The organism is Phenylobacterium ferrooxidans (assembly GCF_042714595.1).
In the GTDB taxonomy this organism is placed as follows: domain Bacteria; phylum Pseudomonadota; class Alphaproteobacteria; order Caulobacterales; family Caulobacteraceae; genus Phenylobacterium; species Phenylobacterium ferrooxidans.
The window spans coordinates 1-52,974 of the sequence record NZ_JAOTJD010000020.1; the positions used below are offsets into that span (position 1 = coordinate 1).

Annotated in this window: 58 protein-coding genes, 1 other RNA gene and 2 pseudogenes (1 of these 61 only partly in view); 32 read left to right on the top strand and 29 right to left on the bottom strand. The window is 69.0% G+C overall.

The genetic code is table 11. The annotated features are described in order from the left end of the window. Positions 1-181 (top strand): annotated as a pseudogene (locus OCL97_RS11595) (nucleotidyltransferase family protein); the annotation flags it as partial. Here OCL97_RS11595 and OCL97_RS11600 read toward each other — a convergent pair. Together OCL97_RS11600 and OCL97_RS11605 are read right to left on the bottom strand one after the other, a co-directional pair. Further along, positions 178-2,364 carry a xanthine dehydrogenase family protein molybdopterin-binding subunit gene (locus tag OCL97_RS11600; protein ID WP_377370199.1) on the bottom strand — a complete coding sequence of 729 codons (2,187 nt, stop codon included), beginning with the start codon at positions 2,362-2,364 and terminating at the stop codon, positions 178-180. The pseudogene OCL97_RS11595 and the gene OCL97_RS11600 sit on opposite strands and share 4 nt — an antisense overlap. Before the next feature lie 8 nt (positions 2,365-2,372). Beyond that, the gene (locus OCL97_RS11605) at positions 2,373-2,879 is read right to left on the bottom strand and encodes a (2Fe-2S)-binding protein (RefSeq protein WP_377370200.1); all 507 of its coding nucleotides are present in this window, start codon (positions 2,877-2,879) and stop codon (positions 2,373-2,375) included. A 131-nt stretch (positions 2,880-3,010) separates the two neighbouring features. On the opposite strand from OCL97_RS11605, the gene OCL97_RS11610 reads away from it, so the two are divergent. From OCL97_RS11610 to OCL97_RS11630, 5 genes are all read left to right on the top strand, one after another. Continuing rightward, positions 3,011-3,367: a c-type cytochrome gene (locus OCL97_RS11610; protein ID WP_377370201.1), complete on the top strand. Its 357-nt coding sequence runs from the start codon at positions 3,011-3,013 to the stop codon at positions 3,365-3,367. Continuing rightward, entirely contained in the window at positions 3,364-3,681 is a 318-nt protein-coding gene (locus OCL97_RS11615; protein ID WP_377370202.1) for a hypothetical protein, read from the top strand. Before OCL97_RS11610 ends, OCL97_RS11615 begins: the two co-directional genes overlap by 4 nt. Next, on the top strand, positions 3,682-4,572 hold the full coding sequence (locus OCL97_RS11620) for a precorrin-2 dehydrogenase/sirohydrochlorin ferrochelatase family protein (RefSeq protein WP_377370203.1): 891 nt from the start codon (positions 3,682-3,684) through the stop codon (positions 4,570-4,572). Next, positions 4,569-5,264, top strand: a complete 696-nt coding sequence (gene modB, locus OCL97_RS11625; RefSeq protein WP_305762682.1) for a molybdate ABC transporter permease subunit — start codon at positions 4,569-4,571, stop codon at positions 5,262-5,264. Before OCL97_RS11620 ends, modB begins: the two co-directional genes overlap by 4 nt. A gap of 70 nt (positions 5,265-5,334) precedes the next feature. After that, positions 5,335-6,342, top strand: coding sequence for a phosphotransferase (locus OCL97_RS11630; protein ID WP_377370204.1), 1,008 nt, complete (start codon positions 5,335-5,337; stop codon positions 6,340-6,342). 6 nt (positions 6,343-6,348) lie between these two features. Here the strand turns inward: OCL97_RS11630 and OCL97_RS11635 are convergent, their stop codons facing one another. From OCL97_RS11635 to OCL97_RS11645, 3 genes and pseudogenes are all read right to left on the bottom strand, one after another. Next, the gene (locus tag OCL97_RS11635) at positions 6,349-8,016 is read right to left on the bottom strand and encodes an MFS transporter (protein ID WP_304776005.1); all 1,668 of its coding nucleotides are present in this window, start codon (positions 8,014-8,016) and stop codon (positions 6,349-6,351) included. 107 nt (positions 8,017-8,123) lie between these two features. Beyond that, positions 8,124-10,430 (bottom strand): PAS domain-containing hybrid sensor histidine kinase/response regulator, encoded by a 2,307-nt coding sequence (locus OCL97_RS11640; protein ID WP_377370205.1) that lies wholly within the window; start codon positions 10,428-10,430, stop codon positions 8,124-8,126. Positions 10,431-10,540: 110 nt separating this feature from the next. After that, positions 10,541-10,816, bottom strand: a pseudogene (locus OCL97_RS11645) (PAS domain S-box protein); the annotation flags it as partial. Positions 10,817-11,080: 264 nt separating this feature from the next. Here OCL97_RS11645 and OCL97_RS11650 point away from each other — a divergent pair. From OCL97_RS11650 to OCL97_RS11660, 3 genes are read left to right on the top strand one after another with little or no spacing between them, the layout of a single operon-like run. Then, positions 11,081-11,362: a PadR family transcriptional regulator gene (locus OCL97_RS11650; protein ID WP_304776141.1), complete on the top strand. Its 282-nt coding sequence runs from the start codon at positions 11,081-11,083 to the stop codon at positions 11,360-11,362. Beyond that, entirely contained in the window at positions 11,359-11,925 is a 567-nt protein-coding gene (locus OCL97_RS11655) for a DUF1700 domain-containing protein (protein ID WP_304776001.1), read from the top strand. The genes OCL97_RS11650 and OCL97_RS11655 overlap by 4 nt, the downstream gene beginning before the upstream one ends. A gap of 11 nt (positions 11,926-11,936) precedes the next feature. Next, positions 11,937-12,707: a GIN domain-containing protein gene (locus OCL97_RS11660; protein ID WP_377370206.1), complete on the top strand. Its 771-nt coding sequence runs from the start codon at positions 11,937-11,939 to the stop codon at positions 12,705-12,707. Positions 12,708-12,836: 129 nt separating this feature from the next. On the opposite strand, the gene OCL97_RS11665 is transcribed toward OCL97_RS11660, so the two are convergent. Together OCL97_RS11665 and OCL97_RS11670 are read right to left on the bottom strand one after the other, a co-directional pair. After that, entirely contained in the window at positions 12,837-14,021 is a 1,185-nt protein-coding gene (locus OCL97_RS11665) for an acyl-CoA dehydrogenase (protein WP_377370207.1), read from the bottom strand. A 42-nt stretch (positions 14,022-14,063) separates the two neighbouring features. Beyond that, positions 14,064-14,855, bottom strand: a complete 792-nt coding sequence (locus OCL97_RS11670; protein ID WP_377370208.1) for an enoyl-CoA hydratase/isomerase family protein — start codon at positions 14,853-14,855, stop codon at positions 14,064-14,066. 198 nt (positions 14,856-15,053) lie between these two features. On the opposite strand from OCL97_RS11670, the gene OCL97_RS11675 reads away from it, so the two are divergent. Then, entirely contained in the window at positions 15,054-15,254 is a 201-nt protein-coding gene (locus OCL97_RS11675) for a hypothetical protein (protein WP_377370209.1), read from the top strand. Between the two features lie 7 nt (positions 15,255-15,261). Here OCL97_RS11675 and cysQ read toward each other — a convergent pair whose 3' ends face one another. Both cysQ and OCL97_RS11685 read right to left on the bottom strand, forming a co-directional pair. Then, positions 15,262-16,032 carry a 3'(2'),5'-bisphosphate nucleotidase CysQ gene (gene cysQ / locus OCL97_RS11680; RefSeq protein ID WP_377370210.1) on the bottom strand — a complete coding sequence of 257 codons (771 nt, stop codon included), beginning with the start codon at positions 16,030-16,032 and terminating at the stop codon, positions 15,262-15,264. After that, entirely contained in the window at positions 16,029-16,229 is a 201-nt protein-coding gene (locus tag OCL97_RS11685) for a DUF3553 domain-containing protein (RefSeq protein ID WP_377370211.1), read from the bottom strand. The genes cysQ and OCL97_RS11685 overlap by 4 nt, the downstream gene beginning before the upstream one ends. A 66-nt stretch (positions 16,230-16,295) precedes the next feature. On the opposite strand from OCL97_RS11685, the gene chpT reads away from it, so the two are divergent. From chpT to OCL97_RS11705, 4 genes are all read left to right on the top strand, one after another. Next, complete coding sequence (gene chpT, locus OCL97_RS11690; protein ID WP_304775985.1) at positions 16,296-16,979, top strand: histidine phosphotransferase ChpT; 684 nt, start codon at positions 16,296-16,298, stop codon at positions 16,977-16,979. Between the two features lie 114 nt (positions 16,980-17,093). Next, complete coding sequence (locus OCL97_RS11695) at positions 17,094-17,459, top strand: response regulator (RefSeq protein ID WP_304775983.1); 366 nt, start codon at positions 17,094-17,096, stop codon at positions 17,457-17,459. Further along, positions 17,456-18,283, top strand: coding sequence for a CheR family methyltransferase (locus OCL97_RS11700; protein ID WP_377370212.1), 828 nt, complete (start codon positions 17,456-17,458; stop codon positions 18,281-18,283). The genes OCL97_RS11695 and OCL97_RS11700 overlap by 4 nt, the downstream gene beginning before the upstream one ends. A 51-nt stretch (positions 18,284-18,334) precedes the next feature. Next, positions 18,335-18,961: a hypothetical protein gene (locus tag OCL97_RS11705; protein ID WP_377370213.1), complete on the top strand. Its 627-nt coding sequence runs from the start codon at positions 18,335-18,337 to the stop codon at positions 18,959-18,961. A gap of 72 nt (positions 18,962-19,033) precedes the next feature. On the opposite strand, the gene OCL97_RS11710 is transcribed toward OCL97_RS11705, so the two are convergent. Genes OCL97_RS11710 through nepR form a run of 4 tightly spaced genes read right to left on the bottom strand, consistent with a single transcriptional unit; the run spans position 19,034 to position 21,808 of the window. After that, a complete protein-coding gene (locus OCL97_RS11710) occupies positions 19,034-19,171 on the bottom strand; it encodes an entericidin A/B family lipoprotein (RefSeq protein ID WP_304775974.1) in 138 nt (45 codons plus the stop codon). 44 nt (positions 19,172-19,215) lie between these two features. Continuing rightward, the gene (gene phyK / locus OCL97_RS11715; RefSeq protein WP_377370214.1) at positions 19,216-20,940 is read right to left on the bottom strand and encodes a sensor histidine kinase PhyK; all 1,725 of its coding nucleotides are present in this window, start codon (positions 20,938-20,940) and stop codon (positions 19,216-19,218) included. A gap of 14 nt (positions 20,941-20,954) precedes the next feature. Continuing rightward, complete coding sequence (locus OCL97_RS11720; RefSeq protein WP_310541258.1) at positions 20,955-21,560, bottom strand: sigma-70 family RNA polymerase sigma factor; 606 nt, start codon at positions 21,558-21,560, stop codon at positions 20,955-20,957. Further along, complete coding sequence (gene nepR / locus OCL97_RS11725) at positions 21,560-21,808, bottom strand: anti-sigma T factor NepR (protein ID WP_377370215.1); 249 nt, start codon at positions 21,806-21,808, stop codon at positions 21,560-21,562. The genes OCL97_RS11720 and nepR overlap by 1 nt, the downstream gene beginning before the upstream one ends. A gap of 164 nt (positions 21,809-21,972) precedes the next feature. Between nepR and phyR the strand changes: the two genes are divergently transcribed. Continuing rightward, positions 21,973-22,767 carry an anti-anti sigma factor/receiver protein PhyR gene (phyR, locus tag OCL97_RS11730; protein WP_304775966.1) on the top strand — a complete coding sequence of 265 codons (795 nt, stop codon included), beginning with the start codon at positions 21,973-21,975 and terminating at the stop codon, positions 22,765-22,767. 98 nt (positions 22,768-22,865) lie between these two features. Beyond that, positions 22,866-23,039, top strand: a complete 174-nt coding sequence (locus OCL97_RS11735) for a DUF1328 domain-containing protein (RefSeq protein ID WP_377370216.1) — start codon at positions 22,866-22,868, stop codon at positions 23,037-23,039. 69 nt (positions 23,040-23,108) lie between these two features. Here the strand turns inward: OCL97_RS11735 and OCL97_RS11740 are convergent, their stop codons facing one another. Together OCL97_RS11740 and OCL97_RS11745 are read right to left on the bottom strand one after the other, a co-directional pair. Next, positions 23,109-23,375, bottom strand: coding sequence for a hypothetical protein (locus OCL97_RS11740; protein WP_377370217.1), 267 nt, complete (start codon positions 23,373-23,375; stop codon positions 23,109-23,111). A 19-nt stretch (positions 23,376-23,394) separates the two neighbouring features. Next, positions 23,395-23,598 carry a hypothetical protein gene (locus tag OCL97_RS11745; RefSeq protein ID WP_377370218.1) on the bottom strand — a complete coding sequence of 68 codons (204 nt, stop codon included), beginning with the start codon at positions 23,596-23,598 and terminating at the stop codon, positions 23,395-23,397. 146 nt (positions 23,599-23,744) lie between these two features. Between OCL97_RS11745 and OCL97_RS11750 the strand changes: the two genes are divergently transcribed. Continuing rightward, positions 23,745-24,071, top strand: a complete 327-nt coding sequence (locus OCL97_RS11750; RefSeq protein WP_377370219.1) for a PRC-barrel domain-containing protein — start codon at positions 23,745-23,747, stop codon at positions 24,069-24,071. Between the two features lie 190 nt (positions 24,072-24,261). Here the strand turns inward: OCL97_RS11750 and OCL97_RS11755 are convergent, their stop codons facing one another. After that, entirely contained in the window at positions 24,262-24,720 is a 459-nt protein-coding gene (locus OCL97_RS11755; protein WP_377370220.1) for an OmpA family protein, read from the bottom strand. A gap of 165 nt (positions 24,721-24,885) precedes the next feature. On the opposite strand from OCL97_RS11755, the gene OCL97_RS11760 reads away from it, so the two are divergent. From OCL97_RS11760 to OCL97_RS11770, 3 genes are read left to right on the top strand one after another with little or no spacing between them, the layout of a single operon-like run. Then, positions 24,886-25,200, top strand: a complete 315-nt coding sequence (locus OCL97_RS11760; RefSeq protein WP_377370221.1) for a hypothetical protein — start codon at positions 24,886-24,888, stop codon at positions 25,198-25,200. Between the two features lie 7 nt (positions 25,201-25,207). Next, positions 25,208-26,128, top strand: a complete 921-nt coding sequence (locus OCL97_RS11765) for a diacylglycerol/lipid kinase family protein (protein WP_377370222.1) — start codon at positions 25,208-25,210, stop codon at positions 26,126-26,128. Continuing rightward, entirely contained in the window at positions 26,128-26,904 is a 777-nt protein-coding gene (locus OCL97_RS11770) for a metallophosphoesterase family protein (RefSeq protein ID WP_377370223.1), read from the top strand. The genes OCL97_RS11765 and OCL97_RS11770 overlap by 1 nt, the downstream gene beginning before the upstream one ends. 69 nt (positions 26,905-26,973) lie before the next feature. On the opposite strand, the gene OCL97_RS11775 is transcribed toward OCL97_RS11770, so the two are convergent. The 4 genes from OCL97_RS11775 to OCL97_RS11790 form a co-directional block, all read right to left on the bottom strand. After that, a complete protein-coding gene (locus tag OCL97_RS11775; RefSeq protein ID WP_215338125.1) occupies positions 26,974-27,144 on the bottom strand; it encodes a DUF1328 domain-containing protein in 171 nt (56 codons plus the stop codon). A 27-nt stretch (positions 27,145-27,171) separates the two neighbouring features. Beyond that, complete coding sequence (locus tag OCL97_RS11780; protein WP_377370224.1) at positions 27,172-27,849, bottom strand: superoxide dismutase; 678 nt, start codon at positions 27,847-27,849, stop codon at positions 27,172-27,174. Between the two features lie 69 nt (positions 27,850-27,918). After that, on the bottom strand, positions 27,919-28,320 hold the full coding sequence (locus OCL97_RS11785) for a hypothetical protein (protein WP_304775943.1): 402 nt from the start codon (positions 28,318-28,320) through the stop codon (positions 27,919-27,921). Then, positions 28,317-28,640 (bottom strand): glycine zipper domain-containing protein, encoded by a 324-nt coding sequence (locus OCL97_RS11790; protein ID WP_215338128.1) that lies wholly within the window; start codon positions 28,638-28,640, stop codon positions 28,317-28,319. The genes OCL97_RS11785 and OCL97_RS11790 overlap by 4 nt, the downstream gene beginning before the upstream one ends. 198 nt (positions 28,641-28,838) lie before the next feature. Between OCL97_RS11790 and OCL97_RS11795 the strand changes: the two genes are divergently transcribed. Then, complete coding sequence (locus tag OCL97_RS11795) at positions 28,839-30,251, top strand: HWE histidine kinase domain-containing protein (RefSeq protein ID WP_377370225.1); 1,413 nt, start codon at positions 28,839-28,841, stop codon at positions 30,249-30,251. A gap of 37 nt (positions 30,252-30,288) precedes the next feature. Here the strand turns inward: OCL97_RS11795 and OCL97_RS11800 are convergent, their stop codons facing one another. Continuing rightward, positions 30,289-31,095 carry an alpha/beta fold hydrolase gene (locus OCL97_RS11800; RefSeq protein WP_377370226.1) on the bottom strand — a complete coding sequence of 269 codons (807 nt, stop codon included), beginning with the start codon at positions 31,093-31,095 and terminating at the stop codon, positions 30,289-30,291. A gap of 82 nt (positions 31,096-31,177) precedes the next feature. Between OCL97_RS11800 and OCL97_RS11805 the strand changes: the two genes are divergently transcribed. Then, positions 31,178-32,017, top strand: coding sequence for an SDR family NAD(P)-dependent oxidoreductase (locus tag OCL97_RS11805; protein WP_377370227.1), 840 nt, complete (start codon positions 31,178-31,180; stop codon positions 32,015-32,017). Here OCL97_RS11805 and OCL97_RS11810 read toward each other — a convergent pair. Next, positions 32,014-32,439, bottom strand: coding sequence for a PaaI family thioesterase (locus OCL97_RS11810; protein WP_304775934.1), 426 nt, complete (start codon positions 32,437-32,439; stop codon positions 32,014-32,016). The two genes, OCL97_RS11805 and OCL97_RS11810, sit on opposite strands and share 4 nt — an antisense overlap. A 126-nt stretch (positions 32,440-32,565) precedes the next feature. On the opposite strand from OCL97_RS11810, the gene OCL97_RS11815 reads away from it, so the two are divergent. Beyond that, positions 32,566-33,075, top strand: coding sequence for a TetR/AcrR family transcriptional regulator (locus OCL97_RS11815; RefSeq protein WP_377370228.1), 510 nt, complete (start codon positions 32,566-32,568; stop codon positions 33,073-33,075). Positions 33,076-33,106: 31 nt separating this feature from the next. Next, the gene (locus OCL97_RS11820) at positions 33,107-33,949 is read left to right on the top strand and encodes a carbon-nitrogen hydrolase family protein (RefSeq protein WP_377370229.1); all 843 of its coding nucleotides are present in this window, start codon (positions 33,107-33,109) and stop codon (positions 33,947-33,949) included. Here the strand turns inward: OCL97_RS11820 and OCL97_RS11825 are convergent. Both OCL97_RS11825 and OCL97_RS11830 read right to left on the bottom strand, forming a co-directional pair. Continuing rightward, positions 33,946-34,419 (bottom strand): cupin domain-containing protein, encoded by a 474-nt coding sequence (locus OCL97_RS11825; RefSeq protein WP_377370230.1) that lies wholly within the window; start codon positions 34,417-34,419, stop codon positions 33,946-33,948. The genes OCL97_RS11820 and OCL97_RS11825 overlap by 4 nt on opposite strands. Positions 34,420-34,441: 22 nt before the next feature. Then, a complete protein-coding gene (locus tag OCL97_RS11830; RefSeq protein WP_377370231.1) occupies positions 34,442-35,650 on the bottom strand; it encodes a CaiB/BaiF CoA transferase family protein in 1,209 nt (402 codons plus the stop codon). A gap of 142 nt (positions 35,651-35,792) precedes the next feature. Here OCL97_RS11830 and OCL97_RS11835 point away from each other — a divergent pair, with 142 nt between their 5' ends. After that, positions 35,793-36,473: a fumarylacetoacetate hydrolase family protein gene (locus tag OCL97_RS11835; RefSeq protein WP_377370232.1), complete on the top strand. Its 681-nt coding sequence runs from the start codon at positions 35,793-35,795 to the stop codon at positions 36,471-36,473. 1 nt (position 36,474) lies between these two features. Continuing rightward, positions 36,475-37,122, top strand: a complete 648-nt coding sequence (maiA, locus tag OCL97_RS11840; RefSeq protein WP_377370233.1) for a maleylacetoacetate isomerase — start codon at positions 36,475-36,477, stop codon at positions 37,120-37,122. On the opposite strand, the gene pbpC is transcribed toward maiA, so the two are convergent. Continuing rightward, positions 37,119-39,152 (bottom strand): penicillin-binding protein 1C, encoded by a 2,034-nt coding sequence (gene pbpC, locus OCL97_RS11845; RefSeq protein WP_377370234.1) that lies wholly within the window; start codon positions 39,150-39,152, stop codon positions 37,119-37,121. The genes maiA and pbpC overlap by 4 nt on opposite strands. A 162-nt stretch (positions 39,153-39,314) precedes the next feature. Next, a complete protein-coding gene (locus tag OCL97_RS11850; RefSeq protein ID WP_377370235.1) occupies positions 39,315-44,435 on the bottom strand; it encodes an alpha-2-macroglobulin family protein in 5,121 nt (1,706 codons plus the stop codon). A 287-nt stretch (positions 44,436-44,722) separates the two neighbouring features. Here OCL97_RS11850 and OCL97_RS11855 point away from each other — a divergent pair, with 287 nt between their 5' ends. The 6 genes from OCL97_RS11855 to OCL97_RS11880 all read left to right on the top strand — a co-directional run bounded on the left by OCL97_RS11855 (position 44,723) and on the right by OCL97_RS11880 (position 50,224). Next, the gene (locus OCL97_RS11855; protein WP_304775912.1) at positions 44,723-44,896 is read left to right on the top strand and encodes a hypothetical protein; all 174 of its coding nucleotides are present in this window, start codon (positions 44,723-44,725) and stop codon (positions 44,894-44,896) included. An 88-nt stretch (positions 44,897-44,984) separates the two neighbouring features. After that, positions 44,985-46,784: a M2 family metallopeptidase gene (locus OCL97_RS11860; RefSeq protein WP_377370236.1), complete on the top strand. Its 1,800-nt coding sequence runs from the start codon at positions 44,985-44,987 to the stop codon at positions 46,782-46,784. Positions 46,785-46,894: 110 nt separating this feature from the next. Then, on the top strand, positions 46,895-48,541 hold the full coding sequence (locus OCL97_RS11865) for a pilus assembly protein TadG-related protein (RefSeq protein ID WP_377370237.1): 1,647 nt from the start codon (positions 46,895-46,897) through the stop codon (positions 48,539-48,541). A gap of 72 nt (positions 48,542-48,613) precedes the next feature. Continuing rightward, a non-coding RNA gene (ssrS, locus tag OCL97_RS11870) (6S RNA) lies at positions 48,614-48,776 on the top strand. Between the two features lie 26 nt (positions 48,777-48,802). Next, positions 48,803-49,375, top strand: a complete 573-nt coding sequence (locus OCL97_RS11875) for a 5-formyltetrahydrofolate cyclo-ligase (RefSeq protein ID WP_377370238.1) — start codon at positions 48,803-48,805, stop codon at positions 49,373-49,375. Between the two features lie 9 nt (positions 49,376-49,384). Beyond that, positions 49,385-50,224, top strand: a complete 840-nt coding sequence (locus OCL97_RS11880) for a TIGR00282 family metallophosphoesterase (protein ID WP_304775904.1) — start codon at positions 49,385-49,387, stop codon at positions 50,222-50,224. A gap of 20 nt (positions 50,225-50,244) precedes the next feature. On the opposite strand, the gene OCL97_RS11885 is transcribed toward OCL97_RS11880, so the two are convergent. The 3 genes from OCL97_RS11885 to OCL97_RS11895 all read right to left on the bottom strand — a co-directional run. Next, the gene (locus tag OCL97_RS11885) at positions 50,245-51,978 is read right to left on the bottom strand and encodes an ATP-binding protein (protein WP_377370239.1); all 1,734 of its coding nucleotides are present in this window, start codon (positions 51,976-51,978) and stop codon (positions 50,245-50,247) included. 104 nt (positions 51,979-52,082) lie between these two features. Continuing rightward, a complete protein-coding gene (locus tag OCL97_RS11890; protein ID WP_377370240.1) occupies positions 52,083-52,709 on the bottom strand; it encodes an EF-hand domain-containing protein in 627 nt (208 codons plus the stop codon). 76 nt (positions 52,710-52,785) lie between these two features. Continuing rightward, positions 52,786-52,974, bottom strand: the 3' portion of a protein-coding gene (locus OCL97_RS11895) for a tautomerase family protein (RefSeq protein ID WP_377370241.1). It continues 6 nt past the right edge of the window; the window shows 189 of its 195 coding nt (coding positions 7-195); the start codon falls outside the window, past its right edge; its stop codon occupies positions 52,786-52,788.

Genomic DNA, 52,974 nt, shown 5'->3' on the forward strand with positions numbered 1-52,974 from the left:
CGGCCAGCGCGGCCATCCGGCGCTGATCGGCGCGGCCCTGATCCCGCAGCTGCTGACGCTGACGGGCGACGCCGGGGCGCGGGCGGTGCTGCAGGGGCTGGGCGACCGGCTGGTCCTGATCGAAGCCCCCGACGACGGGGTGCTGTTCGATGTGGACAAGCCAGCCGATCTAGAGCCCTAGGCCTTCACGAAGGGCAGGCTGGTGGTGGCCTGGCCGTTCAGGGCCAGGAGGGCGTTGGCGACGGCCGGCGCGATCACCGGGGTGCCGGGTTCCCCGGTGCCTGAGGGGGCGTTGCCGGAGGGGAGGATGTGGGTCTCCACCGTGGGGGCCTCGGAGTTGCGCAGCACCCGGTAGGTGTCGAAGTTGGTCTGCTCCACCACCCCGTCCTTCAGGGTGATCTTGCCGTAGAGCGCCGCCGACAGGCCGTAGCAGATGCCGCCTTCCATCTGGGCGGCGATCTGGTCAGGCGAGATGGCCGTTCCGCAGTCCACGGCGGTGACGACGCGGCCGACCTTGGGCTGCCCGTCCACCAGCTGCACCTCGGCCACCTGGGCCACCACAGTGCCGAAGCTCTCGTGCACCGCGACGCCGCGCGACCAGCCGGCGGTGGCCGGCTTGTCCCAGCCGGCCTTCTCGGCGACGAGGTTCAGCACCGCCAGGTGACGGGTCGCCCCGGCCTTTTCATAGAGGGTCCGGCGATAGGCCACCGGGTCCTTGCCGGCCTTGCGGGCCAGCTGGTCGATGGTGTGCTCCATGACAAAGGCGGTGTGGGTGGCCCCCACTGAGCGCCACCAGAGCACCGGAATGTTGACGTCAGGCATCAGCACCTGGGCGTCCACCACCGGGGTGGCCTTGAGATAGGGCGAGCCCTTGGTTCCCTCGACGGTGGTTTCGTCAACGCCCTTGGTGGGCATGGGCGAACCCTTCATCAGGGTCTGGGTGACCACGCGGTGGCGCCAGGAGACCGGGTAGCCCTCCTTGTCGACGGTGATCTTCACGGCGTGGTGGGTCAGGGGGCGGAAGTAGCCCGCCGCCGTGTCGTCCTCGCGGGTCCAGACCAGCTTCACCGGCCGCATCTTGCCGACCTTCTTGGCGATCTCGACGCACTCGGCCACGTAGTCGGACTGGAAATTGGCGCGGCGCCCGAAGGACCCACCCGCGAACAGGGTCTCGATCTCCACGGCGCCCGGCAGCATGCCGACGATCTTGGCGGTGTTCAGCTGGTCCACCGTCGGGATCTGCGAGCCGAAGGTCAGCTTGGCCTTGCCAGCGCCGACCTGGGCCACGCAGTTCATCGGCTCCAGGGCCGCGTGGGCCAGGAAGGGGAAATCGTAGGTGGTCTCGAAGATCGCGCCCTGGACCTTCTTGGCGGCGTCACCCTTGGTCTCGAAGGCCTGCCACTCGGTCTTTTCCGGCAGCGTTCCCTTGCCGGCCGCCCACTGACGGTAGTTCGCGGCCATGGTCTCGGAGCTGGCCTTCTCGGCGCCGGTCTCGTCCCAGGTCACCTTCAGGGCCTCGCGGCCCTTGCGGGCGGCCCAGGTGTTCTGCGCCACGACGGCGACGCCGGTGGGGATCTGGTAGACCTCCACCACGCCCGGGACCTTCCGGGCCTCGGCGGCGTCGAAGCTGCCCACCTTGGCGCCGTAGCGCGGGGCGTGGGCGACCATGGCGACGAGCATGTCGGGAAGCTGGACGTCCTGGGTGAAGCGGGCGGTGCCGTCGCTCTTGGCCTGGGAGTCCTTGCGACGCACCCGGTCGGTCCCGATCAGGGTGAAGGTCTTGGGATCCTTCAGCACCGGGGCCTTGGGCGGGGCGATCTTGCCGGCCTCGGGCAGCAGCTGGGCGAAGGTGGCCGACTTGCCGCTCTTGGCGTGGCTGACGACGCTGTCCTTGACGGTGATCTCGCCGACAGGCGCGTTCCACTTATTGGCGGCGGCCTCGATGAACATGGCCTTGGCGCCGGCGCCGGCCTGGCGCAGCTGGGTCCAGGAGTTGGAAATGGCCGAGGAGCCGCCGGTGCCCTGCACGCCCATGCCGGTGTTGGCGTAAATCTTGGCGATGGCGGGCGCCTGCTCGACCTTGACCTTGGTCCAGTCGGCGTCGAGCTCTTCGGCGACGATGGCGGCCAGGCCCGCATGGTTGCCCTGGCCGAATTCGATGTGCTTGGAGATCACCGTCACCGCGCCGTCAGCGCCGATCTTGATGAAGGGGCCGAAGGCGCCGAAGTCCTCCTTGGCGCCGACGCTGAGCAGGTCACCGGGGGAGCAGCCCACCAGAAGGGCGCCGCCCACCAGGGTCGCGCCGACCACCAGGTCGCGCCGGGTGGCGCCTTGGGTTTCGCGGGGGGAGAGGATCCTGTTCATGTCCGCTCCTAGATCTTGGCCGGGGCGGCGGGGGCCGCGACGGGGGTGACGGGCGGCGGGGCGGCGGCCGCCATGCCCGCGGCGTCCTTGATGGCCGCGCGGATCCGCTGATAGGTGCCGCAGCGGCAGATGTTGCCGTCCATGGCCGCGTCGATGTCGGCGTCGGTGGGGTTGGGCTTGGCGGCCAACAGGGCCGTGGCGCTCATGATCTGACCCGACTGGCAGTAGCCGCACTGCGGCACGTCATGCTTCACCCAGGCCTGCTGAAGGGGGCTGTTTCCGCCCAGGCTCTCGATGGTGGTGATCTTCATGCCGGCCAGGCCCTCGATGGGCATGACGCAGGAGCGGATCGGCTGGCCGTCGGCCAGCACCGTGCAGGCGCCGCACTGGGCCACCCCGCAGCCGAACTTGGAGCCGATGAGGCCAAGTTCATCCCGCAGCACCCACAGCAGGGGCGTGTCAGGGGCCGCCTTCACCGCCAACGGCTTGCCGTTCACGTCCAGTGTCATGGCCATGAGTCTGTCCCTCCCCGAATGAGATGCAAGCTGCATCTTAACGTCGTTTAGTCGCTGCGGTAAATGTCGCCGTCATGGCGGGGCCGCCCGCGACGCGCTAGGTAGGGCGACAAGCTCTCCGGAGAGGTCTCATGACACGCCGTGTTCTCGCTGTTCTCGCTGTCACAAGCCTGCTGACGGTTTCGCCTGCCCTGGCCGCCGACGGGGCCAAGGTCTTTCAGCTTCAGTGCAAGACCTGCCACGGCGCCAAGAGCACGCCGATGGGCCCCAGCCTGGCCGGGGTGGCGGGCCGCAAGATCGCGAGCCTGGCCGACTACAGGTATTCGGCCGGCCTGACGGCCAAGGCTCCGGCCGTCTGGACCGACGCCAATCTGGACGCCTATCTCGCCGCCCCCACCAAGTTCGCGCCGGGCACGCGGATGCCCACAGGCCTCGCCGGGCCCGCCGACCGCGCCGCGGTGGTGGCCTATATGAAGGGGCTGAAATGAGAGCCGCGCCGTGGATCGCGCTCGCCGCCGGCCTGGCCCTGGCCGGCTGCGCCACCGTCGCCCCTGAAGACGCCACCGACGCGCCCATGACCTATGCTTGCGACGCCGGGAAGCGCTTCGTGGCGTCCTATGCCCTGGATGGGCGGATCGTGCGGGTGACCGCTGGCGGCCAGACGACGACCCTGCGGCAGGTGAAGAAGAAGAGGGGCGATCCCATCTTCGCCGCCGGCGGCGTGACTCTTACCACCCAGGGAGCATCGGCGGATCTGGACGGCGCCCCGGCCGGTCCCTACCGGAACTGCAGAACCGGCTAGGTGGACGCCTTTCCCGCCTATTTCCCGCTGGCCGGCCGCAAGATCGTTGTGGCGGGGTCGGGCGAGGCCGCGGAGAACAAGCTGCGGCTGCTGGCCTCGTCACCGGCGACCCTGGTGCGGGTGGAGGGGGCCGATGCCTTCCTGAGCGGCAGCTATTCCGGCGCCCTGCTGGTTTTCATCGACGGCGAGGACGAGGCTTTCGCCAAGGGCGCGGCCGCGGCGGCGCGGGCCGCGCGGGTCCTGGTCAATGTCACCGACCGGCCTGAGCTCTGCGATTTCACCACGCCGGCCGTCATCGACCGGGGCGAGGTGGTGGCGGCCATCGGCACGGGCGGCGCGTCGCCCATGCTGGCGACCATGCTGCGCAACGACATCGAGCAGCGGGTGCCGGAGGGTACGGGCCGGGTCGCGGCCCTGTTCCGCAAATTCCAGGATGACGTCCGCGCCAAGTTCCCCGAATTGCACGCCCGGCGGGCCTTCCTGCGCGAGACCCTGTCGGGCGCGGTGGCGCAAGCCGCCCAGGGCGGCGACATGGAGAAGGCCCAGAGCCTGTTCCGCGACGCCATCGCCAAGGGCCCCAAGGCGGCCGGTAAGGTGCAGTTCGTGGCCGGGCGCGGGCCTGCCGATCTGCTGACCCTCCGCGCCAGCCGAGCCCTGGCCGCCGCCGACGTGATCGCCGCCGACGCCGCCGCCGACCCCGACATCCTGGCGATGGCGCGGCGCGACGCCGAGCGGCTGACGCCCCTTGAGGCAACGCCCCAGGCGATGATCGAGCTGGCCCAGTCCGGCCGCCGCGTGGTGCGGGTGGTGGTTCTGGCGCCGCCTGCAGAGGAAGCCCGGGCCCTGGCCGCCGCCGGTGTGACGGTCGAGGTCCTGGCGTCGGCGACGTGACGGGCCTGGCCCCCGACGACTGGGCGGCGATCGCCCTGTCCCTGAAGGTGGCCCTCGCCGCCACCGCCTTCGGCCTGCCCCTGGCGCTCGCCACGGCCCTGGCCCAGGCGCGCGGCAAATTCGGGCTGCGAGTGCTGTTGGATGTCCTGGTGACCCTGCCGCTGGTCCTGCCGCCGGTGGCGACCGGCTATGGCCTGTTGCTGCTGTTCGGCCGGAACGGTCCGATCGGAGAAGCCCTGGAGAAGGCGGGCGTCGTCTTCGCCTTCGACTGGACGGGCGCGGCCCTGGCGGCGGGGATCATGGCCTTCCCGCTGATGGTGCGACCCATGCGGCTGGCCATCGAGGCCCTGGACAAGGAGGTCGACGAGGTGGCCCGGACCCTGGGCGCCCCGCCCCTCGTGCGGTTCTTCCGCATCACTCTGCCCCTGGCCCTGCCCGGCGTGGCGGCGGGCGCGATCCTGGGGTTCGCCAAGGCGCTGGGGGAATTCGGGGCCACCATCACCTTCGTGGCCGCCATTCCGGGGGAGACTCTTACCCTCCCCGCCGCGATCTACGGCGCCACTCAGTCGCCGGGCGACGAGGCCCGCGCCGGCATGCTGTGCCTGGTGGCCGCCGCCATCGCCATCGGTGCGGTGCTGGTGTCCGACCTGGTGGGGCGGCTGGCCACCCGGACGTCCCGGGGCGCGCCCTAGGTATTTATCCGGGTAATATTGACTAAATATTGTATCCGGGTAAAAGGCGACGCTTCACCGGAGCCGTCCCATGTCCCTGCCGCAAGCCTATCGCCCCGCCGTCGACCGCGCCCTGCAGGCGGCGTTCGGCACGATAGAGATGGACAGCCTCGTCCCCGTCGCTGGCGGTCTCTCCGGCGCCCTGACCTATCGGATCCGCGTCGGGGGCATCGCCTATCTGCTGCGGGTCGAGACCCAGCGCGACGGCTTTCAGGATCCCCATCGCTGGCATCCGTGCATGGCCATCGCGGCCCAGGCCTGTCTGGCGCCCCGCGTCCGCTATGCCGACGCCACCGACGGTGTGGTGATCATGGAGTTCATCTCCGAGCAGTCCTGGGCCGTCGACTATGCCGGGACCCGTAGGGACCTGATTGTCGAGGCCGCCCAAGGCGTCCTCGCCCTCCACCAGACACAGGCCTTCCCGCCTCTCGTGGATTACATGCAGGGCATGGACGAGGTCTGGTCAGGGTTCCTGGCCACCGGCCTGCTGGCCAAGGCGGCGACCGCGGATCTGCTGGAGCGATACGGCCGGGTTCGCGCGGCCTACCGCACCGACCCGGCCGACCTGGTCTCCAGCCACAACGACCTGAACCCGCGCAACATCCTCTATGACGGGCGCAGGCTGTGGTTCATCGACTGGGAGAGCGCGTTCCTCGCCGACCGTCACGTGGACCTGGCGACCCTGGCCAACTTCATCACCCATGACGTCGGCGAGGAAGACCTGCTGCTGGCGACCTATTTCGGCCAGGCGCCTGACCCCCGCCAGCGGGCGCGGCATCTGGTGATGCGGCAGGTCAACCACCTGTTCTACGGCCTGATCATGCTGACCGCCGTGGCGCGGCTGCGTCCAGGCGAACGGGCGGCGGGCGGCCTGGAGGGGCCGTCGCTGGCGGAGATCCACCAGGGCATCGGCGCCGGGACCTTCGTCCTGGAGGGCTGGGAAGGTCAGGTCGCCTATGGCAGGGCGCGGCTCGCCCAGGCCCTGGCGGGGATGAAGACCGACGCCTTCGATCAGGCGGTCAGCATGCTGACCGCCTGACGGGCGCTAGTCGTGCAGGGACCGCTTGTTGGTCTCGGGCAGGAACAGCAGGCAGGTGACCACCGAGATCGCCGTGAAGGCGAAGGGGTACCAGAGGCCGGAATAGATATCGCCCACCGCCGCCACGATGGCGAAGGCGGTGAAGGGCACGAAGCCGCCGACCCAGCCGGTGCCGATATGGTAGGGCAGGGACATGGCGGTGTAGCGGATGCGGGTGGGGAACAGCTCCACAAGGGTCGCGGCGATGGGTCCGAACAGGGCCGTGGCGGCGATCACGAACACCATGAGCACGCCGAACACGCCGGGCAGGTTCATCCGCGCCGGATCGGCCTTCTCGGGATAGCCGGCGGCCTTCAGCCCGCCCTTGATGCGGCCCTCGATAGCGGCCTTCGCGGCCTTGGCGTCGTCCTTGGAAAGGCCGGCGATGGAGTCCGACTCGACGACGGCCGCGCCGATCTTCACCTGGGCCTTGGCGCCCGGCGCGCCCTGCTGGTTCTTGTAGGAGACCCCGGCGTTGGCCAGCGTGCCCTTGGCGATATCGCAGGAGGAGGTGAAGGCCGCCTTGCCCACAGGATCGAACTGCAGCGAGCACTCGGCCGGGTCGGCCACCACCACGATGGGGGTGCGGGCCTCCGCCTCGGCGAGCGCCGGGTTGGCGGTCTTGGCCAGCATGTGGAAGCCGGGGAAGTAGGCGGCCAGCATCAGGGTCATGCCAAACAGCATCACCGGCTTGCGGCCCACCTTGTCCGACAGCCAGCCGAAGAGGACGTAGAAGATGGCGCTGACCGCGGTGGCGGCCATCATCAGCATGTTGATGGTCTCGGCCGGGACCTTGAGGAACTTGTCCAGGAAGGTCTGGGTGTAGAAGAAGGCCGTGTACCAGACGGCGCCCTGGGCGAACATGATGGCCACCAGGGCCAGGAGCACGATCTTCAGGTTCTTCCAGGTGCCGAAGGCCTCGGTGAAGGGCGCCTTGGCGATCTCGCCTTCCTCTTTCATCTTGGCGAAGGCCGGGCTCTCCGACAGCTTCAGGCGCATGAAGATCGAGATGACCAGCAGGCCCGCCGAGAACAGGAACGGAATGCGCCAGCCCCAGGCGTCGAAGGCCTCGGGCCCGAAGTAGCGGCCCACCACGACCCGGGTCGCCAGGATCACCAGCAAGGCGCCGAACAGGCCGAAGGCGGCGGAGGTCTGCACCCAACTGGTGGAGCGGCCCCGGGCGCCGGGAGGCGCGTGCTCGGCCACATAGATGGCCGCGCCGCCGTATTCTCCGCCCAGCGCGAAGCCCTGCAGGATGCGCATCAGCACGAGCAGGGCCGGCGCGATGATCCCGACCTGGGCGTAGGTGGGCAGGAGGCCGATGGCCACGGTGGCGCCGCCCATCAGCACCACGGTGAACAGGAAGGCGCCCTTGCGTCCCACCCGGTCGCCGATGCGGCCGAACACCAGGGCGCCGAGCGGCCGGAAGGCGAAGCCCGCGCCGAACAGGGCGAGCGCGGCGATATAGCCGGCGGTCTCAGGGAGACCGGAGAAGAAGGTCTTGGAGATGACCTGGGTCAGGCTGCCGAAGACGAAGAAGTCGTACCATTCGAAGGTGGTCCCGGCGGCCGAGGCGCCCACCACGGTGCGCAACGAAGCTTCCTTCGGCGCCTTGGCCTCTTCAACTGCCGCCATACGTCTCTCCCCCGAGCTCTTTGTGGCCAAGGTCTAGCATTGGCTTGTGCGGCGTTGGAAGGGCGGGCGCGCTTCTCCTCTTCCACAAGTGGAGAGGAGGGGATTGGCTAGGCCACGGCCTCTTCGGCGAAGTCGGCGGGCGCGCTCAGGCGGGCGATCTCGGTCAGCAGGGCGGTGGGGGAGATCGGCTTGCCCACGACGCCGTCCATTCCGGCTCCCAGGTAGGACTGGTGCTGGTGGGACAGGACGTTGGCGGTCAGGGCCACGATGGGGGTCTGGGCCACGGGACCGCCCAGGGCGCGGATGCGGCGGCAGGCTTCCAGGCCGTCGATACCCGGCATCTGGACGTCCATCAGGATCAGGTCGAAGTCCCCGCGGGCCGCGGCCTCGACCCCCAGCAGGCCGTCGGCGGCGGTCTCGACGCTGGCGCCGAGATTCTCCAGCAGCTTGGTGGCGATCATGCGGTTGGTGGAATTGTCCTCCACCACCAGGATGCGCAGGCCCTCCAGCACCGGTTCGCCGGTGTCGGCGATGGCGACGACCGGCTCGGCCCTGGGAGCGGAAACCTCCAGCCAGAAGACCGAACCCTTGTCCTCAACCGAGGTGAAGCCCACCGCGCCGCCCATCATCTCCGCCAGCTTCTGGGTGATGGCCAGGCCCAGGCCCGAGCCGCCGAACTTGCGGGTGGTGGACGCGTCGCCCTGGTCGAAGCGCTGGAAGATGCGGCCCTGGGCGTCGGCGGGAATACCGACACCGGTGTCGGCGACCTCAAGGCGCAGCACCCGGCCGGCGCTCGTGTTGTGCAGGGCGGCGCGGATGGTGATCGACCCTTCCAGGGTGAACTTCACCGCATTGCCCACCAGGTTGAACAGGGCCTGGCGCAGCCGAACCGGGTCGGTGCGGACCCAGTCGAGATCGGCCAGGCCCTCGAGCTTCAGCTCCAGCCCCTTGGCTTCGGCCTGCGGTCGCAGCAGGCGGGTGACCCCCTGGATCAGGGCGGCGGGATCGACGGACTCCTCGGCCAGGGCCAGGGCGCCGGCCTCGATCTTGGAGAAGTCGATCACGTCGTTGAGGAGCTCGGCCAGCATCTGGCCGCAGGAGAGCGCCTCCTCCAGCATGGCCCGGCCGTCCTGGCTCAGGCTCTCGGTCTTCAGCAGGTGCAGGACCCCCATCACCCCGTTCATCGGCGTGCGGATCTCGTGGCTCATATTGGCTAGGAAGGCGGCCTTGGCCTCGGCGCCGGCCTGGGCGGCCTGCTGGGCCTCGATGAGGGCCAGCTCCTGGCGCTTGCGCTGGTCGAAGTCGTGGACGAGGCCGACACCTTTCAGCCAGCGGCCCTTGGAGTCGCGCTTGAGGTGGTGGAACACCCGCATCCAGCGAGCCTCGCCGGAGGGCGTCATGATGCGGGCCTCGAAGGCCTCGCCCGACTTGCGGCGGTCGGCGTTGATGTCGAGGAAGGCCTGGCGCACGCCGGCCATGTCGTCCTCGTGGAACTTGGGGAAGTTCAGCTTCAGGGCGTCTCCATAGCTGCGTGAGGAGCGGCCGATCAGCTTCTTGAACTCCGGGCTGGCCCAGAAGGTCTTGTTGACGTGGTCGATCTCATAGACCCCGGCGTCGGCGGCGCTGAGCGCCACCTTCAGACGCCGGGCGTTGGTCTGGGCCTCGCGCCGGGCGCTGGCCACCGCCGAGATGTCGTCCACATAGGCCAGCATGCCGCCGATCTCGCCGGCGGCGTTCAGCCAGGGCCGCGCCTCCCAGCGCACCCAGTGCTTGCCGCCCTGGCTGTCGGTGAAACGGTCCTCCTTGCTGGAGATCACCTCCCCCTTCAGGGCCCGCCGCTGGGCGGCCAGGAACTTCTTGGGAATGGTGGGGAAGACGTCCTCCAGCCTCAGCCCCAAATGGTCGCGGTGGCCCAGGCTGAAGGCGTGCCGCCAGCGGTTCGAGATCATCAGGTAGCGCAGGTCGCGGTCGAACATGGCCACCGCGAAGGGGGCGTTCTCAATCAGCTGACGGATTTGCCGCTCGGCGGCCACGGCCGCGTCGCGGGCGGCGATCATCTCGGTGATGTCCTGCGACATCCCCTTGAGCGCGAAGACGCCCCCTCGTCGGGGCTCACAATGGAAGGTGGCGCGCCAGGTCGACCAGCGGCCGTCCTTGTTGCGCATCCGGTGTTCAAGCGTCTGGGGGATACCCTCCAGGATGCCGCGGTTGAAGGCGGACCGGACGGCCTGGGCCTCGTCGGGATGCAGGATTTCGCGGAAGGCCTCGGCGCTCCCCATTTCGTCGCGGCTGTAGCCGGTGATGGCAAGGATATCGTCGGACCAGTCGAGGCGCTCGCCGGCCGGCTCGAAGGACCAGGTGCCGACGCCCGCGCTCTCCGAGAGCAGCAGGCGCGTGCGGCGGGCATCCTCCACCTCGGCCTGGCGCTCCCGGTCCTGGGTGGCGTCGCGCAGGGTTCCGATGATGTGCCCGTCGTGGTCAGCTGGCTACGACCCTCGAACCAGCGGTAGGAGCCGTCCTTCATCCGCATGCGGGCGACGTTCTGGCCAGTGCGGGTCTCGATCAGCTGTTCGGCGAACTCGCCGAAGGCCTCCAGGTCGTCGGGATGAATGAAGTCGGCGGCGGACTTGCCGAGAATCTCGTCGCTGGCCCAGCCGGTCGTCGCCGTCCAGGCCGGGTTCACCAATTTGAATCGGGCGTCAGGACCGATGACGAGCAACAACTCCTGGCTGTTGGTGAACAGCCACTGGATCATCAGGCCGTGCTCCGTCGGCGTGTTGTCCGCACGCTCTGCCGGCATAGAAATCGTCCCCCGCGTTCGAGGCCGACTCTTAGGCGGGAAGCGTAAACGCAACGTTCGAAGAACGCCGTTTGATCGCGAAGGTTGAAGTTATTTCAACCGGGGGCCGTGGAGGGCGCCGAGCCGCGGGCCTTACCAAAATTTCACTATCATGCGATGCGCACTACCTTGTATGAAGCAGTACCTTGCGATGTTCGATCGAGGGTTTTGGAGGCAGGCCGCGTGGAAGCCGTGGAAGTTCAACTGAAGAAGGGGGTGCTCGAGATGTGCGTGCTCGCGCTCCTCTCCCGGGGCGACAACTACGCCTACGAGATCGCCAGCCGGTTGGCCGAAGGGATCGATATGGGGGAAGGCACCATCTATCCGCTGATGCGGCGGATGCAGGCCGATGGGCTGGTGGACACCTATCTGGTGGAGTCTTCCTCGGGTCCGCCGCGCAAATATTATCGGCTGACCGAGGCCGGGAAGACCAACTTCATCAGCCAGAAGCAGGCCTGGGTCTCGTTCTCCAAGGCCGTCAACGCCATCCTGGGAGACGCCCAATGACCCGCCAGGCGTTCCTTGCCCGGCTGCGGGAGGGCCTCGCTGGCCTGCCCGCCCATGCCATCACCGACATCGCCGCCGACTATGAGGCGCACTTCGCCGAGGGCGAGGCCGCCGGCCGCACCGAGGCCGAAGTCGCCGCCGCCCTGGGCGACCCTGGCCGCCTGGCTCGCGAGCTGCGCGCCGAGGCGGGCCTGAAGCGCTGGGAGTCGGAGCGCAACCCGTCGGCGGCCGCCTCGGCGGTCTTCGCGGTCCTGGGGCTCGGGGCCATCGACCTGCTGATCCTGCTGCCCATCGTGCTCTCCATCGCCGGAACCCTGCTCGGCCTGTTCGTGGCGGTGATCGCGGTGTTCGGCTCGGGGGGCTTTGTCTTCGCCGCCGGTCCGTTCCTGGACCCGCCGGGCGGCGTGGCCGCGGCCATGCTGGCCGGGATCGGCCTGATGGCGGGCTCAGTGTCTCTGGGCGCCGTGCTCTGCCTGGTCACCGTCGGCTTCGTGAACCTGCTCGTCTGGTACGGGCGTCTCCACTACCGGCTGCTGAAGCCGGCCATTGAACCTCAAGCCTGAAGGCCCCTGACATGATCCGCCTTCTCGTCATCATCGCCGTGGTGGGCTTTCTCACCTGCATCGTCACCCTCGGCGGCGCCGTGGCCCTCGGCGGCCGCGATATCGCCGCCCAGGGCTGGGACCGCTGGAGCTGGTCTGACCGTGACTGGGACATCGGCTGGGATGAGCACGGCAAGCGCCACAGCAGTTGGCGCAACCACCACAAGGACGATCCCGAATGGGCGTCGGTCACCCGGGAGCTGGCCTGGGACGGGGGGACCGCCCTGATCCTGGACGTGCCCGCCGAGGTCACCTTCACCCAAGGCGGCGAAGGCCCCGGCAAGCTGACGGTCACCGGACCCAAGCGCTCCCTCGACACCCTGACCCTTTCGGCCGGCCGGCTCAGTGACCGCGTCAGTCACACAGGCGCGCGTCTGAAAGTCGTCATGACCGCGCCCAAGGTCACCCGCTTCGAGCTGAAGGGCGTCGATCGCCTCAATATCGAGGCCTATGACCAGGACAGCCTGGAGATCAGCACCACCGGCATGGCCAAGGTCGCGGGCCAGGGCAAGACCAAGGCCCTGACCCTCAACATGACCGGCGCCGGCGAGGCGGATCTCGCAGGCCTCGACGCCGAGACCGTCGAGGTGGACATCTCGGGCGCGGCCGAAGCCACGGTGGCGCCCCGCACCAGCGCCAGGCTGGACATCTCAGGCTCGGGAGAGGTCGATCTGAAGACCCGCCCCTTGAAGCTGGAAAAGAACATCTCCGGCTCAGGCGAGGTGCACGAGCTGGAATCCTAGAGATCCGCGCAAGCGGAGCGGCCGACGGTTCTTCCCCAAAAAAGACAACCGGCCTGACTGGCCCAGGGCGCTCCCCCGCCCTGGGCTCTTTCTTGTGGTCCCGCCCAGTCGCCTGCCGGCCGCTGCGCCTTAGAAGGCGTTCTCGCCGGTGATGGCCCGGCCCAGGATCAGGGCGTGGACGTCGTGAGCGCCTTCATAGGTGTTGACGGTCTCCAGGTTCGCCGCGTGACGCATCACGTGGTACTCGCCTGAAATCCCGTTGCCGCCGTGGATGTCGCGGGCCTCGCGGGCGATGGCCAGCGCCTTGCCGCAGTTGTTGCGCTTCATCAGGCTGATGGCTTCCGGCACCCATGCGCCCTGGTCCAGCAGGCGGCCCAGCGCCAGGGAGCCCTCGAAGCCGAGCGCGATTTCGGTCTGCATGTCGGCGAGCTTCTTCTGCACCAGCTGACGGGCGGCGAGCGGCTTGCCGAACACGCTGCGGGTCTTGGTGTAGTCGCGGCTGGCGTGCAGGCAGAATTCCGCCGCGCCCATGGCCCCCCAGGAAATGCCGTAGCGGGCCTTGTTCAGGCAGGAGAACGGCCCCCGCAGACCAGAGACATTGGGCAGCATCTGGTCTTCCGGCACGAAGACGTCGGCGAGTGCGATCTCGCCGGTGATGGAGGCGCGCAGGGACAGCTTGTTCTGGATCTTCGGCGTCTCGAAACCCTCCGAGCCGCGGTCCACCAGGAAGCCCCGGATCACCCCGTCCAGCTTGGCCCAGACCAGGGCGACGTCGCAGATCGGCGAGTTGCTGATCCACATCTTGGAGCCGCTCAAGGTGTAGCCGCCGGGCGCCTTGCGGGCCACGGTGCGCATGGAGGCGGGGTCGGAGCCGCCGTCGGCCTCGGTGAGGCCGAAACAGCCGATGATCTCACCCTTAGCCATGCCGGGCAGGTACTTGCGCTTCTGCTCTTCCGATCCGAAGGCGTAGATCGGGTACATCACCAGGGACGACTGGACGCTCATGGCCGAACGGTAGCCGGAGTCGATCGCCTCGATCTCGCGGGCGATCAGGCCGTAGGCCACGTGGTTGACGCCGGCGCCGCCGTACTCCTCCGGCAGGGTGGGGCCAAGGAAACCCAGGGCGCCCATCTCGGTCATGATCTCGCGGTCGAACCGCTCCTCGGCATAGGCAGAGACCACCCGGGGCAGCAGCTTTTCGCGGGCATAGGACCGGGCCGCGTCCCAGACCATGGTCTCCTCCTCGGAGAGCCGGGACTTCATGTCCAGGGGATCTTCCCAGTCGAAGGTCTTGGCGGCGCTGTCCTGAGCCATGGTTTTTTCCTGCGCTAAAACTGCAGGCCTTATGACGCCAAGTCAGGTCCCTGTGTAGACGCCTTTGCGCTTCTCCAGGAACGAGGCGCGGGACTCCTTCACGTCATTGGTGGCCCGGCGGGCGAAGGAGAGGCCGACGGATTCGTATTTCAGGGCGGTGTCGAGGTCGCTTTCGAAGTTGGTCTGCAGCACCTTCTTGGCGGTGCGCACCGCCAGCGGCGGCCAGCGGGTGATCTCCTCGGCATAGGCCAGGGCCGCGTCGAGAAGCTGGTCGTGCGCCACCAGGCGATTGAGCAGGCCCAGGGACTTCGCCTCTTCGGCCAGGACCATGCGGCTGGTCATGATCAGATCGGCGGCGTCGGCATAGCCGACGATGCGCGGCAGCAGCCAGCTCATCCCTGAGTCGGGCGACAGGCTGCGCTCGACGAAGGTGGTCTTGAAGCGGGCGTGCTCGGAGCCGATGCGGACGTCGCATCCGAGCGCCGCACTCATGCCGGCGCCCGCGCAGACCCCGTTGATGGCGCCGATCAGCGGCTTGTCGAAGTCGTGGAACAGCCTGGCCCACCGCCCCACCCAGCTCATCTCGTCAAGCCGTGCGTTCTGGCTGGTCTCAGGGGGAGGCGCCTGGCCGGTCAGGTCGGCCCCGGAACAGAAGCCCCGCCCAGCCCCGGTGAGAATCACCGCGCGGATATTGTCGTCCTCGCGCGCCAGGGCGAAGGCGGCGTGGACGTCGGCGCGCAGTTCGCCACTGATGGCGTTCAGTTTTTCCGGGCGATTCAGGGTGATGATGCCGGCGTGGCCGCGGGTCTCATACTCGATCGTCTGCCAGGTCATGCGCGTCTCCCCTTTTATCGCGACCCTCACGTTCCTTGCGCGGGGAGGCAAGGGCGATCTGAAGCAGTGGTGTCAACGGTGCGACAGTCCGCCCACTCGCGCTTCGCGCGAATCATGTGAGTCTGTGCGGAGAACGTCGCAACCTTCCGCGACGGTCGGTCGTTCCCGTGTCAGGCGTTCAAGACCAAGGGACCACCCATGTCGCTTACCCGTACGGAGTCCAACCCGTTCGACCTGGTCCGGCCCTTCGTGGTGCTGGCCGTGTTCGCGTTCTTCGTCGGCTTTGCGATCTACATGGTCGCGGGCGCGGGCAGCGTCGCCACCGCCTATTCCCGAACCCACGCCGCGGCACCGATTTCCCTGGACTCTATCGACTGGGACAGCCGCAAGGCCATCTAGCGCGGCCCTACTTGCCCCGCGCCACGAACCAGCCGTTGCGGAATTTCTCGTCGGCCTTGCCGTAGACGAAGGCCTCGCCCTCGGGCGTCAGCACGCTTCCCCCCGCCGCTTCCAGCACCGCGTGGCCGGCGGCTATGTCCCACTCCATCGTCGGGCCATGGCGCGGATAGACATCAGCCGAGCCCTCCGCCAGGCGGCAGAACTTGATGGAGGAATCCATCGCGCTGGGGGTGTCGAAGCCGTACTTGTCGGCCAGGGCCTTGATCGTCTCTTCCTTCATGGTGTGACTGACCAGGGCGACGGCCTTGCCCTGAGGCCAGGCCCGGGCCTGGACCGGCCTCCCGGCCTCGCCCACCAAGCGCTTCATCGTCTGGCCGGCCTCCGTGTACCAGGTCTCGCCCGAGGCCGGGGCGCAGACGGCTCCGGCCACGGGGCGGCGGTGTTCGATCAGGGCGATATTGACCGTGAAGTTAGGGTCGCCGCGCACGAAGGCCTTGGTGCCGTCCACCGGATCCACCAGGAAGAAGCGCTCGCCCACGGCGTCGGGGGTCCCGAACTCGCTGGCGTCCTCCTCGGAGATCACGTGGACGCCCGGGAAGTGGGTCTCAAGCCGCTGCAGGATCAGGGCCTCGCCGCGCCGGTCGGCTTCGGTGACCGGGCTCTCGTCGGCCTTGGAGAAGACCTCAAGGCCTGACTTCCAAAGCGGCAGGACCAGGCGGCCGGCCTCTTCGACGATGTCGGCCAGCAGGGCGCCGACATCGGTGTTGAAACTGCTCATCGCCTGATGCTCCGGGGGTCATCGCTCACAAAGGTCAGGGGCACGATCGCAGTGTCGATCACCTGCTTGCCCGCTTCCTGGAAATTCACCGTCACCTTGCGCCCCGCCACCGACTGCACCTGACCCGGTCCCCAGTCGGCCCGGCCCGGATGGCGCACGATGACGCCGGGCTGGAGGAAGGGATCGGAACCGCTCATGAGGCGGTTACCTATCCGCCTGCCCCGCTTTGCCAAAGCGCCAAATCAGGCCAAGTTCGAGGCCTCATGTCAGACATCGACCAGAACGCCCCCGCCGAACCCTCCGGGGAGCTCCCCCCGGCGCCGCGCACCGCCGAGGTCGCCGCATATCTGGCGGCGCGGATGTGTCACGACTTCATCAGCCCCGCGAGCGCCATCGTCTCGGGCCTCGACCTGCTGGATGATCCCAGCGCCCAGGACATGCGCGAAGACGCCATGAACCTGATCGCCGGCAGCGCGCGCAAACTGGCCGACCTGCTGTCCTTCACCCGGGTCGCCTTCGGCGCGTCGGCGACGGCCGAGATGTTCGACGCCCGCGAACTGGCCAAGCTGGCCCAGGGCGTCTTCGCCCATATGCGCGCCGAAATGGATTGGCAGGTGGAGCCTGCCTCCCTGAACAAACCGGCGGCGCGGGCCATTCTCAACCTGGCCCAGATGGCCGGCGCGGCCCTGCCCACCGGCGGTGTCGCCAAGATCCGCGCGGTGGTGGAGGGCGCCACCGTGGTGCTCGCGGTGGAGGCCATCGGTCCCCGCGCCCGCCTGCGCTCAGAGGTCCTGGCCGGCCTGCGCGGCGAGGCCATGGGGGAGGGACTGCACGGCCACTGGGTCCAGGCCTATTACGTCCACCTGTTCCTGACCGACGCGGGCGGCCGGATCTTCGCCGACGTCACTGAAGAGCAGGTCACCTTCGCGGCCAGCATTCCGGCCTGAGCGGCCGTCACATCGGCCTGCGACCTAGCCGCGCGAAATGTGAATTCCGGGCGGGTTAATACGGCTCCTTAACCAACCGCGCGCGAGAAGACGGTTGAAGGGTGGAGTATCCCGTTGAAGACCTGCCTCGTCGTTGACGACAGCCGGGTGATCCGCAAGGTCGCCCGACGGATTCTGGAGGACATCGGCTTCGAGATCGCCGAGGCGTCCGACGGGATGGAGGCGCTTGCCTGGTGCCGGGCGGCCATGCCTGATGCGGTGCTGCTGGACTGGAACATGCCGGTGATGACGGGGATCGAGTTCCTGCGCCACCTGCGGCAGGAGCCGGGCGGCGACAGGCCCACCGTGGTGTTCTGCACCGTCGAGAATGACATCGAACGCATCCGCGAGGCGCTCGACTGCGGCGCCAACGAGTACATCATGAAGCCCTTCGACGGCGACATCATCGCCTCGAAGTTCGCCGAGGCCGGACTGGCATGAGGTCCGAGGACATCGATCTGGTGGTCCAGCTCTGCGCGGCCCGTGCCGGGCTCTTCGTCGACCCGCACAAGACCTACCTGCTGGAGAGCCGCCTGGGCCCGGTGGCGCGGCGTGAGAACTTCGGCTCCATCGACGAGATGATCGCCACCCTGCGCACCAAGCGTGAGGACCGGCTCGCCTGGGCGATCGTCGAGTGCATGGCCTCCAGCGAGACCGCCTTCTTCCGCGACCGCGCGCCGTTCGCCCTGTTCCGGGACGAAATCCTGCCCACCCTCGCGCGGCTGCGCGACGGCGAGCCGATCCGCATCTGGAGCGCGGCCTGCGGTTCGGGCCAGGAAGTCTATTCCCTGGCCATGACCATCGAGGATCAGCGGGCGCTGATTCCGGGCGCCAAGCTGGAGCTGTTCGCCTCGGACCTCTCGGAGCGTGCGTTGGAAAAGGCCCAGAGCGGCCTCTACACCCAGTTCGAGATCCAGCGCGGCCTGCCGATCCGCCAGCTGGTGCGCCACTTCGAGAAGGCCGACGAGATGTGGGCGCTCGCCCCGCGGATCCGTCAGATGGTCCGCTGGCGGCGCATCAATCTGGTGGCCGACCTCTCGGCGGCCGGCCGCTTCGACGTGATCTTCTGCCGATATGTGCTGAACGGCATGGTGGAGCCGATGCGAGCCCGCCTGCTGGAGAACCTGGCCCGGGCTTTGAGCCCCGACGGCTTCCTGTTCCTGGGCCTGGGGGAGACCGCCACTGGCCTCTCGGAGGCCTTCCAGCCCGTCAGCGGGCGACCCGGGCTGTACGCCCGCAATCCTTCCTTTCGCGCCGCCGCCTGACAGGCGGAGCCACACCACCTAGACTGCCTCCATCACTCGGGGGATTTTTCGATGTCCAAGCGCCTGTTGTCCGCGACCGCCGCGATCCTGGCCGCCACCCTGGCCCTGGCCAGCTGCAACAAGCCCACCCAGGAGCCGTCCGCGCCGGTCTCTCCGGGACAGCCGACACCGCCTGTCGCGCCGCCGGGACCCGTGGCGACACCGGCTCCTGCCGCCCGTCTGACCGGCTTCTTCCATCAGCCAGGCCTCAACCTGTTCGGCTATTATTTCCCCAAGGCGCCCGTCCAGTTCGGAAACTTCAAGCTCCGCCAGCTGCATCTGGGCTCGCCCGAGGAGTTCGCCAGCTACGAAAAGGGCCAGAGGATCTCGCCCAACTACGCTCCGGTGATGCTGGAGTTCGACGACGTGACCAGCCCCCAGCGGGAGAATGAGCTGGGCCAGCCCTATCACGAGGTCAGCCGGCGGGTTCTGCCCACGGCCTACAGAATCACGTCCGAGCAGCTGAGCTTCCACGGCCGGGACGATGTGCTGGGAGAGGTCAGCTTCGACGGCCGGATCGACGCCAAGGCCCTGGAGCGGGTCCAGGCCGGCGGGGCTGAGGAGACCGTGCTGGACGGGGCGCTCGCGGCCATGGGCCAGAAGCTCAGCCGGGCGTTCGTCTGGTTCGGCGGCGACTGAACCCTTCGCCCACGAAAAATCCCGCCGCAGAGACTGCGGCGGGACGTTCGGCCCTGAGTGGGCTTGTAGGTCTTAGTTCTTCGCGTCTTCGGCGGTGTTGGTCACAGCCGAACCGGCGGCGGACACGTCCTGGCCAGCACCCGACAGGGTGTTGCAGGCGGAAATGGCGAAGGTGGCGGCCACGACGGCCAGTAGAGCGAGCTTACGCATGTGGGTGTCTCCCCGGGGATGTTGAACTTGCGGGAGACGAACGGTCAGGCTGCAGCCTGGTTCCCTGATTGGTCCTCAGGCTTCACTGTATTTTCGAGACCGGGGGTCGGGAAGACGAGTCGGACCGTCACGCCGCCGGTTTCATTGCGCACCAACTCGGTCCGACCGCGCAGCTGACGGGCGAAGGCGGTCATCAGGGTCCTGCCCACGCCGGACGCCGTAAGCACGTCATTGCTGGACTGCCCGTCGTCGCTGATATCCAGCTCCGCCTCGTCGCCGCGCACCTTGAAGGTGACCGTCAGCGTGCCGCCTCGGCCGGCGAAGGCGTGCTTCTGGGCGTTGGTGATCGCCTCGACGGCGAACAGGGCGAGCGGCGCCAGCCTGTCTGGGTCGATCACCAGGGCGTCCACATGCATCTCGGTCTTCACCAGGGCCCCATGCAGGGCCTCGGCGGAGATGAGCTGGGCGGTCAGCTCCTCCAGGAAGGGCCGCAGATCGACCTTCTTCAGGTCCGGGCCCTGGTACAGAGCGCGATAGATGAGGGCGAGCGCGGTGATCCTCTGACGGGTGTCGGACATGGCCGCCCGGGCGGCAGGGTCGGTAAGGGCGCGCTGCTGCATGTTGAGCAGCGAGGAGATGACCTGCAGGTTGTTCTTCACCCGGTGATGGATCTCGCGCATCAGCGCGTCCTTCTGGGCCAGGTTGTCGCGCAGGGTGGCGTCGCGCCCGACGATGGCGTCGGCCATCTGCTCCAGGGTTTCGGCCAGGTCGCGGATTTCCGGCGGCGCCTGTTCGGCCTGGACCGGACGCACCGTCAGGCGGCCCCGGGCATAGAGCGCCGCGATCCTCTGCAGATAAGCGATCCAGCGGATCACCACTCGCTCGGTCACCACCAGCACCGCCAGCAGGGCCAGAACGAAGGCCAGGATTGGGAAGAGCAGGCCGGTCAGGGGGTTGAGCCGCGCCCAGGAGAACAGGCCCTGGGATCTGGCCGAGAGGATCACATAGAGGTCGTCCCCCACCAGCGGCGCGGCGGAGTAGACCCGACGCTGGCCGCGGCGATCCTCGGCGTACCAGACCACCGAGCCCTTGGCGTCGGCGCGGGCGCGCCAGTCGCGCGGCAAGGCGGGAAACGCCTCGCGGTCGGTGAGGTTCATGTAGTCGCCCTGCCCATCGGCAAGGGCCACCTCGGCCTCGTCGGGCAGGGAACGGTCGGCCAGGCGCGGGGCCAGGCTCTGCAGGGAGATCACCGCCACCAGGGCGCCGTCAAAGCCGACCTTGGGATCGGTGGAGCGGACCGCCGCCAGCAGCACCGGTTCGCGGCCATAGACGGCGCCGGGATCGCGGGTGACCACCAGGTTGTCGCCCTCGGCGAGCTGCTGGAACCAGGGGCGCTCGGCGCGGGCTGGGTCACTGGGAACATCATGAGCGGCGCAGGCGACCCGGCCGCGCCGGTCGAAACGGATCAGGTTTGAATAGCCGGGGATACGCTGGGTCACCTCGGCCAGGCGCTGGGCGCATTGGAGGCCGACGGAAGCCGGCGCCAGGGTTTCCAGCAGGATGTCAGCGGCCTCTATCCGAGCCCGCGCCGTGGCGGCGCTGCGCTCGGCCGAGGCGGCGAGGTTCTGGCGGACGATCTCGCCCTCTCGACGGAAGGCCATGGAGGACTGGATCGCGCCGAGGATCAGCACCGGCAACAGGGCCGCGGCCAGCGCGGCGGTAAGGCGCACCCGGATCGTCGACAGAGAACCCCAGGGGGATGTGATCATGTCTTGCCCGTCGCCTAGCGGGCGCTAGAGAGGCGCTCCGCATCCGCCAGGATGGAGCGCATCGCGTCGCCGGCGGCTCCACCATCACGATCATAGGCCCCGTCGTCGAGGATCGCGTGCAGGGCGCGCCGCGCGCGGCTGACCCGGCTCTTCACGGTGCCGACCGCGCAGTTGCAGATTTCGGCGGCCTCCTCGTAGGCGAAGCCCCCAGCGCCCACCAGCACCAGGGCTTCGCGCTGCTCTGCCGGCAGCATGGCCAGCGACAGGCGCAATTCGTCCAGGGCGACGGGCGCCTCGGGGTCGTCCACCGCCACCAGGGTGCGCTCGGCGGCTTCCTGGTCGAGCTGGCTTTGCCGCCAGGACCGACGCTTCTCCGAATAGAACTGATTGCGCAGGATCATGAAGGTCCAGGCCTTCATGTTGGTGCCCATCTGGAAGCTGTTGCGCGCGTCCCAGGCCTTCATCATGGCGTCCTGCGCCAGATCGTCCGCGCCGGCCGGTTCTCCGGCCAGGGTCCGTGCGAAGGCGCGCAGGTGGGGGATCAGTTTGACGAGTTCGCGCTTGAACGCCTCGTCGTCCGCAGGCGAGCGGTTGGCGTTCTTGGAATCGTCCCCGGCCATTAGCCGTTCTCCGAAGAACGCTTGTCAGCCTTGCGGAGGATATCCAGGAATTCGTCGGGGACCGGCTCGTTGACGACCTCGTCAAACATCTGGCGCAGACGCGCGCCAATGGCCTGCTGCCGAAGTCGGGCTTCATCGAGAACCGCGGAGACTTTCCGCGGGTCCACATTGGATGCTGGTTCGATCATGTCCTCGACGCCCCGCTTGCGCGGCGCTTGCCCCCTCGATTGGTCCTCGTCGCCCGTCAACGTCCCGCTCCGGTTCCGGTTCCCATGATCGCGCTCTAGGATGGACAAAACGCACGCCTTAGGGAACCGGTTCCCCACAGCGACGTTTCCAGCGCTATGCTGAGCGCTATCGGGCGAGTTGTCCCGACGTGGTCGCGTGTTCCTAAAACGGGGAGGGTAAAACCTTGAGTCTGCTAGCCCGACTGGCGCCGCATCTTCCTTATGTGCGCCGCTACGCCCGCGCCCTCACCGGCGATCAAACCACCGGTGATCACTATGTCCGTGTCGCGCTGGAGGCCCTGGCGGCTGGCGAGAGGGTCCTTGAGGCCAATCTCACGCCGCGGGTGGCGCTCTATCACGTCTTCCACGCCATCTGGCTGAGCACGGGCGCCAAGCTTGAGCCCCGCGATGGCGGTGTCACGAGCGACGACGCCAGTGGCCGGCTGATGCGGATCGCGCCCCGGTCGCGCCAGGCCTTCCTGCTGACCGCTCTTGAGGGCTTTACGCCGTCGGAGGCCGCCCAGATCCTGGGCGCCGACTTCGCCGAGGTGGAGGGACTGATCGGCGAGGCGCAAGCTGAGATCGACGCCGAATTGGCCACCGACGTCCTGATCATCGAGGACGAACCGGTGATCGCCGCGGACATTGAGGCCCTGGTCACCGAACTGGGCCACACCGTGGTGGATATCGCCGCAACCCGAACCGAGGCGGTCGACGCGGTCAATCGCAAGGTCCCGGGCTTGGTGCTGGCCGACATTCAGCTGGCCGACGGCTCCTCCGGGATCGACGCCGTGAAGGACATCCTGGCCCGCTACGATGTACCGGTGATCTTCATCACCGCCTTCCCCGAACGCCTGCTGACCGGCGAGCGCCCCGAGCCCACCTTCCTGATCACCAAACCCTTCCAGCCCGAAACGGTGAAGGCGGCGATCGGCCAGGCCTTGTTCTTCCATCCCCGGAACGCCAAGCAAGCCGCCTGATCTTCGAGCCATGGCTTGAACGGAACGCCGGCCTCGCGCCGGCGTTTTCGTTTTCAGGCCGCCGCGTCGGGCGGGGCCATGGTTCCGGAGTCGATTCCATGCTGGGCTGGTCCTTGATCTTCGCCGTCCTCGCCATCGTGGCGGGCCTCCTGGGCTTCATAGGCCTTGCGGGCCTCGCCGCCACCGTGGCCAAGGTGCTGTTCGTGATCTTCCTGGTGCTGCTGGTGGGCAGCTTTGTCATCCGCGCGGTGCGGGGGCAGTCGGTCCTCTGATCCCCAGACATCGAGATATGAAAACGGCCGCCCACTGGGCGGCCGTTTTGCATTGTAGGCGCGAGAGCCTTATCGCGGGGCGTCGGGCGACGTCTGCTGGGTGTTCTCCGCCGGAGCTCCGGCGTCAAAGATCTGAGCATCGGCCGGCTGGCGCGCATTGTTGACCTCGGTGGAGGCGAGGTTGTCGGCCTGCCAGGTCCAGGCGCCGAACAGAGCCATGGCGGCAAGGGCGGTGGAGACCAGCAGCACCCAGAAGACATGACGACCGAAACGGCCCTGGCGGGCGCGAGTGGCGTTGAGGACGGTGTGGTCGGAATTGCGGGAGAGGAAGGCCATGGGGGTGGCTCCTTGTTACCTAGTTCGGGAAATAGCTGAATGGACCGGGGGGAACCGGGCCGGCGGCGTCGCGTGCGCTGAGCTGGCCGATCAGGCCGCCGGCGAAGGCGACCCCCAAAACCACCGCGATGGCGGCGGCGCGGCGGCGCGTCTGGCGCTGGCGCGGGCTCGGCGCGGTGAAATTGACCACTCCGCTGGTGGGCGCATCAAAGGCGCGGATCATGGGGGACCCCCGAGTTCGACGCGAGCCGGACGCCCGCATCTGGCTAACGCCACAGCCGTGCTGCTGTTCCCGCTCATCGACGGTTCAGGTGCGTTGCGGCAAGATGGGTCGCAATGAGGTCCCGGCCTCCCCATCTATTGAGCACCATGATCAAGCCCAGGTACGTTCTCGCCGCCGGTCTCGCCGCCGGTCTCATGTTCGCCTTCGCCAACCTCGCCTCTGCGCAGGGCGCGGCCCTGGAAGGTCGCGAAGTTCGCGCCTCCGATGGCGCGGTGGTGGGGACGATCGCCAAGGTGATCGCCGGCGCTGACGGACGCCCGTTGCAGGTCCTGGTTCAGCCGAAGGGCGCACGCCCGACCGGCCCGCGCAGCCTGCCCTACAAGGCCCTGAGCGCGGACGGCGACCGCTTTGTCATCCCGCTCAGCAAGGCGGAGTTCGACTCCATGCCGGCGGTGGATCTGGCGGCGAAATAAATTCTGAAAAACGCTCGCAGAACGGGAACAAAGGATTTTGCGGTGTGTTTGATATTTGCGAAGGCGGCGACGCCCCCCCCCGACTTGAGGCCGGCGCACACGCCGGTCTGCCGCCTTCGCACCCCATTCTCGACGTGCACACCTTCAAGGCGGCTCCCCCAGAGCCGCCTTTTCTTTGCGCCCTGCCGGCCTACTTGCGCGGGGTCGAAAGCTTGAGAGTGACGTCGGCGCGACGGCGCAGGGGCCGATTGTCGCCGCCGGTGGTGGTGGAGCCGGCCTGGCCCGCGGCGCTCAGATCGAACTCGGCGGCGGGCAGGCCGCTGGCGGCCAGCGCCTGGGTGACGGAAGACGCCCTTTGCCTGGACAGTTCCAGGTTGGCGGCGGGAATGCCGGCGGCGTCGGCCAGGCCCATCACCAGAACCTTGTCCACCTGACAGCCCTTGGCCTGATCGGCGGCGGCGCGCAGGACGGCGCGGCCTTCCTTGGTGACCTCGGCGGAGTCAGGCTCGAAGTAGATCTCCGCCGTCACGTCGGCGCAACTCGCCTCGCGCGTGACGATGCGGTCGCGGGCGCTGGTCATTGTCGTGCAGCCGGCCCCCAGGACCGCCACCACCAGAACCGCCGCACCAAGTCCACGAACCATCGTCATCAGCCACACCCTCTAGGAACAAGCCGCCACCTTAGCCCAGCGCCGCGGCATAGCCATCCACAGCTGCAACGCCTGGCGACGCTTCGCGTTCGCCGCCGCCATAAGGGGAACCCCCAACAGCCTCCACCGTTTCGTGAGTCCAACAAGCGACCGGAGACCACGACCATGCTGTGGAATCGCCGCAACACTTCGCCCGACGCCCTGGCGCACGAAGAGCAGGAGGTTCGCGACGCCTATGAGCGCGGCCGCCGTGACGAGCGCAAGGCGCGCAAGCGTCACCCGATCATGATGACCCTGACCTTCGCCGCCGCCCTGGTGGGCGGCGTGGTGCTGGCCCTGGCCGTCAAGGAAGGGTCCTTCGCCCGCAGCGGCGGGATCGTCGATCATGGCTTGGCCCTGGCCACCAATCGTGCTCAGCCCGTGGTCATGGACGCCGCTCGTGACCTGAAGGCCAAGACCTTCCGCCAGACGGAAAGCTGAGCTCCGCATGGGGGCCAAGATCCGCAGCATCGAACTGATCGCCAACACCGCCTCGGGCAGTGTCGGAGCCGCAGCGCCTGACGAGGCGCGCGCCTTGCTGGCCGAGTTCGGCGGCAAGGCCAATGTGTGCGTGCCCGAGGGCGGCGACCTGGCGGGCTGCCTGCAGGCCGCCATCGACCGCGCCCCCGACCTGCTGGTGATCCTGGCCGGGGACGGCACCGCGCGCGCCGCGGCCGAGCTTTGCGGCATGGACGGACCGATGATCGCGCCCTTGCCAGGTGGGACCATGAATATGCTGCCCAAGGCGGTCTATGGGACCACCGACTGGAAGGCCGCCCTGCGCGACACTCTTGAACACGGCGAGGAACGCACGATCGGCGGTGGCGTGGTGGACGGCCGCCTGTTCCTGGTGGCGGCCATCCTTGGCTCCGGAGCCTTGCTGGCGCCCGCCCGCGAGGCGGTGCGCGAGGGTCGCCCGGTGATCGCCTTCCACCGCGCCCGGCGGGCGTGGCGCCGGGCCTTTTCCGGCCGCCTGCGCTACAGCCTCGACGGCGCGACGCGCGGCAAGGCCGAGGCCATGACCTTCATGTGCCCCATCGCCTCGCGCGCTCTGAATGATGACGACCAGTTCCTGGAGGCCGCTGCGCTCGATCCCACCGGCGTGGCCGAGGCGCTGCGTATCGGGCTGCACAGCGTGATGGGCGACTGGCGCGACGATCCCGCGGTCGAGGCCGTGGCCTGCCGGCAGGCCCGGGTCTGGGCTTCGAGCGGCATACCGGCCGTGCTGGACGGGGAGCCCGCGCGTCTGAAGGCCAGCGTCCAGGTGAGCTGGAAAAGCGCGGTCACGCGGGTACTGGCTCCGCCCAAGCAAGACCACGCCGAGGCCGGCGGAGATGCGCCCAAAGAGACGGTCAAGGCGGCGAACTGATGCGCATCGCCCACCTGTCCGACATCCACTTCGGCGGCGAGAACGTCGAGGCGGTGGCCGCAGCGACCGAGTGTCTTGCCGCCGATCCGCTCGATCTGGTGGTGGTCTCCGGCGACCTGACCCGCTTCGGCGAGAAGGGCGAGTTCGCGTCCGCCGCCGCATGGCTCAAGCAGCTTCCCGAACCCAGGCTGGTGACGCCGGGCAATCACGACGCTCCGTACCTCGCCTGGTATGATCGTCTGTTCTCCCCCTTCGCCCGCTATGAGCGCGCCATCGGCCCCGCCCGTTTCCAGACTCATCTGGCGCCGGGCCTGGCGGTGTACGGCGTCAACACAGCGCGCGGGGTCCAGCCCCGCGCCAACTGGTCGAAGGGGCAGATTTCCGACAACCAGGTGCAGGAGGCCCTAGCCTGGTTCGCCGCGGCGCCGGCCGACACCTTGAAGATCGTCGTCTGCCACCATCCGCTCACCGAGATGATCGGCGGGCCCATGACCGGCAAGGTCTGGAACGGGGAGGCCGCCGCCAAGGCCTTCGCCGAAGCCGGGGTCGACCTGGTGCTGAGCGGGCACATCCACGCCCCCTTTACCTGGCCCTACGGCTATGGCGACGGCAAGACCTACGCGGCGGGTTGCGGAACCCTTTCGATCCGCGAGCGCGGCGTTCCGCCGGGTTTCAACATCGTGGAGACCGAGGGCGCCGAGATCCGGGTCACGGCCAAGGCCTGGACCGGGAGCAAGTACGAGTCGGAGCGCACCTGGTCGCTGACGCGGCGCTGACCTGCACAAAGAAGAGCGCGTCCCCAACCAGGTCGGAGGCGCGCTCTTTGACGTTCGTCTGAGGCGTGTCTAGACGCTTCGCCCGCGGACGAGGTGCATGACGAGGCTGACCACGAACAGCACCAGGAAGACGAAGAACAGAATCTTGGCGACACCCATCGCGGCGCCCGCGATCGAGGTGAAGCCAAGGAGGCCGGCGATCAAGGCGACCACCAGGAAGGTCAGGGCCCAGCTCAGCATGGGGGAAGCTCCGGTTGGTTGGCGTACCTAGCTTGAACGTGCATCAAGCTCAGCCGTTCCCGCGGCGGGCTTCACCGGCGCCGGATGGGTCCAGGCTTGGCCTTCCCCACGCGACGCCGCGTACTGGCCCTCGGCGAAGCTCCAGTTCGGCAGGGCGTCGAACCAGGCGTTCAGGAAGCCCTCACGGTCGTTCTTGTGGTCCAGATAGTAGGCGTGCTCCCACACGTCACAGACCAGCAGGGGGGTAAGGCCGCGATGGATCAGCAGGTCCTCGGCGTCATGGGTGGAGAGCACCTTGAGGGCCTCGCCCTCGGCGGCCAGCCAGACCCAGCCCGAGCCGAAGTGGGCGGCGCCCTTCTCCACGAAGGCGGCCTTCAGAGCCTCGAGTCCGCCGAAGTCACGGGCGATCGCCTGGATCAGAACACCCTCGGGCGCCTGGCGCCCTGCGCTCATCGCGGTCCAGAAGAAGGTGTGGTTCCAGGCCTGGGCGGCGTTGTTGAAGAGCTTTCTGGCCGCGTCATCGCCGGCGGCCTCCCGGACCACGTCCTCGAGGCTGTCCGGCGTGCGGCCGGCCTTGGCCAGCAGGGCGTTCAGCGTCTCGATGTATTTCTTGTGATGCTTGCCGTGATGCACGTCCATTGTGGCGCGCGAGATCACCGGCTCGAGGGCGGCGTGGTCGTAGGGCAGGGGGGGCAGTTCAAACATGGCGGGGTTCCGGTTGGGGGGCGTGAAACGCCCGTCCCTTCCGAAACCCCTGAACCTGCGTGAGGTTCGCTACTTTTTCTTCGCCTTGTCGGCGGAGCGTGTGGCCATGGCGGTGGCGAGCACCGTGGCCACGATCTTCGGATTCCTCAGCGCCACCAGGCTGGCGCCGATGATGGCGCTGGCCGCGACGATGGGCTTTTCCTTGGCGAGATCGATCAGCCGGGTGAGGGTGTCTCGCTCCTCGGCCTGTTTTCCAAGCCTCGGCGGGTTCACCTTGATCAGCAGCGCCATCGCGCACAGCGCCATCAACACTGCGGCCGCACCGGCGACCGAGGCTGCGGCCCAGGCCGGCCCCACCTGCGGCAGGACGGCCGCATAGAGCGTGAAGGCCAGCGCCACGACGACAACGACCGCCGCCGCGCCAAGCGCGGAGACGGCCGAGACGTAGAGAACGGCTTTCTTGAAGATCAACGGTTGCGGCCGCTGGCGAGCAGCAGACCCACCAGGAGACCAACGCCCAGCGCGGTGCCGGCGGCCATCAGGGGCTTCTCGCGAACGCGCTCGACGACGTAGCGCTGGGCCTCGTCGAGATGTTCGCCGGCGTTGTCGGCATAGGTGCGGCTTTGGGCGCGAACCTGCTCCATGCCCTCGGCGACCACCTTCTCAAAGCGCTTCGCGGCTTCGGCGAAGCTGCGTTCGGCCTGGCTGGCCAGTTGGGTCGCGGCCTCGGCCACGGAATTGGCGGCGGCCTTGGCTTCCTCGGCAGTCCGTTCGACGGCGTTCGCGGGCATTGAAGAATCTCCAGAAAATTAGGGGCAGCCCCCGCAAGGCCTTGCGAGCGTGGGGAAGCACAGCCAGAACGCCACCATCTTAGGCCGGTTCCGGCTGCGGCGCAAAGCTGTCGCGCCTGATCGAATTGTGTTCGGCATTGGGGCCCTCAGCCCACGGTTCCTGTCGCATCGGCGCAAACAGCGATCTATGGTCTTCTCATGAGTGAGAAGGCCGCCGGCCTGAACCTGGACCGTAAGCGCCTCGACCTCGCGCTCCAGGCTGCGCGTCTGGGCGAGTTTGAGTGGGACGTCGTCCGCGGCGTTTTCATCGTCAGCGACCGGATGGCCGCGATCACCGGCATGCCGTCCGGTGAAATCCCCGTAGATGGCGCCGCGGATATTCAGGCGTTCGTGCATCCCGACGACAGGGATGCCCTGACCCTTCAGATTCAGGAGAGCCTCCGCGCCGAGGGTCGCTACGAAGCCGAGTACCGCCTGCAGCCAGGGCCTAACGGCGAGATCATCTGGTTGCGGGCGGCCGGGATCCAGGTCCTGAACGACGCCGGCGAGATGACCGCCCTCTGTGGCGTCGTCCAGAACATCACTGACAGCCGGGTCGAAGACGACCAGCGCCGCACCCTGATGGCCGAGGTGGACCATCGGGTGAAGAACGTGCTCGCCGCGGTCCAGTCCCTGGCCTACCAGACCGCCAAGCGCACCACGTCCCTCGAGAGCTTCCTCTCCAACTTCGCCGGCCGGCTGAAGTCCATGGGCTCGGCAAACGAGCTTCTGACGGCCGCTCGCTGGCGTGGCGCGGCCATCGCCCACCTGGCGGCCGCCGAACTCGGAGGCATCGCCCCTGGTCAAACCCGTTGGGAGGGGCCCGAGCTGTTCCTGACGCCGCGCGCCGCCAACGCCCTGTCCCTGGCCCTGCACGAACTGGCCACCAATGCGGTGAAGTTCGGGGCGCTTTCCACCGACACCGGCCGGGTCGATGTCCGCTGGACGGAGCGGCCGGAGGGCGGGTTCGAACTGACCTGGAACGAGAGTGGCGGGCCCCCGGTCGGCGTCCCCGGACACAAGGGCTTCGGCTCCACCCTGCTGGCCCAGGTCACCGGGCGAGAACTGAACGGCGAGGTGGTCCCCGAATTCCGCGCTGCCGGCGTGCGGGTGCGGGTCACCGCCGGGGCCCAGACCCTGGTGGACCGCCCCGAAAACGTGCCCGAGGCCCCGGCGGTCCGGGTGTTCGAAACCACGCCCAGGACCGACCAGCCCACGGACCTGCGCGGGTCGCGGGTGTTGATCGTCGAGGACGCCGTGCTGCTGGCCCTGGAGCTGGAGACCGGCCTGGCCGACGCCGGCGCCGAGGTGGTGGGGCCGGCCTATGAACTGGCCGAAGCCATGGCCCTGCTGGACGGCCATATCGATGCCGCCGTGCTGGACGCCAACCTCAACGGTCTTTCGGTGCATCCGGTGGCCGAGGCCCTGGCGGCCCGCGGCATCCCCTTCGTCTTCGCCACCGGCTACGGCGACACCGGCGCGCCGCTCGGCTTCGACGCTCCGATCATTCGCAAGCCCTACGACGTGACCCAGGTGGCCGCCGCGGTCTCGGCCCTGCTCAACGCGGCCTAGTCTCCCGCTCACGCCCCGGGGGCGGGGCAGCATGAAGTCAGATCTCTTCGCCGTTCAGGAACCTGATCATGGTCGCCGTGGCCGTGCGGTCCTGGATCATGAACAGGTGGCCGCCCTCGAAGAACCGCAACGTCGAGCCCTTGATCCGGCTGGCCAGGTTCTCCTGGGTCGCCGGCAGGGCGATGCCGTCATAGCGGCCCGCGGCGATCAGGGTCGGCGCCTCGATCTGGTCCAGCCGGTCCCAGGTGTCGTGGTGGGCGCGGGCCTCGAGCTGACGCCGGGCGCCCATCTCGTGACCCGGTTCCTCGCCATAGGGATCGGCCGAACTGATGGCGATGATCTGCCTGTAGGTGTCGGGGTTGGCTTCCGCCCAGGCGGCGTCGCGGCGGGTGTCGGAGATCGGCGTCAGGTATCTGGCGCGGGCCTCGCCCTTGAGGTGGTCGATCTCGTGGAAGGGGAAGGAGGCGCCGCCGGCCCCACCTGGCGAGGTGCAGGCCAGGACCAGGCGGTTCACCCGGCGCGGATGCCGCAGGACCAGCTCCTGGGCCACCATGCCGCCGAAGGAGACGCCGACAATGTGGGCGCGATCGATGCCCAGCTCCCCCATCAGGGCCGAGGCGTCGTCGGCATAGTCAGCCATGCTGTAGGCGACGTCGGGCTTGTCCGAACGCCCCAGGCCGCGCTGGTCGTAGGACACCACGTCGAAGGCCTTGGGAAACGGCCCGTCGAACTGGTTGGGCTTGTTGCGGAGGTCGCCGCCGGTGCCGGAAATGAACAACAGGGGCGGACCAGATCCCGCCCGCTCATAATAGAGATCCAGGCCGTTCACGTGGGCGGTGGGCATACGAACTCTCCCTGCCGCGACAGCGGCGCAAGCTTCGCCTAGGTTCGGACGAGCAGGGCAGCCAGGCAAGCGGGGAAGCATCATGAAGAGCGTCGTGGTCACGGGAGTCTCCACCGGCATCGGCTGGGGGATCACCAAGGTGCTGACCGGACAGGGGGTCCGGGTGTTCGGCAGCGTGCGGAAGGCCGCGGACGCCGACCGCCTGCGTCAGGAATTCGGCGACCGCTTCGTCCCCCTGATCTTCGACGTCACCGACGAGGCCGCCGTGCGCGCCGCCGCCGAGCAGGTGCGGGTCGCCCTGGCCGGCGAGACCCTGATGGGCCTGGTGAACAACGCCGGGGTGGCCGTCGCCGGCCCGCTGCTGCACCTGCCCATCGCCGACTTCCGCCAGCAGATCGAGGTCAATCTGACGGGTGTGGTGATCGCGACCCAGGCCTTCGCCCCGCTGCTGAACGCGGGCGGCAAGGGAACCTCGGGCCGGATCGTCAATATCAGCTCGGTGGGGGGCAAGAACGGCTCGCCCTTCCTGGCGCCCTACAACGCATCGAAGTTCGCGGTGGAGGGCCTGTCGGAGTCCCTGCGCCGCGAGCTGATGCTGTTCGGTGTCGACGTGATCGTGGTGGCCCCCGGCGCGGTGGCCACGCCGATCTGGGGCAAGGCGCGCCCCGAGGACATCGAACCCTATCGCCACACCCCCTTCTATCCGGCCCTCCAGAAGGTCCACGCCTTCATGACCTCCAGCGGCGCCGCCGGCCTGCCCCCGGAAGCTATCGGGGAGGCGGTGGCCAAGGCCCTGACCACCGCCAAACCCAAGGTCCGCTACACCGTCGCCCCCAACCCCCTGACCACCTTCATGATGGCCAACCTGCCCAGGCGCGTTGTGGACAACATGGTCGGCAAGCGGCTGGGGCTCTCTTCCTAGACCTTCGGCATCAGGATCTGCTGTGCGGCGGCGCGGGCGATCAGCTCGCCGTCCTCGCGGCGGAAGTCGGCCTCCACGGTGATCAGCTGGCGGGTGGAGGCCGTCACCCGGCCCTCGATGGTCAGGGGGCGGGCGGCGCCGACCTTCACGAACTGCATCTGCAGATTGATGGTGCGGTAGTAGGTCTCGTCGGGCACGACGGTCATGGCGGCAAAGGCCAGGATCTGGTCGGCCAGGGCGGCCAGATAGCCGCCGAACAGCGAGCCATCGCCGTTGAGGATCTCCGGCGTGGGTCGCCAGGTCTTGCGCACCCAGCCCGGGCCCCAGTCCTCCAGGGTTCCCATCCTCAGGGTCGTCACCACCGGCGGGACCTCTGTCGCCCCCGCCTTCAACGCGTCCAGCCGTTCCGTCGCCCAGGTCATCTGTCGCGCCTCCCCTGTTGAGGCCCGGACAATCCGAGTTATGCTCAGGTTCGGCTACTCGCCTTCCACGGAGACCCCGGGCGCATGGCGCAATCCCAACGCCGACAACCGAGACAGGCCCGGGCGGTGGCGACTCAGGCAGCCATCTTCGAGGCCACCGCTCAGATTCTGGAGGGTCAGGGGGAGGCGGCGCTTACCACCAATGCGATCGCAGAGCGCGCGGGGATCAGCATCGGCACGCTTTACCAATACCATGCCGACAAGGCCTCGATCCTGGTGGCCATGGCGCTGGCCGAGAACGCCAAGGTAAGGGCGCAGCTGATCGCGGCGGCGGGGCCGGACGGGGTCTCGCCCGCGCGCCTGGCGATCCGCGCCCAGATCGCCATCATGGCCGACCGCCCGACCACGCGGCGGGCCTGCCTGAAGGCGATCCTGGCCACCGAGCACATCGCGGCCGAGGAGAAGACCACCAACCGTCTGATCGAGCGCCACCCCGGCGACCGCCTGGACCGCTTCGTCATCAGCCGCGCGGTGATCGGGGTGATCCGCGCCGCGGTGCTGGAGGGTTCCCCGGTGCTCACCGATCCCGGGCTGGAGGACGCGCTGATGAAGCTGGTGGAGCGGTATTCGCCTTGACCTTCCAGAGGGGCCCCTGGAACTTCGCCCCATGAGTTTTCGCCTCGCGGTCGCCCAGAGTCTTGTCGGTCTCGACCAGCACGCCAACGCCGCCGCGGTCCGCGACCTGATGCGTCAGGCCCGCGCCGCCGGGGCGGACCTGGCGCACTTTCCGGAAGGCGCGGTGTCGGGCTACCCCTCGGGCGCGGGCAAGGCCCACTTCAAGGGCTGGTCGGTGGACTGGGAAGGGCTGCGCCGCGAGCTGGAAGACATCGCCAAGCTTGCCGCCGAGCTGGAGCTCTGGGTCGTGGTCGGCGCCAACCACCGGCTCTCGGGCGAGACCCGTCCGCACAATAGCCTTTACGTCATCTCGCCCCAGGGAGAACTGGCGGGCCGCTACGACAAACGGCTGATCTCGGGCAGCGAGCTCGCCGACTTCTATACGCCGGGACGTGATCCCCTGGTGTTCGAGGCCGGCGGCTTCCGTTTCGGCCTGGCGCTCTGCATCGAGGTCAACTTTCCCGAACTCTTCCTGGAATACGCCGCCCTGGGCGCCGACGTCGTCCTGTTCTCCACCTATTCGGAGGACCCGATCTTCGGGGTGCTGGCTCAGGCCTATGCGGCCGCCACCAACTGTTGGGTCAGTCTGTCGGCGCCGGCCCAGTTCAGCCGGGTGCTGAGCTCCGGCGTCATAGGGCCTCACGGCTACTGGCTGTCCCAGGCGTGCCGCGACGGCCAGCCGGCCCTGGCGATCACCGATCTCGACCGGTCCGATCCGGCGCTCGACATGGCGCTCAACAAGGCCCGGCCCTGGCGCGCCAAGGCCCGGACCGGTGACATCTACGGCGCGCGCAATCTTGATGACCGGCGGAGCCGCGACCAGAGCCGGTTCTAGACGGGCGCCTTGTGGATCGGGTCGATCCAGGCGATCCCTTCCGGCTTCTCCACCGGCTCGATGTCCAGGTTCACCACCACCGCGTCGCTGTCGCTGCGCACCAGCAGGCATTCCAGGGTCTCATCTGCCGAGGCGTTGATCTCCTGGTGCGGCACATAGGGCGGGACATAGATGAAGTCGCCGGGACCGGCCTCGGCGGTGAATTCCAGCTTCTCGCCCCAGCGCATCCGGGCCCGGCCTTTCAGGACATAGATGACGCTCTCCAACGGCCCGTGGTGATGGGCGCCGGTCTTGGCGTCGGCGTGGATGTGCACTGTCCCCGCCCAGAGCTTCTGGGCTCCAACCCGGGCGAAGTTGATGGCCGCGGCCCGGTCCATGCCGGGCGTCTGAGGCGTATTGGTGTCGAGCTGGTCGCCGGGGACCACGCGCACCCCAGTGTGCCTCCAGGCGTCTTGCGGAATATCGGACATCGGCTCGCCTCCGGATGAAGCCCTAGACTATGCCCTTGGCCCGCAGCTCCGCCACCCTCCCGGCGGTAAGGCCCGCGAGGCCGGTCAGCACCTCGTCGGTGTGCTGGCCGAGGGTGGGCCCAGGCCAGCGGACCTTGCCCGGGGTCTCCGACATCCTGGGGAAGGTGTTCTGCATCTTGATCTTGCCGAACACCGGATGGTCGGTCTCCACGATGGTGTCGCGCGCCTGGAACTGTTCGTTCTCCAGCATGTCCGGCGCGCGGAATATCCGGCCCGAGGGGATGCCGTCGGCCTCCAGCAGGGCCAGCAGGTCGGCCAGCGCGAAGTCCTTGGTCCAGTCGGCGATGATGTCGTCCAGCTCGCCCTGGTTCACCCCGCGCGAGGCGTGGTCGACGAACTTCGGGTCCTTGGCCAGGTCGGGCCGACCCATCGTCTGCGCCAGGCGGGCGAAGACGGTGTCGCCATTGCCGCCGATCAGGATCATCTCGCCCTGCGCGCAGGGATAGACGTTGGACGGAGCGATCCCAGGCAGGATCGAGCCGGAGCGTTCGCGGACATAGCCGGTGAGGTCGTACTCGGTGACCAGGTTCTCCATCACCGCCAGCACGCTCTCATAGAGGGCGACGTCCAGCATCTGGCCGCGACCGGTATTGGCCCGGTGGTGCAGGGCCATGGTGATCCCCATCACCGCGTGCATGGCCGTCAGGCTGTCGCCGATGGAGATGCCGGCCCGCGCCGGGGGCCGGTCGGGCTCGCCGGTGACGTGGCGCAGGCCGCCCATAGCCTCGCCGATCAGGCCGTAGCCGGCGCGGGTGGCGTAGGGCCCGGTCTGGCCGAAGCCCGACACCCGGGCCATGATCAGGCGCGGATTGACGGCCGCGAGCGCCTCATAGCCCATGCCCCACTTCTCCATGGTGCCGGGCCGGAAGTTCTCGATCAGGATGTCGGCCTTGCCGATCAGGCCCTCGGCGATTTCGCGGCCCTCGGGCGTTCGCAGATCCAGGCCCACTGACTGCTTGTTACGCCCGATCACCGGCCACCAGGGCGACAGGCCCTGGGGCAGGCTGCGGCCCCACTGGCGCATGGGGTCGCCCACCCGGGGGTCCTCGATCTTGATCACCCGGGCCCCGAAATCCCCGAGAATCTGGCCCGCGAACGGTCCTGCGATCAGGGTGCCCATCTCGATGACCACCAGGTCCTTCAGGGGGCCTTGGTTGGCGGCGTCGGTCATTTGGGGTCTCCGGGCAGGTCGGCTTGGATGGCGGACCCGTTGGACCCGCCTGACCCCGCGTCTGTCAATCTCGCCGGCCGGGTTCCCGTCGCGCGCCCGCGCGGGGTTCCCTTCCACCCGGCGCGGGCGTAAGGCGGCTCTCATGACCGACTACGTCCTTGCTCCGCCGGCCCAGGCCTGCGTCCCCGTCGAGGGCTCGAGCGCCCTCTTCCCCGTCCGCCGCATCTACTGCGTGGGACGCAACTACGCCGCCCACCGCCGTGAGATGGGGGGCGACGACCGCGATCCGCCCTTCTTCTTCGCCAAGCCCGCCGACGCCATCGTCGCGCCCGGGGCCGCGGTCCCCTATCCGTCCCGCACCGCCAACCTGCACCACGAGATCGAACTGGTGGTGGCCCTGAAGGGCGGCGGCTCGAACGTGCCTGTCGAGAGCGCCCTGGACCTGGTCTACGGCTATGCGGTCGGCGTCGACCTGACCCGCCGGGACCTGCAGAACGCCGCCAAGGACAAGGGCCAGCCCTGGGAAGCCGGCAAGGCCTTCGACGCCTCTGCCCCGATCTCCGCCATTAAACCTTGGACTGGCCCGGCGCCCCAGGGGCGCATCGCCATTTCGGTGAACGGGACCGTGAAGCAGGAAGGCGTGGTGGCTGACATGATCTGGAACGTGGCCGAGATCATCGCCGAGGCCTCCAAGCTCTGGACCCTGGCGCCCGGCGACCTGATCTTCACCGGCACGCCGGAAGGCGTCGCGCCCATCGTGGCCGGCGACAAGATCGAAGGCGGCGTCGACGGCGTCGGCGCCCTCAGCTTCACGGTGGGCTGAGATGAGCCTGACCCTCTATTCCCAGTGGCGGGCCACCGCCCCCTATCGCGTGCGCATCGGCCTGGCGCTCAAGGGGCTCGACTACGCCTATGAGCCCGTCGACCTGGTGGGCGGCGCCCAGCACAAGCCGGCCTATCGCGCGGTCAATATCCAGCGCCTGGTGCCGACCCTGGACCTGGGCGACGGGACCGACGTCCTGACCCAGAGCCTGGCGATCCTGGAATATCTCGACGAGACCCATCCGGAACCCGCCCTGCTGCCCAGGGACCCGCTCGACCGCGCCCGGGTCCGCGCCATGGCGGGGATCATCGCCTGCGACATCCACCCCCTGAACAATATGCGGGTTCAGCGGGCGCTGGAGGCCATGGACGTCGCCGCCCCGCGCCGCGCCAAGTGGACCGAGCGGTGGATCGTCGACGGCTTCAACACGCTCGAGCCGATGATCGCCAAGTATGGCCAGGGCTTCTGCTTCGGCGACACGCCCACGATCGCTGACTGCTGCCTGATCCCGCAGATCTACTCGGCGGCCCGCTACAAGGTGGAGCTGGACGCCTGGCCGGCGATCCAGGCGGTGGGCTTGCGGTCCAAGGAGCACCCAGCCTTTATCGCCGCCCTGCCCGAGAACCAACCGGACGCGATCCCGGCCTAGTTCCCCCGCACCCGGACCCTTGCGGTCACCTTGCGGCCCTCGCTGTCGATGACCATCAGGCGGTAGAAGCCGGGGCCCTTGGGCCGCCAGACCACGCGGCCCGACACCGGGTCGCGGGCGAGGGGCTCGCCATCGATGTACCAGGCCAGGCCCTCGCCGCCGGCGGCCAGGACCAGGCCCCGAGACTTGGGGCCGAAGCTCTCCACCTGCACGGCCGAGCCGTCCGGCGGGAAGATCAGGCGTGGGCCGGGGGTGACGGTGTCCAGCTTTCGCAGGGCCTCCGGCGCCGCGCGGGGCGCGATGGGGCGCGGGGCTGCGGCCGGAGCGTCCAGCAGGTCGGCGACGTCGAACAGCAGGGGCAGGGCCGCGTCGCGTCCGGTGAGGCCGCCCCGCGCGCCCCCATCGGCCCGCCCGGTCCACACCAGGATCACGTACTTGCCGACAATGCCCGCCGCCACCGCGTCGCGGAAGCCGTAGGAGGTGCCGGTCTTGAAGGCCATCAGCGGCCGGCCCTTGGTGAGCGCCGCGGGGCTTGAGCCGGCCGGCGGCGGGGTCTCGCGCAGAATGTCCAGCACCTGGGTGGCGGCGGCCCCGCGCATCAGCCGGTCGCCCCCCTGTCGCGGGCGCTTCCTGGCCTCGGCTTGCGTCCAGGCCAGCGGCTTGGCCACGCCGCCATCGCCGAGCGCCGCATAGAGCACCGCCAGGTCCCGCAGGCTGATCCCGACGCCGCCGAGCGCGATGGCTAGGCCCGGCGTGCGAAGCTGCCGCCGAGGCCGCACCAGGGTCACGTCAACGGCGGCCAGCCGCGCCTCGAAGGAGGACGGCCCCACCTTCTCCAGCAGTTCGACGGCGGGCACGTTGAGGGAGTGGGACAGGGCCTCCCGCGCCGTGACCTTGCCGTGGAAGACCCGGTCGAAGTTCTCCGGCTGGTAGTCGGCGAAGCGGCGGGGGGCGTCATTGATCTCGGTGTCGGGCGCCGCGATGCCGTCGTCGAAGGCGAAGCCGTAGATGAAGGGTTTCAGGGTCGACCCCGGCGAACGGATCGCCCGCGTCATGTCGATCCAGCCCCCGGGACGCTCCAGGCCACCGGAGCCGACGGCGGCGCGGACGGCGCGGCTCTTGATCTCCACCACCAGGATGGCGGCGGTGTCCTCCGGCCCCTGGGCGCGGGAGACGGCGGCCGCCAGGGGCTCCAGCCGCGACTGCAGGCCGGCGTCGATCGTCGAGACCACCGAGGCCTGGGAGGCGGGCGCGGCGCGGGCCAGCTCTCCGGCCGCATGCCAAGCCATGGCGGGGAAGGGCGCGCGGCCGGGCAGGGGCTCGCTGTCGGCCTCGCTGGCGTCGGCCTCGGTCATGCGCCGGGCGCGCACCATCTTGTCCAGCACCGCGCGGCGGGCGGTGCGCGCCGCATCGGGGCGGCGGTCGGGCCGCCTGGCCTCGGGCGACTGGGGCAGGGCGATCAGCAGGGCCTGCTCGCTGTTGGTCAGGGTCTCCGGCTCATGGCCGAAATAGGAGAGGCTGGCGGCCCGCACCCCCTCCAGGTTGCCGCCGTAGGGGGCCAGGGTCAGGTAGAGGGCCAGGATTTCGCGCTTCGAATAGCGCGCCTCGATCTGCACCGCCCGGATCATCTCGATCAGCTTGGCGCCGAGGGTCCGGGGGCGGGGCTCCAGCAGGCGGGCGGTCTGCATGGTCAGGGTGGAGGCGCCGGAGGTCACCCGGCCGCGAACCATCGCCGAGCCCGCCGCCCGGATCACGGCGATGGGGTCGACCCCGGGATGCAGCCAGAACCGCGCGTCCTCGATGGCCACCAGGCGGCGTTGAAAGATCTTGTCCGTCCGCGCCAGATCGGCCCGGATCCGCCATCGCCCGTCCTCCACCGGCAGGGCGCGCAGCCAGGCGCCGCGCTGGTCCAGGGCCACCGGTGAGGACCGCTGGGCGCGCGACAGATCCGGCGGCAGCAGGGCGTCCAGGGCGAACACCGCCGTCTCGACCGCGAGCAGGGCGAGGAGCGCCAGGGTGATGCGGCGCACCTTTCCGCCCCCGTGACCAACGGGAACGGGGGAGGGGGACCGCGAAGCGGTGGAGGGGGCGACCTCAGGCTCGGCGCCCGGTCTTGCCCCCTCCACCACGCTCCGCGCGGTCCCCCTCCCCCGTAAACGGGGGAGGAAGATTTGACGCCAGTCCACTTACAGCTACGGCCCCGGCGTGATCGTTGTCCGGTCCGCGGCCGTGCGGGCGTTGAGCGCCGGGCGGTACATATCGTGGGCGTGGGCGCCGGGGAGCAGGAAGTCGCCGGCGGTCACCGCGCGGGCGACATAGGCGAAGGAGAAGCTCGCCTTGCCCGCCAGGTCGGTGGCGGCGACATAGCGGTCGTCGCGGCTTTCCTGGACGTCGGCGCCGGTCAGGGTTCCCAGGAACCGGAACGGTCCGTTCTGGGCGTCGTCGGGTCCCAGCACCGTCTCGATCTCGAAGCCGGCCGGCAGCGGATCGTCAATGACCAGCGCCATGGAGCGCGCCTGGCTGGAGCGTCCCGACACCACCACGATCACCCGGTCGCCCTGGCGCAGGGCCCGGGGATCGACCGCGCCGCCGGTGAAGCCCACCAGCCGCTTGTTGAGCGTGATGCCGCTCTCGCTGGCCGGCGGCGCGGCGATGGGGGTTCCCGTCACCGTCACCGTCCGCCAGAGCGCATTGCCGCCGTTGGTGAAGCTGGCCGCCGACAGCTTGCCCACGGCCCAGCGCGGCGCTCCGCCCGCCGGGCTGAGCGGGGTGGCGCCGGCGGCGGTGACCTTCATCGGTCCCGCCGCTTTCAGCATGAAGTGGGCGGCCTGCAGCAGGCGGGCCTGCTCCTGGGTGTTGAGGCTGTCAGGGTCCTTCACGGCGTTCTCCAGCCGGCCTTGCAGGCCGCGCGCCATGCCGCTTTCCCCGGCCTCGTAGGCGAGTGCGATGACGGCCGCCAGGTCCCGCAGCGGGCTCTGGTACCAGTCGCTCTCCTCACGATAGCCCAGGCTGCGGATCGCCTGGCGCAGGGCCGAGCGGGCCCGGGCGTGGTCGCCCATCAGGGCGAGGCCCGCGCCCACCTGGGCCTTGGCCAGGGGCGAGCTTTCGCCCTTCATCTGCACGTCGTGCCACCAGCGCAGGCGGCCCAGGTCGCCCCGTCCGCCCTTGGCCAGGACGTAGAGGGCGTAGGCCGAGGCGCGGCTGCGCATGCTGGCCGTGGCCTTCTTCGAGGCGTCGGGCGAGCCCGCCCACCACTCGGGATATTCGGTGCGGTAGGAGATCGAGACCCAGCCGGTGGGCTGGGAGATCTGGCGCATGGCCGACAGCGCCCGGTCGACGGCCTGTTGCGGCACGGGCACGCCCGCGCGCTGGGCCTCGATCAGGAAGTCGGTGGCGTAGGCGCCCAGCCAGGCGTCGGCCTCGCCGTCGCCCACCCGCCAGAGGCCGAAGGCCCCGTCGAGGGTCTGGCGATCCAGCAAGCGTCCGACGGCGCCGGCCAGGGCGGCCGACGAGCGCTTCACTTTCGGGTCGCTGCTGACCTCCTGGGCGTAGAGCAGGGGATAGGCTGCCGAAATGGTCTGCTCGGTGCAGCCATAGGGGTAGCGTGACAGGGCCACAGCGATCGGCCCGGGGTCGAAGCCCCGGAACGGCGAGTAGCTGACCTGCATCGTGGCGTCCCCCGCCGCCAGGCCCGATAGCAGGTCGGCCGTCGGGGTGTAGCTGGTTCCGGGACGTTGCAACTCGATGGTGGTGCGGGTGACCGGGCTCCAGCCCAGGCGGGTCTGGATCGGATAGTCGCGCACCGTCGTGAAGCCCGGGCCTGTGACCGTGAACCCGACCTTGCCGATGCCGGCGCGGGTGGGGGCGTCGAAGGCGATCCGCTCGGCGACCCGCTGGTTGAGGGTCAGCTGATAGGCCTTCTTGAAGGGCGCCAGTATCCCGCCCGACGAGGTAAGCTGGGCGACATACGCGCCGACCCTGCCCTCCAGATTGTGCAATTCCAGGGTGGCGAAGGCCTTGTCCCCGGGCGCCAGGAAGCGCGGCAGGGACAGTTCGGTCACCACCGGTTCGCGCACGGTGAGCGGCCTGGAGGCCGACCCCACGGCGGTGTCGGTCCAGGCCACGGCCATCAGCCGCAGTTCGCCGTTGAAGTCCGGCGCCGGGAACTTGATCACCGCCTTGCCGTCCAGGCCCGTCTCTACCACGCCCGACCACAGGGCCACGGTCTTGATGGGGGTGACCGTCAGGCCCTCACCGCCGATCTCGTCGCCTCCGAAGCTGACATTGGCGGGCGCCCCCAGGTTGGGGTCGAGCATGCGGCCGTAGTCATCGCGGTAGCCGAGGGTCAGGGCCTTCTTGCCGAAGTACCACTTCACCGGATCGGGACTGTCGAACTTGGTCAGGCGCAGGATGCCCTCGTCGACGGCCGCCAGGGTCACGTGCGCCCGGCCGCCGAGGCCGGCGCCCTTGATGGTGATGGGCACGCTGAGCAGGGCCTTGGAGTCCACCTTGGCCGGGGTGTTCAGCTCGACGCTGAGCTTGCGGCTCTTGGGATCGAGGGGGACGTAGACCAGGCCAAGCGCCCGGCGCGGCTTGGGCGCGGCCACCGGATCGCGGGGCTGAACCACGCTCACCAGGACATAGGCCCCGCCGCCCCAGGCGCCGTTGGTCTTCAGGCGCACGGTGGCGCCCTCCTTGCCGACGCTGACGGTCTTGAAGTCGATCAGCCGGTCGGTCGCCACCGCGATCTGAGCCTCGCCGGCATAGGGGGGCTTCAGCGTGATCTCGACGGTGTCGCCCTGGGCGTAGGTCTGGGCTCCGGCGCTGACCCGCACGAAGTCGGGGGCCTCCACGTCCTTGGCCGGCGCGCCCCAACCCGAGGCGAAGCGGATGACGCTTTTCGCGCCGCCCGGTCCGGTGAGCTCGAGGCGATAGTCGCCCCAGCCGAGACGGCGTGCGATGCGGGCGGGAGCCCCAGCGCCCACGTTCAGCGCGCCCTTCTGCACCACCACGTCGCGGCTGGTCCGGCGCCACTGCCAGCGTCCGTCCTGCTGGTACCAGTCATAGTCCCAGTTCTCGGCGATCAGACTGTAGGCCACGCCGTTGGCCGACGTCCGCTTGCCCATGGCGTCGGCGGCGATGACGTTGAGGGCGATGGTGGGATCGCCACTGCCGCCTGAGTCACCCTGGTCGACCTTGACCCCCAGATAGAGGGCCTTGGTGCGGACCTTGAGGTTCAGGCCCTCGCGCACCGGCCGGCCGCCGGGCTCGAAGACGCTCGCGGTCATGACGGCCGACAGGGGCTGGGGGGTGTCGCCGGCCTCGGCGGCCGACAGCTTCAGGGTGGCCCGGCCCTCGCCATCGGTGACGGTCTGACCGAGGGCGAGATACTTCTCCTCGAAGGGGCTGACCTGGTCGCCCCACTGATAGCCCTCGAACTGCGGGAAGGGATCGGCGTCGACCTTCAGTCGCGCCTCGCCCTGCACCTGCAGGCCGGCGCCGGCAGCGCCGTAGAGGAAGCGGGCGTTGATATCGACATTGCGGATCTCCGCTGCCTTCAGCGGAACGGATTCCTGGCCGACCGTGGTCACCGCCAGCCGCTGCGGGGCGAAGTCCTCGACCGAGAAGCTCAGGGTCCCGGCGGGCTGCTCCAGGCCGTCGATCTCGACCTTGGCGGTCCAGCGGCCGCGGGGCGCGCTCTTGGGCAGGACGACATCGGCGCCGACGGACCCCGCCGGGGCGCGGTCGAAGGCGTAGCGCTTGAACTCCACGCCGGACGGACGGCGCACGACGATGGCGCCCTTGCGATCCTTCACCGCCTTGACCTCACGGTCGCGCAGCAGGGCGTTCAGGTGCACCGTCTCGCCGGGGCGATAGATGCCGCGATCGCCATAGATGTAGGCGTCGACGGCGGTGGAGACCGAACGGCCGGCCACGCCGCCATCCGGGCTCTCGGAGGTGCGGCCGCCGATGCCCTGTTTCGACAGGTCGACAGGGGCGCGGTCGAGGTCGAGCACGGCGAGGTCGCCGGCCGGTCCATAGGCCATCACCATCTTGGCGTCGGCGGGGCCTTCGCCCTCCAGCAGGGCGTGGTCGAAGCGCACGCGGCCCGAGGCGTCGGCGTTGGCCACGGCCAGGTCCTCGCCGTTGCGGGCCACCAGGGTGACCTTCACGCCCGGCAGGGTCTTGGCGGTCTTCAGCGAGCGGACCACGACGTCGAGGGCTTCGGAGCCGTCATAGGCCGACAGGGCCATGTCGGTGAACATCACCCAGCGCCTGGCCTGGGCCGGCGGATTGGGGTCGAGGTTCTCGCCGTCGTCGCCCTTGATGGCCCGGCCGCCGGAGGCGTCGCGCGCCTTGATGACGTAGCCGCCCGGCTTCATCTCCTTGAGCACGGCGCCCAGGGGGAAGACGGTGGTGGTGCGGTCGCCGACGTTCTGGGCGTTCACCGCCACCTCGCCCTTCCAGACGATCCGGCCCTCGTCGTCGGGGCTGTCGGAGCCGTAGTCGTCGGAATACTGGCCCTCGGGCGTGGGATCGGGCGCGCTGATCGACTTGCGGACCAGGTTGCGGTCCACCACGCGCCAGACCTCCACATAGAGGCGTGACACGTTCACGGTCTCGATGCCGACGCCGTCGGCGTCCTCGCGGGGCAGGATCACACCCTCGCCGGCGAAGCCGACATAGGGGGGCTTTTCGCCGAAGGTGAAGTCGACATCGGCGTTTGCGGCGAGGAGTTCGCCGCCCCGGGCGGGCAGGCCCTTCAGCAGGGTCACGCGGCGGTCGGTGAAGCCGACGCCCGCGACGCACAGCTCGGAGCCCTTCACCGAGACGGCGGGGCTGCCCCCCATGTCGGGCGCCACCAGCACATAGTCGGCATAGGACTTGGCGGGATCGAGCGGACGGGTCAGCTCGACGCAGGCCAGGGGCTCAGGCTTGGAGGTGTCGATGCGCGAGCGCCAGACGGCGAAGCCTTCGGGCTTGGGGACGCCACGGCGGGGCGCGTTGGCGTTGCGGGGCTTGCCGAACAGGGACCAGCCCTGGGCGCCTGGCTCCAGCTTGGCGGCGGGGCCGGATTTGCCGGCGCCGAACAGGGAAAAGCCGTCCATGCCCTTGGCGGCCATGAAGCCGCCGCCGAAGGCCGCCACCAGCAGGCCTGCGGCCAGCAGGCCCGGCACACGGCTGGAACGCGCCCGATCGGTCCACCCCCGCAGGCGGCCACGGAACGTCGAGGCGGGGCGTTGCGGGGCGGGATCGGGCCGGGGCATGGGCTCAGGCGCGCCCTCGGTCGGCGTCTCGTCGCTCGGAGCCATCGCCCCCTCCCCGGATGACTGGTGTTGCCGCGAGAGGGGAGGGCAAAGCTTAGCCAAGGTCAATTGGCGTAACCTGTTGCGGACGCCTTACCAGCCGATTTCCAAGGCGCGGACCCACCGGGTCGCTGTTGCGTCTCGACGCGACCCCTGTGACGTCAGACGTCTGTCTGGCCGGTCACGAAGATGTTGCTCGCTGCACTGCATGAGGCGCACCACCGCTTGACACAAAGGTGCGTTGGAGTCGTCATCAAGCATTCTTGCTGCAACGCAACAACGCGAGGCCGCCCATGACAGACCAACCGTTCGCCTACTCACTGGCCCATGCCGAGCTTGGCTGGTCGTGGTCGGTCTATGACCTGGACGGCGAGACCGTCGCCACCGGCCTGGATCGTAGCCAGTCGGGCGCCCAGGCCGCGGTGGAGGACACCATCCGCCGCGCCGCCTCGGAGATGCGCGCCTAGCGCTTGACCGCCGACGCGCCTGGACGTCCCATCGCGGTCATGGCGGCGCAGACGCGCCGCGCCCCTGACGCGCAAGGACATCCCTCGCATGCGATCCCTACTTCTGGCCGCCACTGCGGTCGCCCTGCTGGCCTTCGGGCCGGCCGCCGCCCAAGGCGCAAAGCCCACCCCGGCGGAAGCCAAGGCCTTCGCCGACAAGGCTGAGGCCGATCTCGCCGCCTTCAGCGAATACGCCGCCCGCTCTTCCTGGGTCCGCGCCACCTACATCACCGAGGACACCCAGTGGCTCGAGGCCAAGGCCAGCGCCGAGCAGAATGTGCTGGCCACCGGCTACGCCAAGCAGGCGGCGAAGTATGACGGGGTCGCTGTCGACCCGGTGACCGCCCGCAAGCTGAAGCTGCTGAAGCTGTTCCTCACCTCGCCGGCGCCCGACCGGCCCGGCGCGGCGGCCGAACTCGCCGGCCTGCAGTCCAGGCTCGACTCCACCTATTCCACCGGTAAGTTCCAGCACCAGGGCAAGACCCTGACCCTGAATGACGCCGAGGACATCCTGGCCAAGAGCCGCGACCCCGCCGAGCTGAAGGCGGTCTGGGAGGGCTGGCACACCGTTTCCCCGCCGATGAAGGCCGACTACGCCAGGGCGGCGGCCCTGACCAATGAGGGCGCCAAGGGCCTTGGCTTCGCCGACACCGGGGCGCTGTGGCGCTCCAACTACGACATGGACCCTGACGCCTTCGCCGCCGAGACCGACCGGCTGTGGACCCAGGTGGAGCCCTTCTACCGGAACCTGCACTGCTATGTGCGGGCCCGGCTGAACGACAAGTACGGCGATGCGGTCCAGCCGCGCACCGGCCCGATCCGCGCTGACCTGACCGGCAACATGTGGGCCCAGACCTGGGGCAACATCTATGACGTGGTGGCGCCCAAGACCGCGGCCTCCAGCTATGATCTGGACAAGCTCCTGGTGGCTCACGGCTATACGCCCGTGAAGATGACCCAGACCGGGGAAGCCTTCTATTCGTCCCTGGGCTTCGCGCCCCTGCCCAAGACCTTCTGGGAACGCTCGATGCTGGAGCGGCCGCGGGACCGCGAGGTCACCTGCCACGCGTCGGCCTGGAACGTGAACGACCGCGATGACATCCGCATCAAGGCCTGTTTCAAGGTCAACGCCGACGACTTCTACACCGTCCATCATGAGCTGGGTCACAACTACTACCAGCGCGCCTATTCGGCTCAGCCCTATCTCTTCAAGGGCTCGGCCAATGACGGCTTCCACGAGGCGGTCGGGGACCTGGCCGGCATGTCGGCGCTCACCCCCACCTACCTCAACCAGATCGGCCTGCTGGAAAAGGTCCCAGGGGCGGAGGAGGACATCCCCTATCTGCTGAAGATGGCGCTCGACAAGATCGCCTTCCTGCCCTTCGGCCTGATGATCGACAAGTGGCGCTGGCAGGTGTTCTCCGGCCAGGTGGACGAGGCGCACTACAACGAGGCCTGGTGGAAACTGCGGGGCCAGTACCAGGGCCTGGCCCCGCCCGGTCCGCGTCCCGCCGACGCTTTTGATCCGGCCGCCAAGTACCACATCGCCGCCAGCGTGCCCTACATGCGCTACTTCCTGGCCTTCAACTACGAGTTCCAGTTCCAGCGCGCGGCCTGCAAGCAGATGGGCTGGAAGGGGCCGCTGCACCGCTGCTCCCTCTATGGCCGCAAGGATGTGGGCGAGAAGCTGAACGCCATGCTGGAGCTCGGAAACTCCCAGCCCTGGCAGGAGACCCTCAAGGTCTATTCGGGCGAGACGCGCACCGACGGCAGCGCCATCACCGAGTATTTCAAGCCTCTGAACGGCTGGCTGACCCAGCAGAACAAGGGCGAGCGCTGCGGCTGGTAAGCGGGGCGCCGCGAGGAATTCCTTGCGGCGCCGTTTACCCTGCGGGGCGCCTCTTTCGTTTACGCTGATCTGCGAAACTCCCCCGATATTCCTGAGATCGGGGGCGTGGCGTGCGCGCGAAACTGGACCAAGACGAGACTCGGGCGATGGACTGGCGGGTGCGGCTGCTGCGCCGCTGCGTGGCCGGCGCCCGGGACGAGAGCGGCGCCGCGGCGGTGTTCTTCGCGGTCTCCCTTATCCTGCTGGCCCCGTTGATGCTGGGCATGTTCGACATCTACCTGGCCTCGACCCAGCGCAACAACCTGCAGGACGCCCTGGACGCCGCGGCCCTCTTCGCCGCGCGCTCCACCGGCACGACCAGCGGCGCGGTGGACGCCGTGGGCGACGCCGCCCTCACCGCCAACCTGGTCCTGCCGGCGGGCGCCACCCTGGTGGCCTCGAACTTCACCCTCGTGGGGGACAAGGTGGTGGGCTATGCCGAGGTGACGCCCCCGGCCCTGGCGCCCGGCGTCTGGAACCACACCAACGTCAAGGCCAACGCCGAGGTCGTGCGCTCCCTCGACCGGCTCGAGATCGCCCTGGTGCTCGACAACACCGGCTCCATGCAGGGCACGAAGCTCGCCACCCTCAAGGACGCCGCGGCGGCCCTGGTGGACAAGCTGGTGGAGGCCTCGGCGCGCAGCGTTCAGACCGACCCCCTAAAGATCGCCCTGGTGCCGTTCTCCACCACGGTCCGCGTGCAGGGGACCACGGCGCTCACCAGCTACAACCCTACGAACCGCACCGGGCCGGGCATTCCCACCTGGATCGACCCGCTGGGCTCCGCGCACTGGGCGGGGTCCACGAACAACGACATCTTCGAGGTGAGCTCTGGCTCCACGACCAAGACCGACCGCTTCACGATGATGAAGAACATTGGTCAGTCCTGGGGCGGCTGCGTCGAGCAGCGCCGTCAGCCCTATGACATCCGGGAGGACGCGGCGAGTTCGGCGACCCCGGCGTCGATGTTCATTCCCTACTTCTGGCCCGACGAGCCCGACAGCAATCACTACAACAACTACATGAACGATGGTGGCGCCTCAGGCCTGACCGCCCGGCAGAAGCAGCGCCGGACCGCCAAGTACGCCGGCGGCAGCATGGCGCGGTCGGGGGCCTTCAGCCTCGATGGCTCGGGCTACGGCGCCTACTCCCTGGGCCCCAACGCCGGCTGCACCCTGCAGCCCGTCATCCCACTGACCACCAGCAGCGCCTCCATCAAGACCGGCATCACCAATATGACCGCGGTGGGGGAAACCAACATTCCCCTGGGCCTGGTCTGGGGCTGGCACGCGGTGGCGCCTTCCGGCCCGCTTACCGGCGGCTCGCCCTACGGCACCGCCCACGTCCGCAAGATCATCATCCTGATGACCGACGGCAATAACACCATGAACAATCCGTCCAGGAGCGGGGAATCGAACGGCTCGTTCTATGGCGGCCTGGGCTACATCTGGCAGAACATGCTGGGCACCACCTCGTCGGACGGTAACGTGCGCGCCGACGCCATCGACGCCCGGCTGACGCAGCTCTGTACGGCCGTGAAGGCCCGGGACATCGTGGTCTATACGGTGCGGGTGGAGGTCAATAGCGGCTCCTCGTCCCTGTTGCAGAACTGCGCCTCGACACCGGACAAGTTCTACGACGTGCAGGATGTCGACGATCTGCAGGCCGCCTTCGACGCTATCGCAGGCTCCATCGACAACCTGAGGCTGGCGAAATAACCGCGCCGGTCCCGGTGATCGCGTGGCGGCGCTTGAGAAGTCGACCCCGGGGGCCTATCTTGGTCCTTGGCGGGTCTGCTGCGGATCTCGTCGAAGGCAACAAATCCCAGAGACCTTAATTCTCTCTACGGGAGCTGTCCCTGTCCGGGCTCGTGGGCCCGGGCATATGGCGCCCACCTGGTATACCAGGTCCGAGGGGGTTTTAACCGTCCTTCACGGCTCTCGCGGCGCCGCCACCCTTTCCCTCCCTAGGGTGAGACCTTGTCCCCGACCTCCAAGACCGAGCAGCGGGCGCGCCTGCGCGTCCTGCGCAAAGCCCTGGCCATCGCGGCCCCCGATGCGGCCGAGCGGGCCGCGGCCCTGCTGCCCCTGGAACGGCTGCCGGCCTTCGCGGCCTTCGGCGGCTACCATGCCCTGGGATCGGAGCTCGACCCCAGCCCGCTGATCCGCAGGCTGGCGGCGACCGGCGCCATGCTGGCCCTGCCGGTGGCCCTGTCCCGCGACGCGCCCCTGGTCTTTCGAGCCTGGGATTCCCGCGACACCCTGGTTCCCGACGCGGTCGGCGTGCCGGCGCCGCCGCCCTCCGCCCCTGGACTGCATCCGGACCTGGTGATCGCCCCCCTGCTGGCCTTCGACCGCCGGGGCGGCCGCCTGGGCCAGGGCGGAGGTCATTATGATCGGACCCTGGAGAGCCTTCGCTCGAGCCGGCCGGTCTTTGTCCTGGGCCTGGCCTATGCCGGCCAGGAGGTCGAACCGATGGATCTTGACCCGCACGACCAGAGGCTGGACGCCATCCTCACGGAAACGGGCTATAGGGAAGTCCAGAACACCTAAGGACTTTCAATGCGTTTTGCTTTCTTCGGGGATGTGGTGGGCCGAGCCGGCCGCGACGGGATCGCCGACTATCTGCCCGCCCTGCGCCGCAGGCTGGCCCTGGATTTCGTCATCATCAACGCCGAGAACGCCGCGGCGGGTTTCGGCATCACCGAGAACACGGCCCGCGAGCTGTTCGACGCCGGGGCCGACTGCCTGACGCTGGGCAACCACTCCTTCGACCAGAAGGAGGCGCTCACCTATATCGTGCGCGAACCGCGCCTGATCCGGCCGGTGAACTATCCGCTGTTCGCCGACACGCCGGGCCGCGGCTCGCAGATGTTCGAGACCGACAAGGGCCAGCGCATCCTGGTGATCAATGTCCTGGGCCGCGTCCATATGGACAGCCTGGATGACCCCTTCGCCGCCGTGGACCGCGAGTTGGAGGCCTGCCCGTTGGGCATGGCCGTGGACGCCATCGTGGTGGACATGCACGCCGAGATCACCAGCGAGAAGATGGCCATGGGCCACTTCTGCGACGGGCGCGCCAGCCTGGTGGTGGGCACCCACACCCACGTCCCCACCGCCGACTGCCAGATCCTCAACGGTGGCACCGCCTACCAGACCGACGCCGGCGCCTGCGCCGACTATGACAGCGTGATCGGCAACCAGAAGGAAGAGCCCCTAAGGCGCTTCACCACCCGCATCTCGGGCGGCCGCTACAAGCCGGCCGAAGGTCCGGCCACGGTCTGCGGGGTCTATGTGGAGACCGACGACGCCACGGGCCTGGCCCGCCGGGTCGAGCCGATCCGCATCGGCGGGCGGCTGTCGGAAACCGTGCCCGTCCTGGACGCCGTGGCGGCGGAGTAGCCCGGCCACGACGACCTGGTTCAGGCGACTTCCGTCTCGACCCCTTCCGCGCGCGCCTCGCAGGCGTCGAGGATGGCGGCGATCAAGGCCATGGGCTGGATCGGCTTAGGCTGCACGTCGTCAAAGCCGTGGGCCAGCAGCTTCTGGTCCTCGCCTGGCATGGCGTCGGCGGTGAGCGCGATCACCGGCTGACGCGGGTCGCCCGTCTCGCCCGCGCGGATGCGGCGCAGGGCCTCGATGCCGTCCATGCGCGGCATGTGCACATCCATCAGCACCAGGTCGAAGGCCTTCTCCCGCAGCATCTCCAGGGCCTCGGCGCCGTCGTTGGCGGTCTCGAGACGCGCGCCAACCGCCTCCAGGACGGCGCGGACCACCGCCTGGTTGATCGGGTTGTCCTCGGCGACCAGCAGGGTGAGGCCCGAAAGCCCGCCGCTCGCCGCCTCGGGTTCGGCCAGGTCGACCGCGTCAGCGCGGGGCAGTTCCAGGGTGACGCGGAACACCGAACCCCGGCCGGGCTCGCTCTCCACCATGATCACGCCGCCCATCAGGTCGGTGAGCTGACGGCAGATGGCGAGGCCGAGGCCAGTGCCGCCGAACTTGCGCGTCGTGGCCGCGTCGGCCTGGGCGAAAGCGTGGAAAAGCCTGGCCTGTTGCTCAGGCGTGATGCCGATGCCGGTGTCGGAAACCGCGATCTCGAAACAGGCGGACTCCTCACCCTGGGCGATCACCCGCCGGACCGACAGGCGGACCTCGCCGGCGTGCGTGAACTTCAAGGCGTTGGACACCAGGTTCAGCATGATCTGGCGGATGCGGTTGGGGTCGCCGGCCAGCCAGCGCGGCGCGCCGGGCGCCAGCTCGTAGCTGAGCTCGACGCCCTTGGCGCTGGCGGTCTCGCGCCACAGGTCGATCACCCTGGCGCCGACCTCGGTGAGGTCGAAGGCGATTTCCTCCAGCTCCAGCTTGCCGGCTTCGATCTTCGAGACGTCGAGAATGTCGTTGAGGATGGCCATCAGCCCGTCGCCCGAGCGGATCAGCATCTCCACCTGGGCGCCCTGGCGCTCGTCCAGACGGGTCTGCTTCAGGGCGTGGGCCATGCCCAGGACCCCGTTCATCGGGGTCCGCAGCTCGTGGCTCATCATGGCCAGGAAGGCGGACTTGGCCTGGTTGGCCTCTATGGCCGTGGCCTGCGCGTCCTCCAGGGCCTGGGCGCTGCGCATGTTCACCACGGCGCTGTTGAAGACGTAGAGCACCGCCAGGCTGAGGCTGATCGCCAGGGTGAGGAGCGGCGCGCCGCTGAAGCCGCCGTCCAGGATCAGCAGGCCGATAAGCAGGGCGGCGGGGATACCGGTCAGGATGCCGAGCGCAAGCTTGGAGCGGAAGGCGAAACACTGGCCGTGGATCATCTGGCTCGCGGAGATGGCGATGCAGGTGAGCTGCAGGGCCTGGGACCCTGTCCGCCAGTACAGCCAGGCTGCGCCGGACCAGAACAGGCTGACCGCGACCGTGGCTCCGACATAGAGCAGGCGGTTGGTCATGGAATTGGGCCGGCCGGCGGCGGGCTCGCGGGTGACCCACCAGGTCCAGGCCTCGCTAGCCGCCACGGCGCAGAGCCAGATCGCCGCAAGCGCGGGTCCGAAATTCAGGCCCAGCAGCAGGCCGCTGACGAAGGTGAGGACGAGGCGAATCCCAAGGGTCGCGCGCGATTCCGCGCCGACGATATCCAGCTGTTCGTTGAGCAGGCCGCGCAGCGTCATGTTTCCAGCCGGCCCCCCTTTTGGCGCGTGTCGAATTCCCCTTCGTCAACCTAGGCCGGCAAACGTGAAATCTTCGTTTTTGGCGCCGGAGAACAAAATCCGCCTCATCGGGGCGGACGGGCCTCCGCGGGACGCCCGGGCAAGGTGGCCAGGGTCAGCTGGCCATCACCGTCGGCGTCGAGGAGCGCGAACCGCCTGCCGGCCGCCTTGGCCCACTCCTCGGTGGTGACTTTCCAGTCGAGGTTGGCGTCGGCGCCTCGCACCGGCTGCGGCTCATTCAGCAGGCCGTAGCGGGCGGCGCCCTCGCGCGGCGCGGCGCGGCGCGGGCCGCCGCCGTGCCGGTTTCCGCCCCGAGGACCGTCGGGACCGCCGCGCGGGATGTGGCTGGCCTGGCTGTCGCCGCCCATGGGGCCGCGGCGGTCGCCGCCGCCCTCGCCCGGAAAGCTCATCCGGGTGATCTCGGGGGCGATCTTCGTCTCGTAGGCGCTGTTCTCGAAGCCGTCGACCTTGCCGTCACCATTGGCGTCCAGGACCTTGAAGAAGGCCATGGCGTCGGTGCGGAACTCCGCCAGGCTGAGCGCCCCGTCATGGTCGGCGTCGGCCCTGGCGAACCAGGCCTGCCGGCCCTCGCCGCCCCGGAAGGGTTCACCCGAGGGGCTGATGAACAACCCGCCCGGCTGGGCGGCGGCCGGCGTGGCGATCAGGGCGGCGAGCAACAGCAGGTGGCGCATGAAGATCCCTTTGGTCGGGATCCATTGGCCAAGGTCATGGGACCAAACTAAGCCGCGACTGTAACGCAGGTGAAACTCAGCCCTTGTCCCGCGCCGCGAGGCTCTGGCCGCCCACGCCCCAATGCTCACGCTCCACCTCGTCGATGACCACGAAGGTGGTCTGCGGGTTCTTGTTCAACACCTTGACCAGGAGCTCGGTGGCGCCGGCGATCAGCTCCTCCTTCTGGGCCTGGGTGGCGCCGGGCGTGATGCGGATATTGACGTA

Excerpts from the sequence above, each read along its gene's own strand:
- phyK (WP_377370214.1), bottom strand. The coding sequence starts at position 20,940 with ATGATCACATCCCCCTGGGGTTCTCTGTCGACGATCCGGGTGCGCCTT.
- OCL97_RS11665 (WP_377370207.1), bottom strand. The coding sequence starts at position 14,021 with ATGGCTCAGGACAGCGCCGCCAAGACCTTCGACTGGGAAGATCCCCTG.
- OCL97_RS11805 (WP_377370227.1), top strand. The coding sequence starts at position 31,178 with ATGAAGAGCGTCGTGGTCACGGGAGTCTCCACCGGCATCGGCTGGGGG.
- OCL97_RS11880 (WP_304775904.1), top strand. The coding sequence starts at position 49,385 with ATGCGTTTTGCTTTCTTCGGGGATGTGGTGGGCCGAGCCGGCCGCGAC.
- OCL97_RS11660 (WP_377370206.1), top strand. The coding sequence starts at position 11,937 with ATGATCCGCCTTCTCGTCATCATCGCCGTGGTGGGCTTTCTCACCTGC.
- OCL97_RS11765 (WP_377370222.1), top strand. The coding sequence starts at position 25,208 with ATGGGGGCCAAGATCCGCAGCATCGAACTGATCGCCAACACCGCCTCG.
- maiA (WP_377370233.1), top strand. The coding sequence starts at position 36,475 with ATGAGCCTGACCCTCTATTCCCAGTGGCGGGCCACCGCCCCCTATCGC.
- OCL97_RS11685 (WP_377370211.1), bottom strand. The coding sequence starts at position 16,229 with ATGAGCGGTTCCGATCCCTTCCTCCAGCCCGGCGTCATCGTGCGCCAT.
- OCL97_RS11820 (WP_377370229.1), top strand. The coding sequence starts at position 33,107 with ATGAGTTTTCGCCTCGCGGTCGCCCAGAGTCTTGTCGGTCTCGACCAG.
- OCL97_RS11650 (WP_304776141.1), top strand. The coding sequence starts at position 11,081 with ATGTGCGTGCTCGCGCTCCTCTCCCGGGGCGACAACTACGCCTACGAG.
- OCL97_RS11825 (WP_377370230.1), bottom strand. The coding sequence starts at position 34,419 with ATGTCCGATATTCCGCAAGACGCCTGGAGGCACACTGGGGTGCGCGTG.
- OCL97_RS11800 (WP_377370226.1), bottom strand. The coding sequence starts at position 31,095 with ATGCCCACCGCCCACGTGAACGGCCTGGATCTCTATTATGAGCGGGCG.
- chpT (WP_304775985.1), top strand. The coding sequence starts at position 16,296 with ATGTCAGACATCGACCAGAACGCCCCCGCCGAACCCTCCGGGGAGCTC.
- OCL97_RS11655 (WP_304776001.1), top strand. The coding sequence starts at position 11,359 with ATGACCCGCCAGGCGTTCCTTGCCCGGCTGCGGGAGGGCCTCGCTGGC.
- cysQ (WP_377370210.1), bottom strand. The coding sequence starts at position 16,032 with ATGAGCAGTTTCAACACCGATGTCGGCGCCCTGCTGGCCGACATCGTC.
- OCL97_RS11605 (WP_377370200.1), bottom strand. The coding sequence starts at position 2,879 with ATGGCCATGACACTGGACGTGAACGGCAAGCCGTTGGCGGTGAAGGCG.
- OCL97_RS11885 (WP_377370239.1), bottom strand. The coding sequence starts at position 51,978 with ATGACGCTGCGCGGCCTGCTCAACGAACAGCTGGATATCGTCGGCGCG.
- OCL97_RS11740 (WP_377370217.1), bottom strand. The coding sequence starts at position 23,375 with ATGGCCTTCCTCTCCCGCAATTCCGACCACACCGTCCTCAACGCCACT.
- OCL97_RS11615 (WP_377370202.1), top strand. The coding sequence starts at position 3,364 with ATGAGAGCCGCGCCGTGGATCGCGCTCGCCGCCGGCCTGGCCCTGGCC.
- OCL97_RS11630 (WP_377370204.1), top strand. The coding sequence starts at position 5,335 with ATGTCCCTGCCGCAAGCCTATCGCCCCGCCGTCGACCGCGCCCTGCAG.
- OCL97_RS11780 (WP_377370224.1), bottom strand. The coding sequence starts at position 27,849 with ATGTTTGAACTGCCCCCCCTGCCCTACGACCACGCCGCCCTCGAGCCG.
- OCL97_RS11850 (WP_377370235.1), bottom strand. The coding sequence starts at position 44,435 with ATGGCTCCGAGCGACGAGACGCCGACCGAGGGCGCGCCTGAGCCCATG.
- OCL97_RS11855 (WP_304775912.1), top strand. The coding sequence starts at position 44,723 with ATGACAGACCAACCGTTCGCCTACTCACTGGCCCATGCCGAGCTTGGC.
- OCL97_RS11790 (WP_215338128.1), bottom strand. The coding sequence starts at position 28,640 with ATGCCCGCGAACGCCGTCGAACGGACTGCCGAGGAAGCCAAGGCCGCC.
- OCL97_RS11810 (WP_304775934.1), bottom strand. The coding sequence starts at position 32,439 with ATGACCTGGGCGACGGAACGGCTGGACGCGTTGAAGGCGGGGGCGACA.
- OCL97_RS11610 (WP_377370201.1), top strand. The coding sequence starts at position 3,011 with ATGACACGCCGTGTTCTCGCTGTTCTCGCTGTCACAAGCCTGCTGACG.
- OCL97_RS11860 (WP_377370236.1), top strand. The coding sequence starts at position 44,985 with ATGCGATCCCTACTTCTGGCCGCCACTGCGGTCGCCCTGCTGGCCTTC.
- OCL97_RS11795 (WP_377370225.1), top strand. The coding sequence starts at position 28,839 with ATGAGTGAGAAGGCCGCCGGCCTGAACCTGGACCGTAAGCGCCTCGAC.
- OCL97_RS11835 (WP_377370232.1), top strand. The coding sequence starts at position 35,793 with ATGACCGACTACGTCCTTGCTCCGCCGGCCCAGGCCTGCGTCCCCGTC.
- OCL97_RS11750 (WP_377370219.1), top strand. The coding sequence starts at position 23,745 with ATGATCAAGCCCAGGTACGTTCTCGCCGCCGGTCTCGCCGCCGGTCTC.
- OCL97_RS11675 (WP_377370209.1), top strand. The coding sequence starts at position 15,054 with ATGTCGCTTACCCGTACGGAGTCCAACCCGTTCGACCTGGTCCGGCCC.
- OCL97_RS11710 (WP_304775974.1), bottom strand. The coding sequence starts at position 19,171 with ATGCGTAAGCTCGCTCTACTGGCCGTCGTGGCCGCCACCTTCGCCATT.
- OCL97_RS11735 (WP_377370216.1), top strand. The coding sequence starts at position 22,866 with ATGCTGGGCTGGTCCTTGATCTTCGCCGTCCTCGCCATCGTGGCGGGC.
- OCL97_RS11670 (WP_377370208.1), bottom strand. The coding sequence starts at position 14,855 with ATGACCTGGCAGACGATCGAGTATGAGACCCGCGGCCACGCCGGCATC.
- OCL97_RS11720 (WP_310541258.1), bottom strand. The coding sequence starts at position 21,560 with ATGGCCGGGGACGATTCCAAGAACGCCAACCGCTCGCCTGCGGACGAC.
- OCL97_RS11635 (WP_304776005.1), bottom strand. The coding sequence starts at position 8,016 with ATGGCGGCAGTTGAAGAGGCCAAGGCGCCGAAGGAAGCTTCGTTGCGC.
- OCL97_RS11775 (WP_215338125.1), bottom strand. The coding sequence starts at position 27,144 with ATGCTGAGCTGGGCCCTGACCTTCCTGGTGGTCGCCTTGATCGCCGGC.
- OCL97_RS11700 (WP_377370212.1), top strand. The coding sequence starts at position 17,456 with ATGAGGTCCGAGGACATCGATCTGGTGGTCCAGCTCTGCGCGGCCCGT.
- OCL97_RS11760 (WP_377370221.1), top strand. The coding sequence starts at position 24,886 with ATGCTGTGGAATCGCCGCAACACTTCGCCCGACGCCCTGGCGCACGAA.
- OCL97_RS11755 (WP_377370220.1), bottom strand. The coding sequence starts at position 24,720 with ATGACGATGGTTCGTGGACTTGGTGCGGCGGTTCTGGTGGTGGCGGTC.
- OCL97_RS11745 (WP_377370218.1), bottom strand. The coding sequence starts at position 23,598 with ATGATCCGCGCCTTTGATGCGCCCACCAGCGGAGTGGTCAATTTCACC.
- OCL97_RS11705 (WP_377370213.1), top strand. The coding sequence starts at position 18,335 with ATGTCCAAGCGCCTGTTGTCCGCGACCGCCGCGATCCTGGCCGCCACC.
- OCL97_RS11770 (WP_377370223.1), top strand. The coding sequence starts at position 26,128 with ATGCGCATCGCCCACCTGTCCGACATCCACTTCGGCGGCGAGAACGTC.
- OCL97_RS11600 (WP_377370199.1), bottom strand. The coding sequence starts at position 2,364 with ATGAACAGGATCCTCTCCCCCCGCGAAACCCAAGGCGCCACCCGGCGC.
- OCL97_RS11890 (WP_377370240.1), bottom strand. The coding sequence starts at position 52,709 with ATGCGCCACCTGCTGTTGCTCGCCGCCCTGATCGCCACGCCGGCCGCC.
- OCL97_RS11830 (WP_377370231.1), bottom strand. The coding sequence starts at position 35,650 with ATGACCGACGCCGCCAACCAAGGCCCCCTGAAGGACCTGGTGGTCATC.